The organism is Niallia sp. NCCP-28, assembly GCF_023168165.1.
Classification (GTDB): Bacteria; Bacillota; Bacilli; order Bacillales; family Cytobacillaceae; genus Niallia.
This window is the reverse complement of sequence record NZ_BQYJ01000008.1, coordinates 1-57671: the sequence shown is the minus strand read 5'-3', so window position 1 is coordinate 57671 and position 57671 is coordinate 1. Positions and strand designations below refer to the sequence as shown.

At 34.7% G+C, this 57671-nt stretch carries 52 protein-coding genes and 1 riboswitch (1 of these 53 running past the window's edge); of the genes, 43 read left to right on the top strand and 9 right to left on the bottom strand.

Annotated features, from left to right (window positions below):
- A protein-coding gene (map, locus tag NCCP28_RS18760) for a type I methionyl aminopeptidase (protein WP_248562754.1) crosses the window boundary here: on the top strand, positions 1 to 189 show its end. The gene continues 567 nt to the left of window position 1, outside the view; only the last 189 of its 756 coding nucleotides appear in the window; its start codon lies off the left edge, out of view; it ends in the stop codon at positions 187 to 189.
- Positions 190 to 235: 46 nt separating this feature from the next.
- Here map and NCCP28_RS18755 read toward each other — a convergent pair whose 3' ends face one another.
- On the bottom strand, positions 236 to 460 hold the full coding sequence (locus tag NCCP28_RS18755) for a DUF1128 domain-containing protein (protein ID WP_248562753.1): 225 nt from the start codon (positions 458 to 460) through the stop codon (positions 236 to 238).
- Between the two features lie 390 nt (positions 461 to 850).
- Here NCCP28_RS18755 and NCCP28_RS18750 point away from each other — a divergent pair, with 390 nt between their 5' ends.
- From NCCP28_RS18750 to NCCP28_RS18740, 3 genes are all read left to right on the top strand, one after another.
- The gene (locus tag NCCP28_RS18750) at positions 851 to 1321 is read left to right on the top strand and encodes a low molecular weight protein-tyrosine-phosphatase (RefSeq protein ID WP_248562752.1); all 471 of its coding nucleotides are present in this window, start codon (positions 851 to 853) and stop codon (positions 1319 to 1321) included.
- A gap of 59 nt (positions 1322 to 1380) precedes the next feature.
- A complete protein-coding gene (locus tag NCCP28_RS18745; protein ID WP_248562751.1) occupies positions 1381 to 1737 on the top strand; it encodes a YtxH domain-containing protein in 357 nt (118 codons plus the stop codon).
- Positions 1738 to 1950: 213 nt separating this feature from the next.
- Complete coding sequence (locus NCCP28_RS18740; protein ID WP_248562750.1) at positions 1951 to 2769, top strand: YihY/virulence factor BrkB family protein; 819 nt, start codon at positions 1951 to 1953, stop codon at positions 2767 to 2769.
- A gap of 233 nt (positions 2770 to 3002) precedes the next feature.
- On the opposite strand, the gene NCCP28_RS18735 is transcribed toward NCCP28_RS18740, so the two are convergent.
- The 3 genes from NCCP28_RS18735 to NCCP28_RS18725 form a co-directional block, all read right to left on the bottom strand.
- Complete coding sequence (locus NCCP28_RS18735; RefSeq protein WP_282579586.1) at positions 3003 to 4931, bottom strand: heavy metal translocating P-type ATPase; 1929 nt, start codon at positions 4929 to 4931, stop codon at positions 3003 to 3005.
- Positions 4932 to 5150: 219 nt separating this feature from the next.
- The gene (locus NCCP28_RS18730; protein WP_248562749.1) at positions 5151 to 6311 is read right to left on the bottom strand and encodes an MFS transporter; all 1161 of its coding nucleotides are present in this window, start codon (positions 6309 to 6311) and stop codon (positions 5151 to 5153) included.
- A gap of 134 nt (positions 6312 to 6445) precedes the next feature.
- A complete protein-coding gene (locus NCCP28_RS18725; RefSeq protein WP_248562748.1) occupies positions 6446 to 6856 on the bottom strand; it encodes a pyridoxamine 5'-phosphate oxidase family protein in 411 nt (136 codons plus the stop codon).
- Between the two features lie 194 nt (positions 6857 to 7050).
- Here NCCP28_RS18725 and cax point away from each other — a divergent pair, with 194 nt between their 5' ends.
- The 3 genes from cax (at position 7051) to NCCP28_RS18710 (ending at position 10058) form a co-directional block, all read left to right on the top strand.
- Entirely contained in the window at positions 7051 to 8109 is a 1059-nt protein-coding gene (gene cax, locus NCCP28_RS18720) for a calcium/proton exchanger (protein WP_248562747.1), read from the top strand.
- Between the two features lie 429 nt (positions 8110 to 8538).
- Complete coding sequence (locus tag NCCP28_RS18715; protein ID WP_248562746.1) at positions 8539 to 9150, top strand: YczE/YyaS/YitT family protein; 612 nt, start codon at positions 8539 to 8541, stop codon at positions 9148 to 9150.
- 83 nt (positions 9151 to 9233) lie between these two features.
- On the top strand, positions 9234 to 10058 hold the full coding sequence (locus tag NCCP28_RS18710; RefSeq protein WP_375709427.1) for a YfkD famly protein: 825 nt from the start codon (positions 9234 to 9236) through the stop codon (positions 10056 to 10058).
- Between the two features lie 157 nt (positions 10059 to 10215).
- Here the strand turns inward: NCCP28_RS18710 and yfkAB are convergent, their stop codons facing one another.
- Complete coding sequence (gene yfkAB, locus NCCP28_RS18705) at positions 10216 to 11406, bottom strand: radical SAM/CxCxxxxC motif protein YfkAB (protein ID WP_248562745.1); 1191 nt, start codon at positions 11404 to 11406, stop codon at positions 10216 to 10218.
- 156 nt (positions 11407 to 11562) lie between these two features.
- Between yfkAB and NCCP28_RS18700 the strand changes: the two genes are divergently transcribed.
- From NCCP28_RS18700 to NCCP28_RS18660, 9 genes are all read left to right on the top strand, one after another.
- Positions 11563 to 12048, top strand: a complete 486-nt coding sequence (locus tag NCCP28_RS18700) for a YtxH domain-containing protein (RefSeq protein WP_248562744.1) — start codon at positions 11563 to 11565, stop codon at positions 12046 to 12048.
- 220 nt (positions 12049 to 12268) lie between these two features.
- Positions 12269 to 12454: an SE1561 family protein gene (locus tag NCCP28_RS18695; RefSeq protein ID WP_248562743.1), complete on the top strand. Its 186-nt coding sequence runs from the start codon at positions 12269 to 12271 to the stop codon at positions 12452 to 12454.
- A gap of 280 nt (positions 12455 to 12734) precedes the next feature.
- Positions 12735 to 14273, top strand: coding sequence for a fumarate hydratase (locus NCCP28_RS18690; RefSeq protein ID WP_282579585.1), 1539 nt, complete (start codon positions 12735 to 12737; stop codon positions 14271 to 14273).
- A 158-nt stretch (positions 14274 to 14431) separates the two neighbouring features.
- On the top strand, positions 14432 to 15181 hold the full coding sequence (gene pdaA / locus NCCP28_RS18685; RefSeq protein WP_248562860.1) for a delta-lactam-biosynthetic de-N-acetylase: 750 nt from the start codon (positions 14432 to 14434) through the stop codon (positions 15179 to 15181).
- A 271-nt stretch (positions 15182 to 15452) separates the two neighbouring features.
- The gene (rlmD, locus tag NCCP28_RS18680; protein WP_248562742.1) at positions 15453 to 16847 is read left to right on the top strand and encodes a 23S rRNA (uracil(1939)-C(5))-methyltransferase RlmD; all 1395 of its coding nucleotides are present in this window, start codon (positions 15453 to 15455) and stop codon (positions 16845 to 16847) included.
- Between the two features lie 288 nt (positions 16848 to 17135).
- A complete protein-coding gene (locus tag NCCP28_RS18675) occupies positions 17136 to 17732 on the top strand; it encodes a TetR/AcrR family transcriptional regulator (protein WP_248562741.1) in 597 nt (198 codons plus the stop codon).
- A gap of 149 nt (positions 17733 to 17881) precedes the next feature.
- Entirely contained in the window at positions 17882 to 18790 is a 909-nt protein-coding gene (locus NCCP28_RS18670) for a macrolide 2'-phosphotransferase (RefSeq protein WP_248562740.1), read from the top strand.
- A gap of 159 nt (positions 18791 to 18949) precedes the next feature.
- Positions 18950 to 19132, top strand: coding sequence for a hypothetical protein (locus tag NCCP28_RS18665; protein WP_248562739.1), 183 nt, complete (start codon positions 18950 to 18952; stop codon positions 19130 to 19132).
- A gap of 341 nt (positions 19133 to 19473) precedes the next feature.
- Positions 19474 to 20085 (top strand): lysozyme family protein, encoded by a 612-nt coding sequence (locus NCCP28_RS18660; RefSeq protein WP_248562738.1) that lies wholly within the window; start codon positions 19474 to 19476, stop codon positions 20083 to 20085.
- Positions 20086 to 20447: 362 nt separating this feature from the next.
- Here NCCP28_RS18660 and NCCP28_RS18655 read toward each other — a convergent pair whose 3' ends face one another.
- Entirely contained in the window at positions 20448 to 22712 is a 2265-nt protein-coding gene (locus tag NCCP28_RS18655; protein WP_248562737.1) for a glycosyltransferase, read from the bottom strand.
- Between the two features lie 744 nt (positions 22713 to 23456).
- Between NCCP28_RS18655 and NCCP28_RS18650 the strand changes: the two genes are divergently transcribed.
- The 4 genes from NCCP28_RS18650 (at position 23457) to NCCP28_RS18635 (ending at position 28420) form a co-directional block, all read left to right on the top strand.
- Entirely contained in the window at positions 23457 to 24395 is a 939-nt protein-coding gene (locus NCCP28_RS18650) for a magnesium transporter CorA family protein (RefSeq protein WP_248562736.1), read from the top strand.
- A gap of 418 nt (positions 24396 to 24813) precedes the next feature.
- A complete protein-coding gene (locus NCCP28_RS18645; RefSeq protein ID WP_248562735.1) occupies positions 24814 to 26022 on the top strand; it encodes an MFS transporter in 1209 nt (402 codons plus the stop codon).
- A 164-nt stretch (positions 26023 to 26186) separates the two neighbouring features.
- On the top strand, positions 26187 to 27203 hold the full coding sequence (locus tag NCCP28_RS18640) for an NADH:flavin oxidoreductase (protein ID WP_248562734.1): 1017 nt from the start codon (positions 26187 to 26189) through the stop codon (positions 27201 to 27203).
- Positions 27204 to 27391: 188 nt separating this feature from the next.
- Positions 27392 to 28420, top strand: a complete 1029-nt coding sequence (locus NCCP28_RS18635; RefSeq protein ID WP_248562733.1) for a threonine aldolase family protein — start codon at positions 27392 to 27394, stop codon at positions 28418 to 28420.
- A gap of 253 nt (positions 28421 to 28673) precedes the next feature.
- Here NCCP28_RS18635 and NCCP28_RS18630 read toward each other — a convergent pair whose 3' ends face one another.
- Entirely contained in the window at positions 28674 to 29912 is a 1239-nt protein-coding gene (locus tag NCCP28_RS18630; RefSeq protein WP_248562732.1) for a sensor histidine kinase, read from the bottom strand.
- 490 nt (positions 29913 to 30402) lie between these two features.
- Between NCCP28_RS18630 and NCCP28_RS18625 the strand changes: the two genes are divergently transcribed.
- The 16 genes from NCCP28_RS18625 (at position 30403) to NCCP28_RS18550 (ending at position 48511) form a co-directional block, all read left to right on the top strand.
- On the top strand, positions 30403 to 31620 hold the full coding sequence (locus NCCP28_RS18625; RefSeq protein WP_248562731.1) for an MFS transporter: 1218 nt from the start codon (positions 30403 to 30405) through the stop codon (positions 31618 to 31620).
- 484 nt (positions 31621 to 32104) lie between these two features.
- On the top strand, positions 32105 to 33196 hold the full coding sequence (locus NCCP28_RS18620) for a Gfo/Idh/MocA family protein (RefSeq protein WP_248562730.1): 1092 nt from the start codon (positions 32105 to 32107) through the stop codon (positions 33194 to 33196).
- A 130-nt stretch (positions 33197 to 33326) separates the two neighbouring features.
- Complete coding sequence (sspO, locus tag NCCP28_RS18615) at positions 33327 to 33473, top strand: small acid-soluble spore protein O (RefSeq protein WP_248562729.1); 147 nt, start codon at positions 33327 to 33329, stop codon at positions 33471 to 33473.
- 462 nt (positions 33474 to 33935) lie between these two features.
- Positions 33936 to 35636: an alpha-glucosidase gene (locus NCCP28_RS18610; RefSeq protein WP_248562728.1), complete on the top strand. Its 1701-nt coding sequence runs from the start codon at positions 33936 to 33938 to the stop codon at positions 35634 to 35636.
- Positions 35629 to 37077 (top strand): PTS transporter subunit EIIC, encoded by a 1449-nt coding sequence (locus NCCP28_RS18605; RefSeq protein WP_248562727.1) that lies wholly within the window; start codon positions 35629 to 35631, stop codon positions 37075 to 37077. Before NCCP28_RS18610 ends, NCCP28_RS18605 begins: the two co-directional genes overlap by 8 nt.
- Before the next feature lie 100 nt (positions 37078 to 37177).
- Positions 37178 to 38650: a glycoside hydrolase family 32 protein gene (locus tag NCCP28_RS18600; RefSeq protein WP_248562726.1), complete on the top strand. Its 1473-nt coding sequence runs from the start codon at positions 37178 to 37180 to the stop codon at positions 38648 to 38650.
- 404 nt (positions 38651 to 39054) lie between these two features.
- Positions 39055 to 39954 carry a sulfite exporter TauE/SafE family protein gene (locus NCCP28_RS18595; RefSeq protein ID WP_248562725.1) on the top strand — a complete coding sequence of 300 codons (900 nt, stop codon included), beginning with the start codon at positions 39055 to 39057 and terminating at the stop codon, positions 39952 to 39954.
- A 106-nt stretch (positions 39955 to 40060) separates the two neighbouring features.
- Positions 40061 to 41221, top strand: coding sequence for an FMNH2-dependent alkanesulfonate monooxygenase (gene ssuD, locus NCCP28_RS18590; RefSeq protein WP_248562724.1), 1161 nt, complete (start codon positions 40061 to 40063; stop codon positions 41219 to 41221).
- Positions 41222 to 41302: 81 nt separating this feature from the next.
- Positions 41303 to 41833 carry an NADPH-dependent FMN reductase gene (gene ssuE / locus NCCP28_RS18585; RefSeq protein ID WP_248562723.1) on the top strand — a complete coding sequence of 177 codons (531 nt, stop codon included), beginning with the start codon at positions 41303 to 41305 and terminating at the stop codon, positions 41831 to 41833.
- Between the two features lie 480 nt (positions 41834 to 42313).
- Positions 42314 to 43660, top strand: coding sequence for an LLM class flavin-dependent oxidoreductase (locus NCCP28_RS18580; protein WP_248562722.1), 1347 nt, complete (start codon positions 42314 to 42316; stop codon positions 43658 to 43660).
- A 24-nt stretch (positions 43661 to 43684) separates the two neighbouring features.
- Positions 43685 to 44455, top strand: coding sequence for an ABC transporter ATP-binding protein (locus tag NCCP28_RS18575; protein ID WP_248562721.1), 771 nt, complete (start codon positions 43685 to 43687; stop codon positions 44453 to 44455).
- Between the two features lie 14 nt (positions 44456 to 44469).
- Positions 44470 to 45309 carry an ABC transporter permease gene (locus NCCP28_RS18570; RefSeq protein ID WP_248562720.1) on the top strand — a complete coding sequence of 280 codons (840 nt, stop codon included), beginning with the start codon at positions 44470 to 44472 and terminating at the stop codon, positions 45307 to 45309.
- 86 nt (positions 45310 to 45395) lie between these two features.
- The gene (locus NCCP28_RS18565) at positions 45396 to 46403 is read left to right on the top strand and encodes an aliphatic sulfonate ABC transporter substrate-binding protein (RefSeq protein ID WP_248562719.1); all 1008 of its coding nucleotides are present in this window, start codon (positions 45396 to 45398) and stop codon (positions 46401 to 46403) included.
- Between the two features lie 411 nt (positions 46404 to 46814).
- On the top strand, positions 46815 to 46958 hold the full coding sequence (locus NCCP28_RS18560; protein ID WP_248562718.1) for a hypothetical protein: 144 nt from the start codon (positions 46815 to 46817) through the stop codon (positions 46956 to 46958).
- Positions 46959 to 47163: 205 nt separating this feature from the next.
- Positions 47164 to 47346, top strand: a complete 183-nt coding sequence (locus NCCP28_RS18555; protein ID WP_248562717.1) for a YezD family protein — start codon at positions 47164 to 47166, stop codon at positions 47344 to 47346.
- Between the two features lie 547 nt (positions 47347 to 47893).
- Positions 47894 to 48511: an acetate uptake transporter gene (locus tag NCCP28_RS18550; RefSeq protein WP_248562716.1), complete on the top strand. Its 618-nt coding sequence runs from the start codon at positions 47894 to 47896 to the stop codon at positions 48509 to 48511.
- A gap of 49 nt (positions 48512 to 48560) precedes the next feature.
- On the opposite strand, the gene NCCP28_RS18545 is transcribed toward NCCP28_RS18550, so the two are convergent.
- Entirely contained in the window at positions 48561 to 48941 is a 381-nt protein-coding gene (locus NCCP28_RS18545; protein WP_248562715.1) for a DUF4183 domain-containing protein, read from the bottom strand.
- A gap of 255 nt (positions 48942 to 49196) precedes the next feature.
- On the opposite strand from NCCP28_RS18545, the gene NCCP28_RS18540 reads away from it, so the two are divergent.
- The 6 genes from NCCP28_RS18540 to NCCP28_RS18515 all read left to right on the top strand — a co-directional run bounded on the left by NCCP28_RS18540 (position 49197) and on the right by NCCP28_RS18515 (position 55631).
- Entirely contained in the window at positions 49197 to 49541 is a 345-nt protein-coding gene (locus NCCP28_RS18540) for a DUF4183 domain-containing protein (RefSeq protein ID WP_248562714.1), read from the top strand.
- Between the two features lie 115 nt (positions 49542 to 49656).
- On the top strand, positions 49657 to 51300 hold the full coding sequence (locus NCCP28_RS18535) for a sensor histidine kinase (protein WP_248562859.1): 1644 nt from the start codon (positions 49657 to 49659) through the stop codon (positions 51298 to 51300).
- On the top strand, positions 51297 to 52061 hold the full coding sequence (locus tag NCCP28_RS18530; protein WP_248562713.1) for a LytR/AlgR family response regulator transcription factor: 765 nt from the start codon (positions 51297 to 51299) through the stop codon (positions 52059 to 52061). The genes NCCP28_RS18535 and NCCP28_RS18530 overlap by 4 nt, the downstream gene beginning before the upstream one ends.
- 154 nt (positions 52062 to 52215) lie before the next feature.
- Positions 52216 to 53451 carry an L-lactate MFS transporter gene (locus NCCP28_RS18525; RefSeq protein ID WP_248562712.1) on the top strand — a complete coding sequence of 412 codons (1236 nt, stop codon included), beginning with the start codon at positions 52216 to 52218 and terminating at the stop codon, positions 53449 to 53451.
- A 375-nt stretch (positions 53452 to 53826) separates the two neighbouring features.
- Complete coding sequence (locus NCCP28_RS18520; RefSeq protein ID WP_248562711.1) at positions 53827 to 54483, top strand: 5-bromo-4-chloroindolyl phosphate hydrolysis family protein; 657 nt, start codon at positions 53827 to 53829, stop codon at positions 54481 to 54483.
- Positions 54480 to 55631: a toxic anion resistance protein gene (locus NCCP28_RS18515; RefSeq protein WP_248562710.1), complete on the top strand. Its 1152-nt coding sequence runs from the start codon at positions 54480 to 54482 to the stop codon at positions 55629 to 55631. The genes NCCP28_RS18520 and NCCP28_RS18515 overlap by 4 nt, the downstream gene beginning before the upstream one ends.
- Before the next feature lie 145 nt (positions 55632 to 55776).
- Here the strand turns inward: NCCP28_RS18515 and NCCP28_RS18510 are convergent, their stop codons facing one another.
- Positions 55777 to 56277 carry a QueT transporter family protein gene (locus NCCP28_RS18510; RefSeq protein WP_248562709.1) on the bottom strand — a complete coding sequence of 167 codons (501 nt, stop codon included), beginning with the start codon at positions 56275 to 56277 and terminating at the stop codon, positions 55777 to 55779.
- Positions 56278 to 56285: 8 nt separating this feature from the next.
- Positions 56286 to 56330: riboswitch (PreQ1 riboswitch) on the bottom strand.
- Positions 56331 to 56599: 269 nt separating this feature from the next.
- Between NCCP28_RS18510 and NCCP28_RS18505 the strand changes: the two genes are divergently transcribed.
- The gene (locus NCCP28_RS18505) at positions 56600 to 57574 is read left to right on the top strand and encodes an efflux RND transporter periplasmic adaptor subunit (protein ID WP_248562708.1); all 975 of its coding nucleotides are present in this window, start codon (positions 56600 to 56602) and stop codon (positions 57572 to 57574) included.
- Positions 57575 to 57671 lie beyond the last annotated feature (97 nt).

Genomic DNA, 57671 nt, shown 5'->3' with positions numbered 1-57671 from the left:
CCTCGCATAAAGGAGGGCATGGTATTTACCATTGAACCAATGGTAAATATAGGAGGATATGCAATGAAGATGGATGATAATGGTTGGACATCTCGTACAAGAGATGGAAAATATTCTGCACAATATGAACACACGATAGCTATTATGAAAGACGGACCTGTTATTTTAACAGATCAAGACTGTCGATAGAAGGAAAGAGTGGAGGAGATTCCTTTTGCATGAATCTCCTTTTTAATTATTGTTTACGCAAGGATCCTAATTCTTCAGCAATTGCTTGCATTTCATTTGGGCTAAAGGATTCTTTTTTCATGACATGTTCGTAAATTTCTTTTAATTCCTCATACATCTCTTCATCGAAATGTGATGGTTTGATTGCCCCGAAATTTAAAACCTTTAACTTTTCTTTAATTTTTTCAATCATGTATTCAACATTTTCTGTTGATTTAGCACTTAAATTCATGTTTATTTTCCCCTTTCCATTCTACATTGTTCATTTTTTGTTCTTTGTTTAGTCCATCTTTTCATGGGTTTGTATAAAAGTCAAATACAAATTGTCTTTCTCTTTGATAATGCATTAACAGGCAGCAAGTACCATATTATCTTAAGATTGTGAAAGGTCAGGAGAAATCCATATGAGTGGAGCTGTCTGAAAAGCTCGATATAAAAGAATGCAGTCTTATTTATAATACCCAGATATTTTGCGGCAATGTCTGTGTGACCTATTTATAATAAGTGAGGAATAGAGAAATCTCTATTTATTTAAGTTTCCCTTTATGATGGAGTGTTGCTTCAAATGTATGGAAATGCTAGTCTGTAATGTATGTTATGAAAATGAATGGAGGAAACTATAATGGTAGTAAATGTCCTTTTTATTTGTTTAGGCAATATTTGCCGTTCGCCTATGGCTGAAGCAATTTTTCGGAATTTAGTAAAACAGGAAGGCCTTGAAGGTAAAATAGGCTGTGATTCTGCAGGAACAGGTGGATGGCATGCTGGCAAAACTCCTCATCAGGGTACAAGAGATATATTGAAAACTAATAATATTAGTGATGAAGGCATTTTTGCCAGACAGTTTATCAAGGACGATTTTGATCAATTTGAATATTTAATTGCAATGGATGGAAGTAATATCGGGAATATTCAAAAATTAAGTGCAGATTCTAAAACAAAAGTTAGGCTGCTAATGGATTATACAGCAGAAGAAAAGGGAAAAGAAGTACCAGATCCTTATTTTACTGGCAATTTTGAAGAAGTATATGAGTTGGTAACGAAGGGGTGCAAAGCGCTGCTAGCAGAAATAAAAACAACCTATAAATTTTGAGAAAATATGTTTAGGCTGATTGAAGTTGTTTAACAGGTATTGAAGAAAGGGTGGAGGAAATGATGCATATAAATATTTTTCAAGGTGTAGTATTGGGAAGTCTTGTAGGTGCATCTTTAAGTCTCCTAGATAAACAAACAAGAAGGAATTCCCTGCAAAGCATGCAAAAAGTCAAAAGCTCTGTTACTGATTTGGACCAGTTAACATCATCTGTCACAACCACTTCTGAAAAGATAAAAACGACTGCTGAAAAAGTTTCAGAAGATGTTGCTTTTATTTTAGAAAAGGTTGAAGAGTTAAAGCAGGTGACTCCAGCAATTGCAAGTATTGTGAAAGAGACAAAAGATGCTTTCTCTAATAGAGGCAAAGAGCCTAGAAAGCAAATCTCAAGCATTCAATATTTACCTGAATATTAGTATTGGCAATTCTCCGTTAGTGCCTCACTTTTCATCAGTAAGGGAAACAAGCGTGGTAGAAAATAATACCATCGCTTGTTTTTCCGTCCTTTAAGTCTTTCTGTATATAAAATCAATAAAATGCGATATAGATATGTTTTTATCATGTATATAAAGGGGAAAAAGAAAACATCTATAAAAAAACAGTGAAGTCCGTTAGGAAGGTGAAAAAGATTGGGAGAGGCATTTACAGTTGCGAAAGATTTAATTAAAAGAATACAACAAGATGACGTCTTCGATTTAGCCGCACAATTAGCTTATTATTTTTTATTATCAATCTTTCCCCTCATTATTTTTATTATGACATTGCTTCCATATTTACCAATAACCAAAGGGGATTTATTAGGCATGTTTGAAACATTTGCACCTGGAGAAAGCATGGATATAATTGAGTCTAATCTAGATCAGGTGCTCAGCAAAAATGGTACATTATTATCGATTGGGATTATTGGGACAATATGGTCTGCATCAAATGGTTTAAATGCAATTGTAAAAGCATTTAATAAAGCATATGATGTGGAAGAAACAAGATCTTTTGTTGTTGCAAGAGCAATGTCGATTGTATTGACCTTAGGTATGATTGCAGTGCTGGTTATTGCTTTATTGCTTCCGGTTTTTGGAGAACAAATAGGAATTTTTTTATTTAGCCAGTTTAATCTATCAGAAGAATTTTTATCTGTTTGGAGAGCCATTCGCTTTTTAGTTCCTCCTGTTATTTTATTTATTGTATTTTTAGCGCTTTATTGGATTGCTCCAAATAAGAAAATGAAGTGTGTCAGCGCTATTCCTGGAGCAATATTTGCCACAGTAGGATGGGTTGTTGCTTCTTTAGGGTTTTCTTATTATGTAGGGAATTTTGGGAATTATTCTGCTACATATGGCAGCATTGGAGCTATTATTATCACAATGGTTTGGTTTTATTTAACGGGTGTTATTATTATGATAGGCGGAGAGATTAATGCTTATTTTACAGATAAAAAGAAAAAGTGCTAGGTAAAATTGCCATTATAAAACGAGTGGCAGGGCACACACTAATAGAGGGGAAGTAATCAAACACATAGGGGGCACCTACAATGACTAAACATACAAAAAAAGATGGCGGCACAAAACAAAAAGGAAAAAACAAACCAAAACATAAAACATCTGGTTCTGCAAATGGTCAAAATGGATATCACTAATAATTTATAAACAAAAAAGGATGAGTTTTAAAACTCATCCTTTTTTGTTTAATTTCGCAGCAAACGCAGACTGTTTAATATTACTAATATTGTGCTGCCTTCATGGCCGATTACACCAAATGGAAGATCTAATATTTGCAAAAAGTTTGTGCAGATAAGCAGCATAATAACTGTTATGGAAAAAATAATATTTTGTTTTACAATTCTATTCATTTTACGGGATAATTTAATGGCTTCTGCTATCCGAGGCAAGTCATTTTTCATTAAAACAATATCAGCGGTTTCTAAGGCAACATCTGTGCCTTCTCCCATGGCAATGCCGACATTTGCGGTTGCAAGCGCAGGAGCATCATTAATGCCATCGCCTACCATTGCTACATTTCCAAACTTTTCTTTTAGTTCTTTAATATAAGAGACTTTTTTATCTGGCAGACATTCTGCCAGATATTCATGAATATGGCTTTCTTCTGCTATGGCGCTTGCTGTTTTTGTGCTGTCGCCAGTCAGCATAATGGTATGGATGCCTTGTTCTTTTAATGTTTTAATTGCTGACTTTGTTTCTGTTCGAACAATGTCCTTTAAGCTGATAAGTGCAATTATTTTTTCTTCCTTTTGTACAAACACTACTGTTTTTCCTTCTTCGGAGAAACGATCATAAGCATGATCAGCGAAAATGAAAGCTGCTGTTTTGCCGACAAATTCTGCTTTGCCAATTTTCCATTCTTCGTTGTCTACGATTGCTTTAACTCCCCAACCGGAAGTATCCTGAATGCTTTGCGGCTTTAAAACATCCTCTTTGTACATAGTTTTAGCATATTGCACAATCGCTTTTGCCAAAGGGTGATTAGCTTGATTTTCAATGCTTGCGACAGTCAAAAGAATGGATTTTTCATCTAGCTCCTTTTGCACGATTACATCTGTTACAACCGGTTTTCCTTGGGTAAGTGTTCCTGTTTTATCAAAAGCGATTGCTGATATATGTGCCAAGTTTTCTAAATGGACACCTCCTTTAAAAAGGATTCCATTTCGGGCGCCATTTGAAATAGCTGATAGAGTTGCTGGCATAATGCTTGCAACTAGGGCACAAGGAGATGCTACAACAAGTAAAATCATCGCTCGATAAAATGTTTCATTCCAGCTCCAGCCAAATAGAAAGTGGGGAAGAACCATCATAATTAAAACAATAGAAAGAATAACTTTAACATATGTTCCTTCAAATTTTTCAATAAAAGCTTGGGAAGGAGACTTTTCACTTTGTGCCGATTGCACCAATGTAATAATTTTCTGGAAAAGTGTTTCGTTTGTATTTTTTGTAATTTCCACAGTAATTGATCCAGTGATATTAACTGTTCCAGCGAAGACATCATCCTTTATTCCTTTAGCTACAGGAACGGACTCCCCAGTAATTGCTGCTTCATCTATAGCAGTATCCCCTGTAATGATTTTTCCGTCTGCAGGAATTCTTTCACCTGGTTTAATGAGAATCATATCTGAAATCACTAGTGTTGCTACAGGAACCACTTTTTCTCTGCCATCTGGAAGAAGTTTTACAGCTTCTTCTGGCTGCAGACTCATAAGAGATGAGATTTCTTTATGGCTTTTATTCATTGTATAAGTTTCTAATGCTCCGCTTACAGCAAAGATAAAAATAAGAATAGCTCCTTCTGTCCAATAGCCGATAGTGGCAGAACCTATTGCTGCAAATACCATCAGCATCTCTACATTTAGCTCTTTATTGGCAATCGTTTCTTCTATGCCTTCCTTTGCTTTGGCAAATCCGCCGATAATAAAGGCTAGAATATAGGCAACAATAGATAATGGCTCCTCCCCGAAATGGGTGAATATCCATCCAAGTAAAATAAGAATTCCGCTTAATCCTGCAGCAATTAGTTCTGCATGGGGCATTATGTTTTCAAAAAGTGAGTTTTTTGCTAGCTGTTCCTGTTCCTGACTAAGAATTTTTGTTTCTGCGGTCATTTTTAATACCTCCTGTTTGGTTCTTTTTTCTCAATGAGAGAGATAATCACATTCATTACCCTTAAAAAACACGAAAGCTGCCACCTATTTAGGTGACAGCATTATTTTTTCTTTGATGTCTGGATACAAGCAATAAAAATTGCTTGTCGGCATAATGTATTTAATTATCTATATCCTACCATATAAATTATGCATTGAACATTGATTTGTTCGTTAAAATTAGTTTGTTTTTGCTGTATTTTGTTTTCCGAAAAAAAATAGAGCTAAGCTTAAAATAAAAAGGATGCTGCTGATAAATAAAAAATAATTAAATTCTTTAAAAATTTGAATAAATAGTCCACCTAAATATGGTCCTGTTAAACTGCCTATGCTAAATGCCATTCCACATAATAAATTTCCTGTAGGCAAAAGGTTTGTGGGAACAAGATCTGTCATATAGCTAACTCCTAAGGAAAAGGTAGATCCAACACTCATGCCAGCAAGAAAAAGTAATAGACCAATAATCGACAGAAAATCTTCAAATAGGCTGGCGGTTAAAAAGCAAAAAAATCCAAAAAATAAAATGGTGATCAATATCTTTCTTCGTCCGTATTTATCGCTTAATATGCCAAGAGGAAGCTGAAAAACAATCGCACCAATCGCAAAGGAAGTTAAAAGAAAAGAGATGTGAACTACTTCCATGCCAATTCGAAGTCCATAAATTGGAAAAATGGAATTAAGACTGGATTCTAAAAAACCATATGCTAATGGAGGAAGAAAGGCCACCCAGGCATATTTCATAGTACGAGCGAAACGTTTTATCGTTTCCTTAAAAGTATTTATTTCAATCGTTTGCTGTGGAAAATCATTTCGAATAAAGAAAATAAAAATCCATGCACATAAACATAAGAAGGAAGACAGGATAAAGGGGAAGGCTTCATTTATTTTTACCAATGGAGTCAGCATAGGGCCAACTGCAAAACCAATCCCAAAAAACAGTCCGTATAAGGATATATTTTTTCCTCGTTTTGCTTCTTCTGATTGAGAGGTAATCCACGTTTGGGTAGCAAAATGCAAAGAATGATCGCCGATGCCAATTAACATCCGTAAACAGAACCAAAACCAAAATGATTTCCATAATGGAAAAAGGGCAAGTGCTGTAATAACTGTTAATCCGCCAACTAAAATGGCTGGTTTATAGCCGAACTTGCGGAGCGGGTATTCCATAAACGGTGAAATAAGCAATATGCCAATGTATAGGCCAACTGCGTTTAATCCATTTAATGTCGAAGGAATTCCATCATTTTCAAAAATAACAGAAATAAGAGGAAGGAGCATGCCTTGACTAAAACCAGAAATGCTGACAATCATAATTAATATCCAAAATTTTTTGTTTTCCATAAATTTGTACTCTCCCCAAGATAAAATCATAGATGAAAAAACTTAGCGTCCCTAAAGATGTTAACTGGAAAAGCCATGGTTTGCAAATAAAAAAGAACATGCTTTATAGCGGCATGTTCTTAGGTGAATAAAGGTTATAAAGAGATTTCTTCTGCTTCTGCTCCAACATCTGCAAAATAACGGATTTTATGTGGTGTAATTTTAAGCAGCGCATAATTAGGATCATTTGGACCAGTCAGCCAATTGCTTAATTGATCGGACCAAAAGGCTTCTTTATTTTCAGGTGTTTCATCAATTTCTACATTTGCTTCTACTTCACAATATGCGCCATTATAGCCGCCGTTCTCTAGACCAAGCAAGATATGCACAGAAGTATTTTCCTCGATTGTATCCACTTTATGTGTTTGTTTATTTGTAGCGCTATATAAGGTTAATTCTTTAGCAAAAAAAAGCATAAATCGACTGTAAGGTTTATTGTCTTTAATAGTTGCTAATGTACCAATTTTATGGTGTTTAAATAGATGGATAATTTTATCTTTAGTCAAAACGGCAACACTCCTTTTGGGCTTATATACTACTATAATTTGTGTACTCTTTTTGTTTTTATCCTTCTTTTTCAGAAATCAAACTATGTTAAAATAAGTGGTGAGATTTGGAAGGAATGTCTGGTTGTTCCTATGTTTATCTTATGTATAAATGGGGAAAGTTAAAATTTAGAAAATGAAAGGAAGAGGATAGTGTGGTCAATAAAATTTTTATGTTTGCAGCTATTATAGGTGTGCCATTATCTATTATTGGTTCTCTTATGCATTTGCCGAGTATAATGATGTTTATTATCTATTGTTTAACCATTATTGCCCTCTCTAGTTTTATGGGGAGAGCAACAGAAAGTTTGGCAATAGTTGCCGGTCCAAGAATCGGCGGTTTGCTTAATGCTACTTTTGGAAATGCAGTCGAATTGATTATTGCCATTTTTGCACTGCGAGAAGGATTAACGGAAGTGGTGCTTGCATCTTTAACTGGTTCTGTACTGGGAAACTTGCTTCTTGTTGCGGGACTTTCCTTTTTTATTGGTGGCATTAAATACAAAAGACAGCATTACAATGTCTTTGATGCGAGACATAATTCTGGTTTATTGATGTTTGCTGTTATTGTTGCATTTGTTATACCAGAAGTATTTTCCATCTCGATGACAGAACGTGAAACACAATCTTTAAGTATAGGAATTTCCATCATTCTTATTCTTTTATATGTAGCAGCATTATTTTTTAAATTGGTTACCCATCGAGGCGTTTATCAGACAGAAGGAGAAAATAAGCATGCACACGAGGAAACGCCAGAATGGTCTGTAAAAAAAAGCATTGCTATATTAGCTATTGCAACATTAGCTGTTGCGTATGTTTCTGAGAATTTGGTACATACATTTGAAGTAGTTGCAGAATCTTTTGGCTGGTCAGAGCTATTTATAGGGATAATCATTGTTGCAATTGTGGGAAATGCAGCAGAACATGCATCAGCTGTAGTAATGGCATATAAAAATAAAATGGATATAGCTGTAGAAATTGCTATTGGATCGACATTGCAAATAGCGATGTTTGTTGCTCCAGTGCTTGTTCTTTTATCTTTGTTTTTCCCAACTTCATTATCTCTTGTGTTTACCCTGCCGGAACTTGTATCAATGGCAGCATCTGTTTTATTGATGGTCATTATTTCTAATGATGGGGAAACGAACTGGTTTGAAGGTGCTACATTGCTTGCAGCATATGTTATTATGGGCATTGGATTTTATTTATTATAATTCAGCAGAGGTTATCATTTTCAGCTGATTGTTAACGGCAAAACAAAAGCCAATCCGCTTTTTTAAAGCGGATTGGCTTTTTTGTTATAAATCATCCTCTCTATTCTTTTTTATAAGTATATATTTAATCGTTATTATGTTTTCTTTAGGGAGTAAATCAAGTCGCTTCCATCGGATCACCAACCTTTATAAATTGTTAATGTACATAAACTACTGGCTGATTGATGAGTTATTAAAATTCTTTTTTCCTCCTTTACTATTTTAAAAAAGCGATATGACTGGCTGCCCTCCTTCTATTTGATACATTTATTATAAAATAAATTTAAATAAATGTAAATATTCTGATTATTTATTTTTGAAATTTTATTCAAGATAATGGAGACTTGCGCATATGTATTAGGGACAAGTACTTTAAAGGGAGAGAGTAGCATGGCAATATTTTATCGAAGTCTTTTTTATATAGTTGGGCTATTAATACTGTCATTTGGTGCCACGTTGACGATAAAGGCAAATTTGGGAGCAGGTCCCTGGGATGCTTTAAATGTTGGATTATCCCAATTAATTGGTCTAACGATTGGAAGCTGGATTATTATTATTGGCATTTTTTTAATTTTTATTAATGCATATCTCATGAAGAAAAAACCAGAGCTATTGTCTCTGTTCACGGTGTTTATTTTAGGTTTTTTTGTTGACTTCTGGATGGCGCATTTGCTTCATCATTTTAATTATTTTTATTTTACGAACCAGCTAATCCTTTTAATGGTTGGATTGGTGATTGTCGGTTTAGGGATTGCATTATACTTACAAGCAAGCTTTCCTTTAAATCCAATTGATCATTTTATGGTTAGCATCCAAACAAAATTTGGGTTGAATATTATGGCAGCAAAACTAATAGGAGAGATACTTGCTTTGGTATTTGCTTTGCTTGCAAATGGACCAATTGGTGTAGGAACGGTTATTATTGCATTTGGAATCGGACCAGCTATTCAATTTTTTCATCCTTATTGCAATATAATCATGAATAAATTGTCGATTAAATAAAAAAAGATGGATAGAAAATAAGAACTCCGAAGAAAATAACTATAAATAATTTATAGTTAGTGTATTGGAAGGGAGTTCTTACCTTGATAAAAAAAATATCGACTGTTCTATTAACTTTTATCATGATGCTAATGATTATAACACCTGTATCTGCTGAAAAAGAAAAAAAGAAACAAGTGGATAAAGAAAAGTCCCATCTAGTTGTTATTCCAAACTCGGTAACCAATATTGCAAAAGAGAATACGTATCCAAATCCAGCACAAGATATGCCAAAACTGCAGCCGAGTGAACTGACGCAGGAGCTGATTAATTCATCTAAAGTGAAAATTGAAAACCCAGATTTAATTCGCATGTTAAATGAAAGTACAGTAAATAGTACACCTTTCGCTCTTGGGTATAAAGCTATTGTATATTTAGGACAATGGCCTCTTAATTATGAATCGACGGAAACAGCTCCAAACTGGGAATATCAAAAAATTAATACAAATTTTTATGATAATAGAGGGGGAAAAGCTCCTTATCAAATTCATTATGCACAAGAGGTGCAAAAGATTGTTCGAGGCGGTTTAACGGCAAAAATTCCAAGTGCGGAAGAAGTAAAAAAAATGATGCTAGTTAAAGCGACGCAGAATTCTGGATTATCTCTCGGTTTTGAAACAGTGATTGGAATTGGAACGAAAAAAGACCATGTCTATAATATTCCAGCAAAAAAACTTGGTTATTTATATGGATATGCACCGGCAGTAAATGAAAAAGGAAAAGTGACTTATGGGGAAGTTTATTTGATGTTAAAAGGCAGCAAAAAAACAATTGTTGTAAAAAATGTGACATCACAGGGCATTGGAGCATGGATTCCGGTCCAAGACCACGTATCATTTGGTTTTGTTGCAAGCGATAAACCAAGATAATAAAAAAGATGGATGCAATTTTTGATTGCATCCATTGAGGCTGTCGACAAACGCTCGCTTTTTTGCTCGCCTCAAAAGACAAGCGTTTTCGATCAACTCAAAACCGTCCCATTTTTACTCTGAATGGGTGCGATTTATGTTTATATCCATTTTTTTGTTATTTAGAAATAAGTGCTTTTCTTGTAGAAAAGTCTATATTTTGATAATAGCTGTTTTTTACCAATACATTTGGTCCTAAACATTGAACGCTTGGACAGTGGCAGTTAAGGGAAGATGCTAAATCTGTTTGCATCCATTTTTTGAATATATCTTCTAATTGATCATGCTTAATATTTCCTAATGCTGGTGTATCGCCGAAGTCAGTCACAATTACATCCCCTGTAAAAATATTAACATTTAAGCGGGAACGGCCATCAGGATCATTCCGTACGGTCACATTTTTACTGTTATATAAGCGATTTAAAAGATTAAGATCTTCTTTTTTGCTGTTGCATGGATAGAAAGGAAGTGTTCCAAAAAGCATCCATACATTTTCATCTCGAATATCTAAAAGCTGGTTGATGCTTTCTCTAATTTCATTTAGGGATAACGTTTCAAGTGTTGATGCAAAGTCAGATGGATGCATAGTAAGTAATGAATCTTTCGATTTGTTAGGTGCTGTCATAGCAACAAACCCACTCTCATACATAGGATGAATCTCATGCCTTTTACATCCCATATCCTCTACTATCTGCTTATGAATTTTTTCTAAATGAGGTAAAGTACTTTTGTTTAGCATAGTCTCAGCAGATACCAAAACTCCTAAATCAGATAATGCTCTAGAATTGGTAATAATTCTGTCAAACATTGCTTTTCTCTGTTCTCTAGTAGGTTTTCTATTCATCATAGCAAAGCCTATATCTATAAATTCATTCTCTGTTCCCCAATTATGGGAAATGTGTAATACATCTAAGTAAGGTGCTATCATCATATATCTGTCAAGGTCTAGAGTTAGATTAGAATTTATCTGAGTATAGATACCTCTGTTATGAGCATATTTCAATAAAGGCAACACATAGTTTTGTACTGACTTTAAGGAAAGCATTGGCTCTCCTCCAGTAATACTAATTGTTCTTAATGTTGGTATCTCATCCAATCTCTGTAGCAATAATTCTATAGGAAGTGCTGGAGCATCTTTGTGAGTAAGTAATTGACCTACAGCACAATGGGCACATCTCATATTGCAGAGATTAGTTGTAGTAAATTCAACACTTGAAAGAGTTGACCTGCCATAATTTTCAATATCAAGATAAGCCTCCCAAGCATCATTTTTGGGAGTGCTTTTAAGTTTGGTTATTTGTTTATTCATGTTAATTACTCCTATCAAAATCATAATATTGCTCTTTCTTCATTAAAATCTTTAGTCATTATTGAGCGAAAATATCGTAATGTCAAACTCTTTTTTTGTTTAAAATCTGTCGAGCAGGGAAAAGAACAGCAAGACTGAAAAAAGGAGATGGCTTATATGTCTAATGCAAAACATAATAAATTAATGACTGGTATGGTAATAGGTGGACTCATTGGTACTGCATTTTCTCTCCTCGATTCGACTACAAGGAAAAATGTTCTAGAAAAATTTCAAAATATAAAAATTAACTCAGGAAAAATGTTTTATGAAATAAAAGAAAATCCAAAAGAAGCAAAAGAACAGATCAGCGAAAAACTTCATTATGCTCAAGCGGTATTAAAAGATGCTTTGCGTGATGGACAAGCGCTTTATGAACAGATACAACGAACCGTTTCTGCAAGAACTAGCGATGTAAAAGAAATTACACAAGAAACAATGGATACACTTCATCATTCAAAAGGTGAAATAAAGTCGATTACAGGAAAAATTAAAGAAGCTGGAAATACTGTAATGCCAAATCTTGAATCAACTGCACATCAGGATGAGGAGAACCTGCCTGCTGTTCAAGGCAATCGTATGGTAAATAGTCATCCTGTTCTTTAAATGCTTATGTTTGTAAAATGAATCTTATTAATAGTCTATCATAAATGGCCATCACGATTAATTAATCATGGTGGTGTTTTTTTGTCAGCAGAAAAAGTCACTTGCGTGTGTAAAAATATAAAAAATGTGCAAACATATAAAGAGGAAAGAATCGGGAAAATATTGCCGAAAGCTAAAAAATTCGGTAGGATGGATACAGTAGTGAAGGGAGAGAAAAGTATTGGGCAATTCTATTACAGGCAAAAATGAACAAGTAGATTTTTTAAAAACAAGACTAAATATGTTTTTAGAGGTATTGGATGCAATCGATCCAGAAGAAGCGGAATTAGAAGATATTGATCGTTTAATTGAAATGATTGATGATATTGAATCCAAATGCAATGAATTTAAACATAGAGATTTATAAGAATAAATGAATCCCAGAGAAATCTGGGGTTTTATTTTGAAGTGAAGGTTCATAATTGTATCACCTTTCAGAAAAGGAAAGCATTATCCGTTATTTGTAAAGAAGATAACTAAACTTTTAATAGGAAATAACGTATTATCTATTGGAAGCGATTGCATATTACTTCTCACATTCCCTTAAGAGGAGTATACTTTTTAGTAGAATGTTTTTTTGAATATTTAGGCAGATTGTAACAGCAAAATAGTTTTAAGAGTAAGGGTTCTTAAGGGGGAAGAGCAACATGTATTTGAAAAATTTAAAGGAAAGCATCTATCAACTGATTGTAGAAACTTCAACAAATCTTCCGAAAGATGTACGAAGAGCAATCAAAAAAGCAAAGGCATTAGAAAGTGCTGGGACACGCTCCGCCATGAGTTTAGCGACTATTACACAAAATATCAGCATGGCAGATGAGGAAGTATCGCCAATTTGCCAAGATACTGGCTTGCCAACATTTAAAATTAAAACGCCAATTCAAACAAATCAGCTGGAGATAAAAGCTGCTATTTATGAAGCGATGGAATTAGCAACAAAAAATGGAAAACTAAGACCTAATTCCGTAGACTCTCTCACAGGTGAAAATAGCGGCAATAATCTAGGGGCAGGTACTCCTGTCATTAAATTTGAGCAGTGGGAAAAGGATTATATCGAGTTAGCGCTTATTTTAAAAGGTGGCGGCTGTGAAAATAAAAATATTCAATACAGTCTGCCTTGTGAGTTAGAAGGACTAGGGAGGGCAGGCCGAGATTTAGATGGCATCAGAAAGTGCATTATGCATTCTGTTTATCAAGCACAAGGACAAGGATGCAGCGCGGGATTTATTGGGGTAGGCATAGGTGGTGATCGCTCTGCAGGATATGATTTAGCGAAAGAACAATTATTTCGTTCAGTAGATGATACAAATTCAATTGCAGAACTTGCAGAGTTGGAAGCCTATATTTTAGAAAATGCCAATAAACTCGGCATTGGTACAATGGGATTTGGCGGCGAAACAACCCTTTTGGGATGCAAAATCGGTGTTATGAACAGAATTCCTGCAAGTTTTTTTGTATCTGTTGCCTATAATTGTTGGGCATTCCGCCGACTGGCGGTAAAAGTGAATGCAAATAGCGGAGAAATAGCCGAGTGGAAATATCAAGATGGGGAGAAAATAGATTTTAGCAAAGAACAGGGGCAAAATCCTTCTGCCGATAAAGAAGATGTCATCACATTACAGGCTCCAATCAGGGAAGAAGATATCCGCAAGCTAAAAGTAGGCGATGTAGTGCAAATCAATGGCATGATATATACGGGCAGAGATGCCATTCATAAATACTTAAACACAAATGATGCTCCTATTGATTTAAATGGCCAAATTATCTATCATTGTGGACCGGTTATGTTGAAGGATAAAGATGGCAAATGGCATGTCAAAGCAGCAGGACCAACAACAAGCATTCGAGAAGAGCCTTATCAAGGAGATATTATGAAAAGATTTGGCATTCGGGCAGTAATTGGAAAAGGCGGCATGGGACAAAAAACGTTAGAAGCATTAAAAGATCATGGAGGCGTCTATTTAAATGCGATTGGCGGTGCAGCTCAATATTATGCAGACTGCATTAAATCTGTAGAAGGCGTCGATTTAATGCAATTTGGGATTCCAGAAGCAATGTGGCATTTAAAAGTAGAGGGGTTTAAAGCAGTTGTTACAATGGATTCACATGGAAATTCCCTCCATAAAGATGTAGAGCAATCTTCCTTAGAGAAACTCACTCAATTCAAAGACACAGTTTTCAAATAAAGCGTTTCAAGCAGCCGCTAAATAGTAGCTGCTTTTTTGCTATTAATATCCAAGCATCTTTTCCTCCTTAACACAAACACTAAGAAAAAGTTGTACAAGGAGGAGAAAAAGTGAAGCAGTTTGTTCAATATGCTTTTATACTATGTTTGCTTTTGGGAATGAATTTAACGCCAGCATATGCAGTTTCCAATCAGCCGATTCATTGGGGATTTAAAAAAGCGGCAAATGAAGCGCCGGCAGAAGCCGGAAAAGAATTAGATGAGCTTTTAGGAAAATATGGGGCATATTATAAAGAAAATACCGATAAAAAAGTACTATATTTAACATTTGATAATGGTTATGAAAATGGCTATACCGGAAAAATATTGGATGTTTTAAAAAAAGAGAAAGTGCCTGGAACATTTTTTATTACTGGACATTATTTAAAAACAGCTCCCGATTTAGTGAAAAGAATGGCAAACGAAGGACATATAATAGGAAATCATTCCTATCACCATCCAGATTTCACCCAAGTATCAGATGAAAAGCTAAAAAGCGAGTTGGAAAGTGTTGTTGCTGAAACAGAAAGCCTGACAGGGAAAAAAGGCATGACTTATTTGCGGCCCCCACGAGGAATTTTTAGTGAAAGAACACTAAAATTAGCAAAAGAAATGGGCTATACACAAGTATTTTGGTCGCTAGCTTTTGTGGACTGGAAAACAGATCAGCAAAAGGGGTGGAAATACAGCTATGATAATATTATGTCACAGGTCCATCCTGGTTGTATTCTCCTTTTGCACACCGTTTCTAAAGATAATGCGGATGCACTCGAACAAGCAATTAAGGACTTAAAGAAACGAGGGTATACCTTTAAAAGTCTGGATGACATAAATATAAAGCGGGAAATGGATGAGGGAATTATGAATTAGGAGTAAAGTGAAGCGGACTTAGAGTATAGACTAGGTCTGTTTTTTTTGGTCTATATGATTCGAATTTTATCGAAAAATAGCTCAGTTAGGGAAAATGAAGCAAAATCAGTGGAAAGTGCAGACTAATCGATAAAAATCGCAGCAAAAGGAGCCTATATTATTTTACTTTTTACCTATACTGGATATTAGGGGAAAGAAGTATTAGTATTAATAGGATAGTGTCATGATAAAAATAATAAAATATTTATAGATGAATGTAGGAGTAAAATAAATGAAAGACAATAAACAAATAAATTCGGTAAAATTGACGCAAGGACAAACCTTTCCATTAACAATAAAACGTTTGGGAATTAATGGAGAAGGTGTAGGATACTTTAAACGCCAAGTAGTATTTGTTCCTGGTGCCCTTCCTGGTGAAGAAGTGGTTGTAGAAGCAACAAAAGTGCAGCCAAAATTCGCAGAAGGCAAAGTGAAAAAGATTCGCAAATCCTCTCCTTTCCGTGTAAAAGCTCCTTGTCCAATTTATGAACAGTGCGGCGGATGTCAGTTGCAGCATTTAGCATATGATCAGCAGCTTAAGGAAAAAAGAGATATTGTTCTTCAGTCATTAGAAAGACATACAAAGCTAGATGTAGAAAAATTAGATATTCTCCCAACCATAGGCATGGAAGAACCATGGAATTATCGCAACAAAAGCCAATTTCAAATCGGGCAGCAAAAAAATGGGAAAATTATTGCAGGATTATATGGAATGGACTCCCATCGACTTGTTCCTGTGCAAAATTGTATGGTTCAGCATCCATTAACCAATAAAGTATCAGAAGAAGTAAGAAAAATATTAGAAGAGCTGCAAGTTCCTATTTACAATGAACGCACACAAAAAGGCATTGTCCGCACGATTGTGACCCGGGCAGGCTTTCAATCAGGAGAAGTGCAAGTAGTGCTTATTACGACACAAAAGGAAGTGCCGCGCAAAAAATTGATTATGGCAGAAATCCAAAAAAGGCTGCCTGAGGTCAAGTCATTGGTCCAAAATATTAACGGCAATAAAACGTCCCTTATTTTTGGCGAAAAAACATTGCATTTAAGTGGAGAAGAAGTAATCCAAGAAACATTAGGAGACTTAAACTTCGAATTATCGGCACGAGCATTTTTTCAATTAAATCCTATTCAAACTGTAAAATTATATGATGAAGTGAAAAAAGCGGCAAGTTTAACAGGCAAAGAAAAAATCGCTGATGCTTACTGTGGTGTAGGCACGATTGGTCTATGGCTAGCAGACGGAGCAAGCGAAGTCCGAGGAATGGATACAATCGAAGCAGCCATAATAGATGCAAAGCAAAATGCGGCCCGCCATAATATTAAAAATGCCACATATGTTACAGGCACAGCGGAACACTGGCTGCCAAAATGGGTAGAAGAAGGCTTTAGGCCAGATGTTGTGGTGGTAGATCCTCCAAGAACAGGCTGCGACCGCAAACTGCTGGACGCTATAAAAAAAGTAAAACCAAAGAAGTTTGTATATGTATCATGCAACCCATCCACCCTTGCAAAGGATATTGATTATTTGGCAAAAGAATATAAAGTCGAGTATATTCAGCCTGTTGATATGTTCCCGCATACAGCGCATGTAGAATGTGTTGTGCAGTTGACGCTGAAGTTGTAAACAAAAAATAACTATCTGACAAAATAAATAAATTCTTGCTAAAATGGCCCCGTTTTCGTTTTAATGTACTTTTGCGAATTCGGGGTCTTTTTTTATACCAGATTTTTTTAAGAGTTTTCAGGATTTATTAAGCAATAAATAGATTATTCATGTGAATGTCAGTTCATTTGCAGGAATAGGGGAAAATAGGATGGCTGCTTGACAGGTTATTTAGGTTTAATTATTATAAAAACAAATAAATAAATTGTTTTTATGGTTTTATAATAACTAATTTGAGGAGAAAGCTTAATGCCGAAGTTTACAGAAATTGAAAAAGAAAGTATAAGGCTAGAGATGATGCGGACTGCACATCAGTGTTTTATCACAAAAGGGCTGAAGAATACATCTATTGAAGAAATAACTTCTTCAGTGTCTATAGCCAAAAGTAGTTTTTATGTATTTTTTAAATCAAAGGAAATGCTTTATCTAGAGTTATTAGTCTCTGAAGGGGAAGAAATTGAAAGACGAATTTGGACAAAAGTAGAACAAGAAAAGGATGTGCGTGGGGCAATTAAAGTTTATCTGCATGAAATGTCCTCTGCTTTAGAAGCAAATATATTAACACAGAGACTCATTACCAATTTAGAAGAATATAACATGGTATCTCGGAAGATAGACCCACAATATGCAGCAAGCAAAACTTTAAGAAGTATTGTTCCACTCATTGAGTTTATCAAAAAAAATAAAGGGCTAAAGAAAATAATTAATGAGGATATAGAAGTTATTGCTGGTGTTATTCGAGCCTGTTTGGCCATAATTATTCATAAAAAGGATGTTGGTGAGGAGATTTATCCTAAAGTTCAAGAAATTCTTTTTCAAGCTATAGCAAATGAACTAACAAAATAATCTATAAGAAATCTAAGGCTTTTTCAGCTAACGTATATTTATAGTGGTTTCATAAGATATGTTTCTTTGCAGTTAAAAATAAAGGATTTAAAAGCTTTGAAGAGTTTTATATTCAAAATAGAGATATTAATAAATTAGGATGTGAAAAAATGAGTAAAATGAAAAATGAAGTGTTAGAAATTGCTGAAAAACATGGATTGCTGCTAAAGAAGGATACTTTAATATTTGATGAATCTGGTTTGGACTTTCAGGTGGTCTTTGCAGTTGATCAGCAAAAAAATTCATGGGTGCTTCGAATACCGAGACGTGAGGATGTTATGCCAAGAACAAAAGAGGAGAAAAAAGCATTGGATTTGGTGAATGAGACGATAACTGTTTTTCAAGCGCCCAAATGGTCTATTTATACTAATGAATTGATTGCATATAAGAAGTTGAATGGGGTGCCAGCAGGAACAATCGATCACAAAATTCATAATTATGTTTGGGAAATAGACATTAATAATGTACCTGAATGCTTTTACCAGACATTAGGGAAAGCACTTGTAGCTTTGCATAATGTTTCAAAGGAAAAAACTCTGGAAGCTGGATTGACGGTTCATACACCTGAAGAAGCAAGGCAGTCAATGGAAGAACGTATGAATGCTGTAAGAGAAAAAATTGGAGTAGGAGATGCTTTATGGACTCGGTGGCAGACATGGATACAGAATGATGAGATGTGGCCGACGCAAACAGGTCTGATCCATGGTGATGTACATGCAGGCCATATTCTGATTGATAAAGCTGGAAGCGTAACTGGTTTGATCGATTGGACTGAAGCAAAAGTAACAGATGTATCAAATGATTTCGTTGTAAGTTACAGGACTTTTGGGGAAGAGGGGCTTAACTTGCTTATGAATGCTTATCAAAAAGCAGGTGGTTATGTTTGGCCTAAAATGAAAGAGCATGTTATTGAATTAGAGGCCGCATATCCAGTTGCCATTGCAGAATTTGCAATTTTATCAGGTATAGATGAGTATATGCAAATGGCAAAGCAGGCATTGCAGATACTCGAAGCATAGAATTTAATCAGCCAAAAATAGAAATGAAATTATTAGAGGCTCTACGGCTTTTAATAGAGTTTACGTATAAATTGCTCCTCTATCACAGCCTTTTGCAATATTGCTTGTATGGAATTGGGGAGAGGAACGTTTTTACAGATTGCTAATTGGACTTTACAGATGGTTTATGTAATTTCATTGGGAATAAATAAATGTTCCTATGGTTTCCCTGTTAGTCATGATAGATATAAGCTGAATCAATTGATGATAAAGTTTAAGAAGAAGCTGATGGGGATGTTTTATGGAGCTGCTAAGGGTTCTGAAATGATTATTCATGGAGCAGAACATGAGGCAGTACCTTAATGGATAACTTTTTAATGTATTACTCCCTTATTCTATTGATTTGTGCGGAAAGTTAAATTAATAGGCGTTTTATTTCTTATTCAGTTGTCAATCAGGCAGCTGTTTTTTTGTATAACTTTATAGGTTGAAAAAAGAAATTGAACAGTTTTTCTTGTATAATGAGAAAGAATTCAATAATAAGTAGATAAACATTGCAGCAAATATTTTCGCAGACCTAATTTATAGAATAGATAACATTATTTTAATAAGAAAAAGTTATTTATAAAAATAGCTAGTTTTTTATAGCGCAATTTTAGTTTATCTCTTCCATTATTATAATCTTGTATTGATGAGGGGTAAAAATGAAGAAGAAAAGAAAAGCAGCAGTCAACGTTCTTTTTATAATAGTTATAGTTTTATATTCTATATACTTATTAACAGAAAATGCGCTTAAACAGAGTAATGAAAAGAGATTAATGAAATACTTGCCGATTATCTCGAGTGAATTAGAAGAAAATGATTTAAGTGCGGACGAGTTTGCTCCTGTTTTATTAGCCATTATGGATCAAGAAAGCCATGGAAAAGGGAATGATCCGATGCAATCATCTGAATCTGCTGGTTTAAAAAGAAATAAAATTGATAATCCTTATAAAAGTATAAAGCAAGGCGTTTTTCATTTTTCAGAGATGTATAGATATGGAGAGAAGCTTGGGGTTGACTTGGAAACAATTATACAAAGTTATAATATGGGACCAGGATATATTGATTTTATAGCAAGTAATAAGTCAGCGCATAGTGAAAATTCAGCTAAAACTTATTCTGAATATATGGTGGAGAAGTCTCCATCCATTTATACATGCAATAATGATAAATTGAATTTTCGATATCCTTACTGTTATGGTGACTATACTTATGCTAAAAAGGTAACTGCAAAATTAGATGCAATGAATAGTATTATTAAAAATAATTTATAGAATTCTTAATTCATCAAAATTGTGAGTTACAGTGGAGTCAAACATCTCTATTATATTCATGTTAACCATTCCTTCCATTCTTTTGTGCTGCTCTTATTAGAACGCATAAAGGGGAGGTAATGGTAGCATTTATTCAGAACATTTTATCTGTTTATCGAACTCTGACAGCAAATAAAATGAAACTTCAATTAGTGCTCTTTTATGCCCACTGATTGTTAACTGAACTAATCAGGCTTTTAATCCTCACCTGGATTTTTTGTTTTTCCTTGTAATCTTGAGGTTAGGGAAAGGTCTGTTAATGGTTAATAAAAAGAGAGCATCCTACCTTGCGTGCAGCGAAGTAGGATGCTCTCCTTTGAATTTTAGGCTCCCTCTTGCATCGAACGATTGTCATTTTCAAAACTTAGCCCATAATAGTAATATAATCCTTTTTTACGCATCCATTGGACTCGCACAAAAGCGTGCTTTTCTGTTTTTTCTTTCATAACAAAGGAAAATTTTTGCTGCTTTATACGCTTTCTCGTTTTTAATTGGCAGCCTGAATTGCTGAGGTCTACTAATTTTCCTTGTATGGATTGGTTGAAAAACTGGATATTTACTGGGATATTTGTTTTTTGCCTAATAGATTTTCGGTTTAGTTTTTTAGGATTTTTTTGAGTTTTACGGAAAAATCCGATTATCGCTCCTAATACAGAAGCATTTTCATAAATTTTATTAGAATAAATATCAATCGATTCAACAAATAAAGCAGAAATCAAGGATTTGTATTGATCATTGCTTACATCTACAAAGGATACTCCAATATAATAAGAATCGTTTATTTTCGTTACCCAATGTTTTTGCAGCTTCAATCCATGTATAGTATTCGTATTCAAATATAAAAATTTGTCATTGGCAATAAACTGAAAGGTATCAAATTCCTTTTCCTTTATTTCCATTCTAGCTCCATGCTCACTCATATCTGTAATTGTACATGGTATTTGCAGTCCCTGTTTTTGTTTATTTGAGAGATTTGCAGCCAAGTTGACCATAAATCTTTCTGTTCCTCTAAACCTTGGACGCTCTACTGTAATTAACAAAGCAATAGAAATGGCTAATCCATTATAAATCACCCAAAAAACATTAATGATAAGCATGTCTATAGTTGGATAGATATCTATTGTTGTAAAAACATGGAGGCATACTAAAAGCAGGGAAATAATAGACATGACTAACAAAATAATATAAGGAAGGCTAATTTCCCAAAGGAAACTTCTTTCATTATTTTGAATTCCTTTTCTTGTTACATTAAATTTTCCCTTTTCTTTAAAGAAAATTTCTGATAACACGGAAAAAGCCATATATGGAGCCAATGTCACTTCATAAACATGGCTCCATAACACGCTACGTTTGCTGTCTGCCATCCTTCTGAAAGCAAGCAAAGAAGAGAAAAATGCTGGAAACCAAAATACTATTAATGTAGAAAAATTTGTTTGTATGCTGTATATCGAAAATAGCAGAAAAAGCAATGGCGCCAATAGATAGATCATTTTATAGACACCAAAAAACCAATAATGAATTCCATCCAAATAGAGCAGCCGCTGCATCCATGATAATCCCTTGATGCTGATGGGATTCCATTTTCGTGCTACTTGAATATTGCCTCGGCACCATCTATCTCTTTGTTTAATTAAATCAGGAAAAGTTTCTGCTGAAAGACCGACCGCTAATGTTTCATTTACAAATACAGATTTTTGATTTTTTGTTTGCAGAAGCATGCCTGTAGCCATATCTTCTGTAATGACGCCTGTTGCAAAACCTCCAATATTTTCGAGTGCGGTTCGCCGAAATAATGCATTGCTTCCCACATACATAGTCGAATTAAAACGATCTTTTCCTTCTTCTAGCCTTCTCATAAAAAAATCTTGTTCGTTTGTTAATCGTTCTTCATAAAAGAGATTGTACTGAAAAGGATCTGCGTTATAAAAAACTTGTGGAGCTTGAACAAATGTCACTTGTTCGTCCTTAAAGTAGCCTAGTGTTCGTTCTAAGAAGTTGATTTTTGGCACCATATCAGCATCCATCGTTACAATAATATCTCCATTTGTGACACTCATTGCATGATTTAGATTTCCTGCTTTTGCATGCTTATTATCCTCTCTCTTAATATAATAGGCTCCAAGAGATTCTGTCATCTTTTGGATTTCTTTTCTTTTTCCATCATCACAAACATATACCCGCAATTTTTCTTTAGGATATCTCATTAAAAGACAAGCTGTAATCGTTCTTTTTAATAAATCTGCAGGTTCATTATAAGTTGCAATAAATACATCTACAGTAGGAAGCTCTCTAAATGAGTATAATGGGATTATTTTTCTTTTGAAGGGTTTCCATGACAGGATGGTGAAAATTATTGATTGCGAATAGCCAGCCCATTCTGCTGCAAGCAGTAATAAACCAAATATAAAGCTGACGATCCCAACAGTTGGAAGCGTGCAAAGCGTTCTCCATACTAAATAAATGCCATTTAAGATTAAAAAAGCAAAAAGCAATATATACTTAGACCAAAGATATTTGCTTGCTAAGAAATACAACAGCAATAAAAGAATGGAAGATCCTGCTAACCAATAAAGGATTTCTGTATCCATGATATACTCCTTAATCTTTATTAGAATAGTATGCCTGAAAAAAATACCGTTAGATTCTGATTTATTCATTAGTTATATTAAAAAAATTATATTATATAGGTATTTTAACCTATTTTAATACAATTTTATAGGGGGCATATAGCTTTTAAAGAATCTACGCCCAATTAAGTGTAATGGAGAAACTGTTTTGCAATTTCGATAAAGACTAAGAAATTTAGTAATTGTAAGGAAGCGAGTGAATGAGCAAACATTTGATGCCATCGCTTTTCTTGGGTTTTCAGAAAATTTCCTTTTTATTGATAAAAATAATAATTAGGAAAGTGTAATGCAGGTTGTTGAATTTAAAGATAGCCGAAAAAACATATAAAATATTTCAGCATAAATTGAGGAGAAAGAGGGAGGAAATTGATTTTATAAAATTTGAACAGTCAGCGTTGGCAATCCATCATATTTCATGACCTTATTTTTGTCTAAAAGAGAAATTAGTTTACAACGTTAAATATATAGAATAGAATGTTGTCGTGTTCGAATGAACCAAAAGGTGTTTTATTAATACACTAATCGATTAATAAAAAGGAGTTGAATTTTTATGAGTAGTCGAAAGTGCATGGAACCTGATCCTGAGCCCAGGACTTGCAACGGGAAAGTCATCAATAACCCATTTTTCAAAGTTTTGAATGCTGATAAAACTTCAACTATATGGCAGTGATTTTTGACTTTCTCATAAACTGAGGAGGTTATAGTATGTTAAAGATGTATGCATCAAATGAACAGGGGGCTCTTAAAGAAATTGAAAAGATTTCAAACGGGTGCTGGGTGAATCTAATAGACCCGACAGAAAAGGAAATTTATGATATTTCAAAGGAATTAGAGATACCTTTAGAATTTTTAAAAGATCCTTTGGATGAAGAGGAGCGCTCTAGACTTGAAAAAGATGGAGAAAATATTTTAATTATTGTAAATGTGTCTTTAGTATCAATGGATGAGAATAATCTCCCAATTTATGACACGATACCTCTAGGAATGATTATTGCTAAAAATTGTTTTATTACTGTTTGTTTAAAAGATAATCCAATTTTCGAAACTTTTTCTCGGGGGAAAGTAAAGAATTTTTTTACGTATAAAAAAACAAGATTCTCTTTTCAAATTCTTTATTCCATGGCTACTTCTTATCTGAAATATTTAAAACAAATAAGCAAAAAAACAGATATTATTGAAAAGGAACTGCATCAGTCAATGAAAAATAAAGAACTTTTTTCCTTGCTGAATTTTGAAAAAAGTTTAGTTTATTTTACTACTTCTTTGAAATCGAATAATATTGTGATGCAAAAAATGCTGAAAAGCAACTATTTAAAGATGTATGCAGAGGATCAGGAGCTGTTAGAGGATGTTATTATAGAAAATCAGCAAGCGATAGAAATGGCTGAAACACATACCTCTATTTTAAGTGGGATGATGGATGCTTTTGCATCTGTCATTTCTAATAATGTTAATATAGTGATGAAGTTTTTAACTTCATTTACAATTATTCTTTCGTTGCCAACAATGGTTGCTAGCTTTTATGGAATGAATGTTGCCATTCCTTTTCAAGATTATCGATATTCATTTATTATTGCAATTATTATTGCATTTGGTTTATCGGGTGTGACTGCGATTGTTTTTTGGAAGAAGCGGTTTTTTTAGAACATAGTCTTAAGAGTGTAGACAAAGTAAAAATGGAATGATTTTGAGCTGATCGAAAAAGCTTGTCTTTTGAGGTGTGAAGATTTGGGAGGAGCAGAGTTACCTGAGCCGAACAAGATGAGCAACAAAAAAGCGAGCGTTTGCCGAGAACTTCTGAGCATGTTTTATTAGAGCATGCTCTTTCTTTTTGTCTATTTATTGTATGGATTCATTGCCACTTAATAATGGAAGCGATGCAATAAATTTCAGAGGAAGATTTTTTAAGAATTATTGCTCTCTAAAATGATTTTATTCACTAAACGAAAATTTCGTATATAAAAATAAATAAGTGAATGATATGATAATACAAGAATATTAATATATATGGAGTTAGCTAAAAAATGTAAATGCTAATGGTTCACATAAGGAGAGCGGTAGTATGGCAGCATGGAAGCGTAATTTACTGGTACTATGGGTCGGAGTATTTTTTACAGCAGCTAGTTTTTATATGGTAATTCCTTTTTTACCTATTTTTTTATTGGAATTGGATGTACATGAACATACAGAAATGTGGTCAGGTTTATTATTTAGTGCAGCTTTTTTTGCAGGGGCCTTGTCTTCTCCCTTTTGGGGAAGAGTTGCAGATAAATATGGAAGAAAACCAATGATCATTCGAGCTGGATTTGTTTTATTTGTTGTTTATACATTGGCAGCATTTGTAACCAATCCCTATCAATTATTGGTTTTGAGAGTTTTGCAAGGACTGTTGTCCGGATTTATTCCTGGAGCGATTGCATTGGTTGGTACAAATACCCCAGCCCATAAAACGGGATATGCGCTTTCGATGATTTCAACTGCATCTGCAACTGGGGGCATTGTTGGACCATTGCTTGGGGGGCTTATTGCAGAATTGGTAGGCAATAGAAGTGCATTTGCCAGTGCTGGTTTTATTGTCCTTCTTGCGACGATTCTTATTATCTTTTGGGTGAAAGAAGAAAATTTTACTCCAAGCAAGGAGAAAGGATCAGTTAAAATCGATATCAAAATGGCGTATGCGAATAAACCTTTGATGCTGGTCTTACTATTAACGGTTATCACATCCTGTTCCATTATGACAATTGAACCAATCCTTCCTTTATATATTGTGGATATAGGTGGTTCTTCTGATAATGCCGCTTTATTGGCAGGTTTTGTGTTTTCATTGCCTGGAATAGCAAGTGTATTAATGGCACCTTGTTGGGGGAAATGGGCAGACAAAGTCGGATTTAACAGAGTTTTATTTATTGGATTAATTGGTGGAGGAATTGGAACGCTTGCCCAAATTATATTCGCTAATATTTGGGGATTTTCCATTATGAGATTTATTTTTGGTCTGTTTTTCTGTGCAGTTTTCCCTAGTTTAAATGGACTTGTTGTCAAGTCAACAACGGAAGACTTCCGTGGACGGGCATTTGGCTTAAATCAAACAGCTAACCAAATAGGTGGAATGGCTGGCCCGATGATGGGCGGATTAATTGGTGGAATTTTTCCCGCTCAAACAGTATTTGTTTTAACAGGCATTTTGCTTTTATGCGCTACAGGCATTGTGTTTTGGAAAGCAAATGTGCTGACTCCAAGATATAGAAGCAATATAGTACATGAAAAATAGCTTTATTTTTTAGAATGTATCTAATTTGAAAGATTTTCAAATTAGATACATTCTTTTATTTTTGGAAATTCACAAAAAATTCATTAGCTAAATAAGGGAAGTCTGGTGTATAGTTTAGAAAAAATAAATGGAATATTCTTAATAAATGAGTTGGCGGTGCAATAATGACTGAAGCAATGAAAGGTAAAAAGAACTCCATATTATTAGAGAGTACCGAAATAAAAGGATATGTGTTTTCTAATCGTTATGTTTGTGCACCATTTGATATTGCAAAAGCTGAGAATAATGGGATTATTACAGAAGAGCTATTGACTATTTACGGTTCACGTGTTGGCCCATCCTTAATTATTGTAGAACAGGCTGCTGTAGCAAAAGCTGGCCAATATAGGGAAAGGTTGATTTTCACAGATCGTGATGAGTGCATTAATGGGCTAGAAAAACTTGCAAATGTCATACATCAAAACAATCAAGTTGCGGTCATGCAAATTAATCATGCTGGAAGTGCTGCGGATATTTCATTAACAGGATTAGAAGCAGTAGCCCCATCAGCGGTAATACACCCTACTGTTAAGCGGTCTATGCCAAGAGCATTGACTGTATTAGAAATTAAGGAGATAAAAGAAGCATTTATTCAAGCTGCTCTCCGTGTAAAAGAGGCAGGATTTGATGGCGTAGAAATTCATAATTGCCACGGCTTTTTACTATCCCAATTTTTATCTCCGCTAACGAATAAAAGATCGGATGAGTATGGAGGAAGTCTGGATAACCGGAGCAGACTTCTTTTGGAAATTGTTAAAGGTGTACGAAAAGCCGTGGGGGAAGAGTTCCTGCTGTTAGTGCGTTTAGGTTTGGACGACTTTTTATCAGGTGGAATGACAGCAGAGGATGGTTGTTTGGTTGCAGAAAAATTACAAGAAGCGGGAATTGATATACTTGATATATCTACAGGACTGATGTCTCCGTTAAGTTTACCGGGTCCTGCTATGTTAAGAGAGCTGCTGAAAAAGGCGAAAGCGCATGTAACGATTCCTGTAATTGGTGCAGGAGCATTAGAGAATATAGAAATAGCGGCAGATATGGTAGAAAAAGAAGAAGTGGATTTTATCGCTCTTGCAAGAAAAATTATGAAACAGCCTAATTATGTAGAAGAGTTATTAGAAACTATAAACACAAAGGTTTAATACAAATGGCAATGCATACTGGTAAGATTGATTTTTTAAATTAATCTTGCCTTTTTTATGTTTCTATTAAAAATTTGCATAATAAAGGTAAAGACGATAACGACTGATTTTTTTCTTTTCGTAACACTAAATAATTAATTTCGAGAAAAAAATGATAAAATAGGAAGAAAAAGAATGGAGACATGAAGATGTATAGTTTTAAAAATGATTATAGTGAAGGTGCGCATCCTCGGATTTTACAAGCATTAGTAGACACTAACTTTGAGCAAGAAGCAGGATATGGGAAAGACCGCTTTACGTTAAAAGCGGGGGAATTATTAAAAGAAAAAATGGGAAGAAAAGATGTCGATGTTCATTTATTAGTAGGTGGCACACAAACAAATCTTACTGTGATTTCAGCCTTTTTAAGACCTCATGAAGCAGCAATTGCAGCAAAAAGCGGCCATATTTTCACACACGAAACAGGTGCAATTGAAGCAACTGGACATAAAATATTATCTATTGAAACAGATGATGGAAAACTAACACCTGTTTTGATAAAAAAGGTGTTAGACGAGCATACAGATGAACATATGGTAAAACCAAAGCTAGTATACATATCTAATTCAACGGAGATAGGTTCCATATATGTATATAAAGAATTAAAGGACTTAAGCGAATTTTGCCGCAAGAACAGCCTTCTTCTATTTATGGATGGAGCAAGATTAGGATCTGCTTTATGTTCAGAAGAAAGCGACTTGAAATTAAGTGATCTTCCTGAGCTTGTGGATGCCTTTTATATTGGCGGCACAAAAAATGGGGCGCTTTTTGGGGAGGCATTAGTCATTTGCCGTGAATTACTGAAAGAAGATTTTCGTTATCATATAAAGCAAAAAGGAGCCTTGCTTGCAAAGGGAAGGTTATTAGGAATACAATTTGTAGAACTTTTCCGTGATAACCTGTTTTTTGATTTAGCACTACATGCGAATAAGATGGCAGGAATATTAAGGGAGCAGCTGACTAAAGGGAATTTCCAATTTTTAACTCATTCAGCTTCCAATCAGCTGTTTCCAATATTGCCTGACAAACTGATAGAAGAACTGCAAAAAAAATATGATTTTCTAATTTGGGAAAAGATGGATGGAAATGATTCTGCCATCCGTTTAGTTACATCTTGGGCAACCAAAGAGGATGAGGTATTAGCTTTTATAGAAGATATCAAAAAATGCCTTTCTTAAAATCAAAATCCTAAAAGTAGCCTGAATATATAATGCAGGCTACTGAAAAACTTAATGTTTTTTTATGTTTGTATAGGATGAAAAAGACAATTAAAGGAAACATCTATTATTTGAAGAGGCGTCCATTTATCCCACGGAAAGTGGATGGTGATATTTGGAAAACCAATTCATTTATGGAGTAAAAGCCAATTTGAAAATAGTTCCATCCGCTAATTTAACTTTTCAGTGGCCTCTATATAATAAACAGGCATCTTTAAACAGGAATAGTTATATAAAAAGTCGTTCCTTTTCCTTTTTCACTTTCGACTTTTAGCGAACCTTTTATTTTATCGACGGTATTGTAGACCATAAGCATACCAAGTCCTGTTCCTTCTTCTTTAGTAGAATAATATGGTTTTCCTAAACGAGATATTTCCTCTTTTGTCATGCCGATGCCTGTGTCTTGTATGACAAGAAGGATTTTTTCGGATTGTTCTAAAACATTAATGGTTAATGTGCCTCCATCGGTTTCCTTCATGGATTCAATTCCATTTTTTATTAGATTGATTAAACATTGCTGTATTTGATTGTGATCATATCTTGTAGAGAGTGTGTTAGTAAAGCTTAATTGAATTTCAACTTGATGCATTCTAGCATAAGGAAGCAAAAGATTTGTTGTATATTCCACTTCTTTATAAAGATTAGAATAAATCATATTCTCTGATTGAGGTTTGGCCAAAGAGAGATAATCACTGACAATTTTTTCTGCGCGCTTTAATTCTTGCAAGGATAATTCTACATATTTTTTCTCCTCTTGCGTAATGGTATGAGAAGTATTTAAAAGTTGAAGAAATCCGCTTGTTACAGTAAGAGGATTTCTTATCTCATGGGAAACGCTTGCAGATAATTCACTTACCACGTTTAATCTCTCAGAATGTAAATATTTCTCCCGATTTTTACTGTTGGCGATAATTCGCTCAATAAGGAGAGTAATAATAGCAATCATGATAACATGTGTCGTTAATGCATGAACTACTAGCAGCCAAAATTCTTTTGTCAGTTCTTGAAAATAGGTGCTTAATAAGCTAAGATAAATGCCCATAAGAATAAAGGAAATAGCGGAAGCAGTTATTACTCTCTTTTTCGAATCAAACCTTAAAAATTTATTTCTTAGCATAGGGATTAGCAGGAAAGCCGCTGTTGAAAAGATAAAGGAGTTAAGAGTTCCTTCTCCGCCAATATAAAATCGGTAAATATTTAAAATTATATAGAGAATAAATATATTTTTATATCCTCCATATAGAGCAACCATTATAAATGGAATATACCTTAAATCAAAAATAAATCCGATATTCATTTTAATAGGAATGGTTATACAAAGAACCATGGTAAGGGAAGATAGTAGGATAAAAATCCATCTATTAGAAGCATACGATTTATGTTCAAAAAATATTAGATATATCATTACTGGGAATAATAAGAATAAAAAATTTAATAGTAATGTTTCAAACAATGGATTACTTCCTTTCATGCTGTTTCACTTTGGAAAATATTTCGCCTTAATAATATTAGCAGATTTGTTTATTTAGTGACATTATAGGTAGAAAAAATATTTTTATTGAAACTAAGATTTTATCATGCTAGTATAAATTGAAAATAAAGTGAATATTCCTTTAAGCTGGTACAGAGAGACCGAAAAGGGACAGCAGATAATTATGTGATTTTGTTATCTTTGCCTATCTATGCCCTTTTGTCTTAAAGACAGAAGGGTTTTATTTTTTACTTTTACCTAGATAAGGAATTTTTTTTAGCAAATGGTCTGTACAATGAACGTATATCTGCCGCTTGCAAAAGGTTTTTAATGATTGTTCTTCTTTTAAATGAAGTCCTGTGAGGCTTAAAAAGAGAATGGAGTATTTGTTATGCATTTAATGATACAGATCCATTCCTTCCCCACCATAAAGAGAACTATGTTTGCTTAAAAAATATTGGAGGATGGAAATATGAATTATCGAAACAAAACAGTTATAGCATCAGTTGCAGGTTTAACATTGGAGGGCATGGACATTATGTTTATTTCATTTGCCATGTCAATGATTATTGCTAATTTTAATATTGATTTAGCGACTGGAGGCCTAATATCTTCTATTACTAATATAGGAATGCTCGCAGGTGGAGTGATTTTCGGTATTATGGCAGATAAATTTGGAAGAGTAAAAGTATTCACCTACACGATTATTTTATTTGCAATTGGTACAGCATTAACAGGACTTGCAACAAATATTGAGCAAGTGTACTTATTCCGATTTATAGCAGGTCTTGGTGCTGGAGGAGAATATGGCATTGGGATGGCCCTTGTTGCTGAAGCCTGGCCAAAGAACAAACAAGGGAGAGCATCTTCCTATGTTAGTGTTGGTGCCCAATATGGCGTAATATTAGCAGCATTGCTTAGTGCGGTTATTTTGCCTACATTAGGATGGAGAGCGTTATTTTTTGTAGGCGTGCTTCCAGTAATTTTTGCCTTTTTTGTTAGAAGGAATTTGGAGGAATCTCCAGAATGGGTTGCTGCTCAAAATGAAAAAAAGGTTACTAATAAGAAAGAAAAAGGGAAATTAGTGCAGTTGTTTAAAACACCAAGAACTGCTTTTACGACAATTTCTTTAGCGATAATGGCAACTGTTCAAATTGCGGGCTATAATGGGTTGATGATTTGGCTGCCCTCTATGCTTCAACAATCTCAAGGATTATCTGTTTCAGGTTCTGCATTATGGACAATCAGTACAGCTGTGGGAATGATTATTGGAATGCTGACATTCGGCCGATTTATGGATCGGTTTGGTGCAAAACGATCTTACGGAATTTTTCTCCTTGCTTCCGCAGCCGCAGTATTTTTATATTCCTATGCAGAAGGAAGTGCCGGTGTTCTAATTGGTGGTGCCATTGTTGGTTTCTTCTCGAATGGAATGTTTGCTGGATATGGTGCATTAATAAGCAGCTATTACCCAGTTAGTATTCGCAGTACTGCTACTAATACTATTTTTAATTTTGGAAGAGCAATCGGAGGGCTGTCTCCAATTCTAGTTGGCTATATTTTACAAACTTATGATATGACAGCAGCGATGACGTATTTAGCAATTCTATATTGTATATCCTTTGTTGTTATGATTAGTTTAAAGAAAAAACAACCATCTATGGCTATTGAACGAGATGCTTTAGCGTAGTATCTAGTGTGTTTAAATGATATTTTAATCTGTAACAATATTCAATAAAAAAGTAGGAATCCTATGATAAGGTTACCTGCTTTTTTTATTAATCCCTTTTTACTAATTCTTTTGAATTTTTCCTGTAATCGCCATTTATTAAACTGCTTTTGAAAATAGAGAGGAAAATAAAGGGGATATAATGGAAGCGGTTTCTGTTTTGTGCTATGATTCTATCAAAAGAGTAAATAAAACACATTTTTTTCTTATTGTTTAATAGATTTATCCCACATTAATGGGCAATAAGAACCCAGCTCAAGATAGGAGAGGAAATGCGAACCCTAGATGGAGAGAACCTTGCCTGTAAAATCCCGATTGATTCAACTAACAATCAGTGGGGGATGGAAAAAAATACTGATTGAAGTTTCACTTTATTGTTCTATAGTGAATGTTATTTACAGGCTGTTTAGAATAAATTGTTTAATTTACAAGGAGGATTTTATTTATGTCAAGAAAGGTTAGAGTCGGTATTATTGGTTGTGGTGGAATTGCAGAAGGGAAGCATATGCCAAGTTTAGCAAAACTGGAAAATGTAGAAATGGTGGCTTTTTGCGACATTATTAAAGAAAGAGCAGAGAAAGCAGCAGTGAATTTTGGGATAAAGGAAGCAAAAATTTATGAGGACTATAGAGAATTATTAAAGGATGAAACAATAGAGGTAGTTCATGTATGTACGCCAAATAATTCTCACTGCAATATTTCTGTTGCCTCATTAGAAGCTGGAAAGCATGTTATGTGTGAAAAGCCAATGGCGATATCTTCAGATGAAGGAAAAAAAATGGTGGAAGCTGCAAAGCGAACAGGGAAAAAACTAACCATTGGTTATCAAAATCGTTTCCGCACAGACAGTCAATATTTACATAAAGTATGTTCAAATGGAGATCTTGGAGAAATTTATTATGCGAAGGCACATGCAATTCGCCGCCGTGCTGTTCCCACATGGGGTGTATTCCTAGATGAAGAAAAACAAGGAGGAGGCCCTTTAATTGATATCGGAACACATGCATTGGATCTGACTTTATGGATGATGAATAATTATAAGCCTCAAGTAGTAATGGGCTCTACCTACCATAAATTAGGGAAGAAAAAAGGTGCTGCTAATGCTTGGGGTTCTTGGGATCCGGAAAAATTTCAAGTGGAAGATTCCGCTTTTGGTTTTATTAAAATGGAAAACGGAGCGACAATTGTTCTGGAATCAAGCTGGGCCCTTAACTCATTAGATGAGGATGAGGCGAAATGTACCCTTTGTGGTACAGAAGGCGGCTCTGATATGAAGGAAGGATTAAGAATTAATGGAGAAAAGTACAGCAAACTTTATACAGAAAAAGTTGCATTAGATTCGGATGGCGTAGCTTTTTTTAGCGGTTCAGAAGAAAGTGCTGCAGATTTAGAAGCGAGATTATGGATTGAAGCAGTCATAAATGATACAGCGCCAATTGTTGCGCCTGAACAGTCGTTAGTAGTAACTGAAATTTTAGAAGCTATTTATCAATCTGCTGAAACAGGAGAACCGGTATATTTTAAAAAAAGTAATTAATAACTACTTGTGTGATAGTATGCAAATCAGGAATTATTGGAAACGCAGATGATTTTTCATTTGCGTTTTTTTGCTATGGATACATATTCATTAGGGCAATAAGACAAAATAAAGAATGGGGGTGACTATTATGACTAAAAATAAACATACTAGCGGAATTAGTAATAAACAAGCAGTTAAAGATAGTTTATCAAGAGAATATGACCATGAATTTGCGAATGAACCGTTAACTGCAGCGGAAAAACTTAATAATAAAAAAACGAAAAAAAGACAATAATCTTATGAATCATTTAATGTTAGAAAAGATTTAATCCTTTTTAGGCTGTGTGTAAATCGTTATCTTCCGATGTACAGATCGATTAGAGCAAGTTAGCAGGAAGAGAATGTTTGTTCACAGCCTAAAATTTTGTGAAGCTGGAACTTCTTTGGATTAGGAGATAAAGTTTAATCTAATGTGAAAAGGCATTTTTTTTCTATAGCGTAAATCTGTTAAAATAAAAGTACATAATTCGACAAGAAAGCGTTGACAACATATTATATGAGAATTTATAATAATATTGCGGAACCGGTTCTATAACATGAGTGAATAATTTTATTTATGCAGATTTGAAACCGATTACTATTTTACTATATTTTTTAACTTTTAATGAAAGCGATTGTTTTTTTATAATAAAACGGAACCGATTCCAACGATGCGACTAACAAGTGATGATACGATAGACTGTTTAGGGGGAAGATTATGAAGCAGAAATGGTGGCAAAAAGAAGTTATTTATCAAATTTATCCTAAAAGTTTTTATGACTCAAATAATGATGGAATAGGCGATATAAAGGGTATTACAGAGAAATTAGACTATTTGCAGTCTTTAGGTATCACAATGGTTTGGATATGCCCAATTTATCAATCGCCAATGGCTGATAATGGATATGATATTTCAGATTATTATCAATTAAATCCAGAGTTTGGCGATATGAAAGACTTGGATGAGTTGATTGAAAAGGCAACAGAAAAAGGCATCAAAATTGTTCTTGACCTTGTAATAAATCATACATCTGATGAACATCCATGGTTCCAAGATGTGCTAGAAAATCCTGATAGTAAGTATAAAGATTATTATGTCTTAAAATCTGGTAAAGATGGCCAGCTACCTAATAATTGGCGTTCTGTTTTTGGCGGAAGTGTATGGGAGCCTTTAAAAAATACAGATCAGTATTATTTTCATTCTTTTGGAGTCAAGCAGCCAGACCTAAATTGGGAAAATAAAGAAGTTCGTGAAGAGCTGTATAAAATGGTTAATTATTGGCTGGATAAAGGAATTGCTGGTTTTAGAGTTGACGCGATAACGTTTATTAAGAAAGATCAATCTTATCAAGATGTACTTGCAGATGGAGTAGATGGACTTGCAAAATGCACCAAAAGAGGCCGTAATCAACCAGGCATTGAAAAATTTCTGCATGAATTACAAGCAAAAACCTTTTCAAAGTATAATTGCGTAACAATTGGTGAAGCTCCTGGAGTGCCATATGAGCAATATGGAGATTTTATTGGCGATAATGGATACTTCTCTATGATTTTTGATTTTAGATATGCAGATCTTGATGTGGCTTCTGGAAGTGAATGGTTTAAAAGAGTCGATTGGAATGTAATAGATTTAAAGGGTTTAATATTTACTAGTCAAAAAGAAATTCAAAAAGTCGGCTGGGGTGCTAACTTCTTAGAAAACCATGATCAAAATAGATCAATAAGCAAGTATATAAAGGAAGAAGAGAATCGCAATTTCTATTCGGCGACAATGCTAGGAGCAATGTTTTTCTATTTGCGTGGAACTCCTTTTATATATCAAGGTCAAGAAATTGGCATGACTAACTTTAAAAGAAAAAGCATTGAAGAATTTGATGATATTTCAAGCATTGACCAGTATTATCGTTCTATGAATGAGGGTTTTAGTGAAGACGAAGCATTGCACTTTATCAACTTGCGGAGCCGCGATAATTCAAGAACACCATTTCATTGGAGCCCAAAAGAATATGGTGGATTCTCAGAAGTGCAACCATGGTTAGGAATGAATGAGAATTACGAATCAATAAATGTAGAACAACAAGAAAAAAATCCAGATTCTATCTTAAATTTTTATAAAAAAATCATTCAAGTAAGACAGTCAAGCAAGGCAAGTGAATGCTTAACTTTTGGCGAAATCGAACCAATTTTAGAGGAACACCCCCATATAGTTGCATATAAGCGTAAATTGAATGAAAAAGAAGTTATTTGTTATTTTAATTTTTCATCAGAAAATAATGTAGTCAAATTAGAGCAGAAAAAGTATGAAGTTTTATTAAACAATTACAAAGATGAAGAAACGATAATAGCTATACAAGATTATGAACTAAAGCCATATCAAGCTCTACTACTTTTAAAGAAAGAAGAGAATAGTGATGAATGAAAACAAATACGAACGCATAGGCAAAGAAATTATTGATGTAATAGGTGAAGATAATATCGAATCATATACCCATTGTGCTACTAGACTGCGTTTTTCTATTAAAGATCGTGAAAAGATCAATGATGAAGCTATTGAAAGCATTGATGAAGTAAAAGGGGTATTTTTTAATGCCGGCCAGTATCAGGTTATTTTAGGTACTGGTACGGTTAATAAAGTATATGCTGCCTTGAGGGGAAATCAGCCAGAACAAGATGAGGCACAATCCAAGGAGGATGCTTCATCTGCTAAAAAAGAAAAGGGCATAAGAAGAGCTGTACGTACACTTGCTGATATATTTATTCCAATTATCCCGATTATTGCTGCAACAGGACTGTTTCTCGGATTAAAGGGAGTAATATTTAGTGATGCTATTTTAGGGCTAATAGGGATGACAGGCAATGATATTCCTGCTTATTTGAAGACACTTATCTCTGTTCTTACAGACACTGCATTCGCCTTTTTGCCAGCATTAATTTGCTGGTCTGCATTTAAGAATTTTGGAGGAATGCCAATAATCGGTTTTGTAATCGGTTTAATGTTAGTTTCTCCTGCTCTTCCAAATGCTTATGCAGTAGCAGATATCAATAGTGGAGTAGATCCAATTATGGCATTTGGATTTATTCCAGTAGTCGGATATCAAGGCAGTGTATTGACAGCACTCGTGATCGGAATTTTAGGAGCAAAGCTTGAGAAGAAATTGCGAGCCGTGATGCCAAATGCATTGGACTTAATTTTTACTCCTTTTCTTGTTTTATTGACAATGATGATTACTGGTTTACTTGTGTTAGGGCCATTATTGCATGTATTAGAAATGGGATTAGTACATGTTGTAACATCACTTATTCATGCTCCTTTTGGAATTGGCGGCCTTTTAATTGGCTTCATCTATCCGTTGGCTGTTATGACAGGAATGCACCATTTATTCATAATGATTGAAACAACTTTGCTCGCAAATACTGGATTTAATCCGCTGATCACTTTATGTGCAATGTATGGATTTGCGAATGCTGGAACTTGTCTGGGAATTACAATTAAAGCTAAAAAACGTACGGTAAAGGTTGCTGGAGTAAGTGCAACGCTTACTCAATTGCTTGGTGTCAGCGAGCCTGCGTTGTTTGGTGTAGTAATGAGATATAGTATGAAACCGCTATATGTGATGATTGCCTGTTCAGCTGTTGGTGGTATGATTCTTTCTGTCTTAAATATCAAAGCTAACTCCTATGGTTTAGCGGTAATTCTTTCTCCATTAATGTACATCTATGAATGGAATCAATTAGTAACATATATTGTAGTCGGCATTGTCATTTTTATAGCGGCATTTGTGATTACCTCTTTATTTGCAGTTCCTAAAGAAGTAATGGCCGAAGACAAAACACCAACTAAAAAAAATGTGAGTATATAAATAGATTGACAGTAAATAGAACGCATCAGTTTGCTAAAAACGGGTTGCTTTAGCAACTCGTTTTTCATTTTTAAAAATGGTTTTGGGAGGAAAGTTAATTATGGAGTGGACGAATGAAGAACGCTATCGTACATATGACAGTATGACTGTAGAAGAGAGAAAGAAACTAGAATTGTCAGTATCGAGAAGTCTATGGCGGCAACGATATCATATTCAGCCGCCATATGGTTTATTAAATGATCCTAACGGTTTTGTTTGGTATAAAGACCGCTACTATTTATTTTATCAATGGTTTCCTTTTGGAGCTGTACATGGGATGAAACATTGGTATCAGACAGAATCAATAGATCTTATAAACTGGAAAAATAAAGGGGTTGCTGTAAAACCAGAGTTGTCATTTGAAAGCCACGGGATATATTCAGGCAGTGGATTTGTTCATAATGAGTTCCTTTATCTGTTCTATACAGCAAATAAACGAGATGGAGAATGGAATCGCCATGCCTCGCAGTGTTTAATAATAATGGACGATAAGGGGAAGATGATCAAGCAAGATATACCTATAATTCAGAAGCAGCCAAAAGGATATACAGAACATTTTAGAGATCCGAAAGTATGGAAAGAAAAAGATAGTTTCTATATGGTAGTAGGGGCTCAGCGCAAAGACTTAACAGGATGTGTTCTTCTTTATAAATCGGATAATTTAAAGGATTGGCATTGGCTAGGCGAGTTAAAGACGAAAGAAATGAATTTTGGTTTTATGTGGGAATGTCCTGACTATTTTGAATTGCAAAATCATGGCGTACTATTATTTTCTCCTCAAGGTATTCAAGCGAAAAATGATAGTTTTAGGAATATTTACCAATCTGGTGCGTATATAGGGCAGCCATTGGATTTAAATAATAATTATTTCGAACATGAAGAATTTCAGGAATTAGATGCAGGTTTTGATTTTTATGCTCCACAAACAACAGTATCACCGGATGGCAGACGGTTGCTTGTTGGATGGATGGGATTGCCAGAAATAGAATATCCGACAGATAAAGAAGGGTGGGCCCATTGTTTAACTCTCCCAAGAGAAATTTCAATTAAGAATAATATTATTTATCAAAAACCTGTGCGAGAACTGCAAAAAAATCGACAAAATAAAGTGCAAAGAGCATTGAGTATACAGGGAATTACAGAACATATAGAGGCATTTTCAGGAGAAGCGTATGAAATGATTGTGGATATAGAAGCAAAAAGTGCAGCAATTGCGGGATTAAAGCTACGTGTTGGGGAAGACGAAGAAACGTTGCTTTATCTTGATAAATCGATTCAGAAGGTAGTACTTGATCGTACAAAAGCAGGAGAATTATTTGCACAAGAATATGGAACAATTCGTCAGAAATCATACTTAAAAGAAAAAGTGCGTTTTCATCTATTTATGGATACATCTTCTATTGAGGTTTTTGTAAATGATGGAGAAATTGTTTTTACGTCTCGTTTATTTCCTAAAAAAGAAAGTTTAGGAGTGCAATTTTTTGCAAAAGAAGGGATGGCAAATTTTGAAGCTGTACAGTGGAAATGCAAATAAGATGAAATTGAAACATATTCGACTTTACAGCAAGCATTAGAGAAAGATTAATAGAAAAAATGTTTAGCTAAAAACAAGGCAGGGAATTTCCTCTGTCTTGTTTTTTTGATGGAAGATTATTATTCCGTATTTAAACTACATAATAGGCGGGCTTTTCTCATAAAAAGCTTTTTGGGGCTGAAAATATGGTTCTTTTGTTATCAAAGGTTCTCCATTTTAATAATTTTCAATTTATTTTAAAATACTAGTTGACGGGTAGGAATAATGCGATATATAATCTGCTTAATTAGAAAAAATAAAGAGCTGACTAAAAATTCGAAGGCATAACTAAGTCGAAGGGTTATGCTGTTGTATATCTTTTTCTAGATTTTCTCATTAATTAAAACAAATAGAGGGTGTATATAATGAAAAAGTTAATCGTTTTTGCTTTTATTGGTCTGCTTGCACAATTAATTGACGGTGCTTTAGGAATGGCTTATGGGGTTACATCGACGTCTCTTTTATTGGCTTTCAGCATTTCTCCAGCCGTTGCATCTGCTTCTGTTCATTTAGCAGAAGTGGTAACGACAGCTGCATCTGGAGCATCTCATATAAGATTTGGAAATGTAGATAAAAAAACAGTTTATCGACTAATTATTCCAGGTTCAATTGGGGCCTTTGCAGGGGCAACATTTTTAAGCAATATACCAGGAGATTTGGCAAAGCCGTATATTTCTTTATTCCTTTTAGGATTAGGCGCATATGTCCTTATTAGATTTTTATTTAACTTCCGCCCAAGTGAAGAGAAAAAGGGAATTGATTTAAGCAAAAAACAAGCAATTCCATTAGGCTTAGTGGCTGGGTTTGCAGATGCAACCGGCGGCGGAGGATGGGGACCGATTGCGACGCCAGTGCTATTATCCCGAAAAGGCATGAGTGCACGCAAGGTAGTAGGTACAGTGGATACAAGTGAATTCGCTATAGCGGTTTCTGCAACACTTGGCTTTTTCATCTCTTTAGGATGGGAGCAAGTAAACTGGTTATGGGTTGGAGCATTAATGATTGGCGGAATTATCGCAGCACCAATAGCTGCATGGCTTGTTCAGAAAATTCATGCACAGTTAATGGGTGTACTTGTAGGTGGTTTTATTATCCTTGTAAATGCAAGAAATTTGCTAACATCTTGGATTGATCAGGCATCTTTTTATCCATATGTATACGCAGCAATTATTATCATTTGGATAGCAGCAATAGTTTATACTGTTTCAAAAATTGGCGGCTTTAAAAATAATAAAAAAGTAAAAGTTAATTCAATAGCTGACTAGAAAACTAGAGGCTCTCGGATTAAGTAAGTTTCTTACTTAACTGGGAGTCTTTTTTTATAAATAAATATAGAAAAACTATCGAAAACATAAGAAGGGGAGAAAAAAGATGAATGTATTTTGGTTTATTCCGACACATGGGGATTCAAGATATTTAGGCGTTACTACAGGGGGAAGAGAGGTTAATCTGCCGTATTTAAAACAAGTGGCACAAGCAGTAGACTCGTTAGGATATGATGGTGCTTTGCTGCCGACAGGCCAATCATGCGAAGATGCATGGGTGGTTGCTTCCTCATTGATTACAGCTACTAGTCAGATGAAATTTCTGGTAGCAGTGAGACCGGGATTAACGACTCCTTCTCAAGCGGCTAGAATGGCGGCGACATTTGATCGTTTATCAAATGGACGATTACTAATAAATGTAGTAACTGGAGGAGATCCTGTGGAACTTGCTGGTGATGGATTGCATTTGAGCCATCATGAAAGATATGAACTAACAGATGAATTTTTAGCTGTGTGGAGAGAACTGTTAGCAAAGGGAGAAGCAAATTTAAAAGGAGACTACTTGCATATTAATGAAGGGAAATTATTATTTCCTCCAGTTCAAAAGCCATATCCTCCTTTATATTTTGGCGGTTCTTCACAAATAGGACAAGAAATCGCAGCAAAGCATGTAGATGTCTATTTAACTTGGGGAGAGCCGCCAGCAAAAGTTGCAGAAAAAATCAATCAAGTAAGAAAATTGGCTGAAAAAGAAGGCAGAACGGTGAGATTTGGTATACGCCTTCATGTCATTGTGAGAGAAACAGCTGAGGAAGCTTGGCATGCGGCAGAAGATTTAATCAAATATGTAGATGATGATTTAATTGCAAAATCGCAAAAAGTTTTTTCACGATATGATTCAGAAGGACAAAAAAGAATGACAGATTTGCATGCAGGAACCAAAGATAACTTGGAAATAAGCCCTAATTTATGGGCGGGAGTTGGACTAGTAAGAGGAGGAGCTGGTACTGCTTTAGTAGGCGATCCAGAAACAGTAGCCAAAAGAATGAAGGAATATGAAGATTTGGGCATAGAGACATTTGTACTTTCTGGTTATCCCCATTTAGAAGAGTCGTATCGAGTAGCAGAATTATTGTTTCCCCACTTAGGTATTAACCAAAAATCAATAAATTTCAACAGCAATCAAGTTGGTGAAATGGTGGCAAATGATTTTCATCCTAAAAAGCAACATTTAATAAACAGCAAAATTAAACAGAGAAGAAAATAAAAAGGCAATCTATCAAATGATTAATAAATATAGGAAAAAAAACATACCTTCATACAAAAGGAAAGAGAGGATGAGAAGCAGATGGCAAAAGTTGCAATTATTGCAGGTGCACCAAATGATTACTCACGTTTAAATGGAATATTGGATTATAGTATAAAATTATTGGAAAAGGCGGGGATTTCTTATGACATTATAAAAGTACATGAACTGCCAGCAGAAGATTTGATTCAGGCAAAGTTTGATAGTGAAGCAATCAAAAATGCCCATAAAAAAGTAGAAGCTGCAGCAGGGGTGCTTATTTTGACTCCAGTATATAAAGCAGCCTACTCTGGAATTGTAAAAACATATCTTGATTTGCTGCCTCAGAAAGGACTAGGAGATAAAATTATTTTACCCTTAGTGATAGGCGGGTCCTTTGGGCATTTGCTTACAATTGAATATGCACTGAATCCAGTAATATCGGCTTTAGGAGCCACTTATATAATCAATGGGGTATACACTATTGATAAAGATGTAGAAAGGCTTGATAACAATCAATTTTCTTTAAAAGAAGAAGTGCAGCAGAGAATTGAAAAAAGTATAGATGCATTAATTAAAGTAATATCGGATTAACAATCACCATAATCAGGAAGGGGCAGTCTATATACAAAATAATAAATAATTATATATTATTTATTGTCAGAGTGTCGAAAAAGTTTGATAGTAAAAAATCAGGCTGAATGAAAACGTTTGACTATCGAGGAATCCCACTTTTTGAGGAGCGGAGTTACCGTTTGGTGGTAATGAGCACCGCAAAAAAGGGGAGTGACGAAGAGAGCGAACGTTTTTCAACAGCCTGATAATAAATAATTATATATTATTTATTGTGAAATGATTATTGGAGCCTTTCTGCAACTATGTTCCATTAACCAAGGGATTTGCTTTAAAACTAAATGAGCTCATTACTTCGTATCTAGAAGATCCATATGCCAATAAATAATGCGGCCAGAAAACTGGAGCAGCCTTTTCCTTAGCGGATAAGTGCTGCACTTTTTTTACGGTCAACAACTTATTTATAGAAAAAATAATTTGTAATAATTGGAGGATGGGAAAATGAAGAATGAAAAGCGACAAATGAATTTAGGAGCCTTTTTTATGATTCCAGGACATCATGTAGCTGCTTGGAGACATCCAGATAGTGAAAGTGAAGATATTTTATCATTTGACTTATATAAAAGATTAGCAACAACAGCAGAACGAGGCAAATTTGACATGATCTTTTTCGCTGATGGATACGCTGTGCATGATAGAAATGGGGCTGGCATAGAGCAAGCAGTTAATATCCGTCCAGATCCAGTGACGCTTTTGTCTGCATTGGCTGTTGCAACAAAGCATATTGGCTTGGCAGCAACAGCCTCCACTACCTATAATGAACCTTTTCATTTAGCGAGAAAATTTGCGACAATTGATCATTTGAGCGGAGGACGATCTGGATGGAATGTGGTTACATCTTCCAGCGAAGCAGAAGCACTTAATTTCAGCAAAACAGAACATTTAGCTCATAGTGCCAGATATGAGCGGGCAGAAGAATTTGTTGAAGTAGTGAAAAAATTATGGGACAGCTGGGAAGATAATGCCGTATTAGTAGATAAAAAGACAGGGAGGTTTGCAGATCCAAGCCTTGTACATCATGTAAACCATAATGGAAAATGGTTTTCCATTAAAGGACCGCTAAATATATCAAGGCCTGTACAAGGGCATCCAGTTATTATTCAAGCAGGATCATCTGAATCTGGAAGAGAGCTCGCAGCTAAAACAGCTGAAGTTATTTTTACGGCGTGGCAAACATTAGGGGAAGCACAAAGTTTTTATAAAGATGTAAAAGGGCGTCTAAAAAAATATGGCCGCACAAAAGACTCTTTAAAAATTATGCCTGGTGTATTCCCGGTTATTGGCAGTACGGAAAAAGAAGCGAAGGAGAAAAAACAATATTTGGTCGAATTAATACCAGAAGAAGTGGGGGTTGGATTATTATCCTCTTTAATAAGCTATGATTTATCATCATTTCCAATTGATAAACCACTTCCTGATCTGCCGGATATTCAAGATATAAATGGAGCAAAAACAAGATTTCAGCTTGTGAAGGATTTAGGAGATAGAGAGAATTTAACCATTCGCCAATTATATCAGCAAATTGCTGGAGCTAGAGGACATCGAGAAATTGCAGGAACACCTAGCCAAATTGCCGATCAGCTTGAGGAGTGGTTTAAAAATGGAGCAGCAGATGGATTTAACATTATGCCGCCATATCTGCCAGGAGGATTAGATGACTTTGTTGATCTGGTTATTCCTGAATTGCAAGAGCGGGGCTTATTTCGCACGGAATATACAGGCACTACGTTACGGGAAAATCTAGGTTTGCTCCGACCTGCTAATTCATTTGCAAAAGTTAATAATTAGGGGAATAAGAAAGGGGGAACTAGGATGTCATTGCTGGAAATAAATCAACTTTATAAGACATTTGAGAAAGGAAAAGAAACGACACATGTTTTAAATGATATAAATTTAAATGTCCAAAGTGGTGAATTCATCACAATTATAGGTCCAAGCGGCTGCGGAAAAAGCACATTATTAAAAGCAATAGCAGGATTGGATATGGAATATTATGGAGAAATTAAACTAGAAGGACAAAAAATAGCAGGAACAAGCATTAATCAGGGATTTATTTTTCAAGAACCACGCTTATTTCCATGGTTGACAGTAGAAAAAAATATTGCAGGCAATCTATCATTAAACCAGCCATCTGTACAAAGCGATGTTAAAAAACTGATTAAACTAGTAAGATTAGAGGGATTTGAAAAGGCATATCCAAAGGAACTTTCAGGAGGGATGGCCCAGCGTGTTGCTATTGCGAGAGCATTGTTAAGAAAACCAAAGATCCTTCTTTTGGATGAACCATTTGGAGCATTAGATGCTTTTACTAGATCTCATATGCAAGAAGCGCTTCTGGATATTTGGAAAGAAGAGAAAACCTCGATGATTTTTGTTACACATGATATTGATGAAGCTATTTATTTAGCAAACAAAGTAGTTATTATGAGTGCAAGACCAGGAGCGGTGCAAAAAGTCATTCCGATTGATTTGCCATTTCCAAGAAAAAAATCGACCACATCTTTTCAAGAATTCCGTCATCTTGTCTTAAATGAATTTGAAAAAGTAGATGAATTGGAATTAATCAATAGCGCTGGAATATAAAGGAGGGGTGTTCTATGGAAAATCAAACTACCATTTCTATTGATAACATAAAGTCATCCAAACAAAAAAGGATAAGTAAAAAAAAGGATGCTAGGCAATTGAGCATATTTATAAAAGGGTTTATTCTGCCATTAATTATTATAGCTATTTGGGAACTTGCAGGGAAATATGAATTGATTTCGGCAACTTTATTGCCAAGACCAAGTGCTATTTTTACCACGTTTATCGAGTTAGCAGCAAGTGGTGAATTAACGGGGCATCTAGAAATCAGTTTATGGCGAGCACTGGGGGGATTTGCATTAGGAGGAGGCCTTGGATTATTAATTGGATTGCTAGTTGGTTTTAATCAAAATATGGAGCAGACAATTGATCCGACGCTTCAAATGCTTCGGACCATTCCTACATTAGCAGTTATTCCACTGTTTATTTTATGGTTTGGATTTGGAGAGGCCTCCAAAATACTGTTAATTGCAAAAGGCGCTTTTTTTCCTTTATATGTGAACACATTTTTAGGGATTCGCGGAGTAGACTCCAAATTGTTTGCTGTGGCAAAAGTATTGCAGTTTAGCAAATGGAAACAAATTACATTATTGATACTTCCAGCCGCACTTCCTAATATATTATTAGGACTGCGATTATCAATGGGTACTGCATGGCTGGCATTAGTTGCTGCAGAATTAATGGGATCGAGTGAAGGTGTTGGATATATGATTATGGATGCAAGACAATTTTCCCAAACGACTGTTGTTTTTGTAGGGATTATTATCTTCGCTGTATTTGGAAAGTTATCTGATTCCTTAGTGAAGCTATTTGAGAGAAAGCTATTAAGATGGCAAGATAATTATCAAGGGTAACTGGAGATACATAGTTCAGTGAATGGTTAGTGTTTTAAATCCGATTAAATAAATAAGAAAAGTATAATTAAGGAGGATATTCGATTATGTTAAAAAGTCTGAAACCCATGTATCTATTATTGCTGATCTCTATTGTACTGTTGCTAAGTGCTTGCGGATCGAATGAAAAAACTTCAACAAAAGGAACTAACAAAGAAGATGTGGTAGTTAATATTGGTGTTCAAGGAAAAACGGGGATTTTACCCTATGCACGAGAACATAAATATTTTGAAAAGGCCTTTGAAAAAGTTGGGGTAAAGGTAAAATGGAATGAATTTGCAAGTGGACCGCCTCATTTTGAAGCATTGGCTTCTGGCAGGCTAGATTTTGGCGCAGTAGGTGGAACACCGCTTATCGCAGGGCAGGCAGCAAATATTGACTTTAAAGCGATTGCTGTTACAAGTGATGGAAAAAAGGGAAATTCTATTGTGATACCAAAAGGGAGTTCTATTAAAGATATAAAAGATTTGAAAAATAAAAAGATTGGCGTAGCAAAAGGAAGCAGTGCTTATAACTTCTTGTATATGGCTATTGACCGCGCTGGTTTAACAGATAAAGATATTGAGATCATACAACTGCAGCCTGATGAAGCAAGACCTGCATTAGATAATGGATCAATTGATGCATGGTCAATTTGGGAACCATATGCAACAACTGCTGTTTTTCAAACTGGAGCAAAAGTCTTGGTATCAGGAGAAGATTTAAATATAAATGCACCAAGTTTTCTTATTGCAAGGTCTAAATTTACAGAAGAAAATCCTGATTTAACCGTACTTTTTCTAAAAACATATGAAGAAGTCCGCAAGTATTTTACTAGTCATGTTGATGAAGTATCAAAAGACATTGCAGAATCTCAAAAGGTTGATGAGGAAATTATTCAATCCGTGCTAGAGAAATCGGATAATATTTTAAGTCCAACAACAGAAGAGTTTGCAAAGGCACATCAAGAACAAGCTGATTTTCTATACTCTGTAGGAGGAATTGATAAAAAACTGCAAGTATCAAAAGTCATTGATAATCAATATGTAGACAAAGCGCTTAAAGAAGAAAAATAATAATAATGCGCCATTTCCAAAAAAGGAATGATGCAATTTTGCTGATAATAGAAATAGTTATTATTAAGAAATTTAATCAAAAATTTCCTAATAAGTGGTTGATTTACCTACTAATACATAATATGATTAATAAAAACATATATTCATATAGATATACTCGGTATTAAAGATGCAATCACATCATTTATCACACATTAACGGGCTTTTCCCCCCACCTAAGGGAGTGTAAGAGAAAATGAGAAGTCTAGGTGGATAGAAACTTGCCCATAAAATCCTGATTGGTTCCACTAACAATCAGTGGGGATGAAGAAAACCCTCACTGATTAAAGTTTCACTTTATAAAAACTATCAATTTCCATTAGATGAAAAATTATTAAAGCATGAAGCAATTTTAGCAGTATGGGGAGAGAAATGAAACGTTCTATCAAAAGAGAATATGCAGAAGGGTTATTGGCGCAAGGCTGCAATCAACTGAATACTGTTATGATGACAGCGCAGAAAAAGTCAAAAAAACCACTAATACTTATTATGCAGAATAAATATTGCTGCAATTAAAAAAAAGATTATATTTAAGGGAAAAGGGGAGTTGGAGAAGGATATTGACATCATAAGAACCCCAATGAAATTAATGTAAAAGAAGTCATTCGCAGTCTAGAGAAACCACTGTCGGCTATAACTATAATGCATATATTCTTTTAATGAACAGCCTTGGAAGACCTGCTTTTAAATCGTAGGATTCTAATAAAAGGAGAGGATTAAGATGTCTTCAAAAAATAAAATGGATCAAGAAATCATTGATAAAATTATTAATTTTATAGAAAGTATGGAGTTTGGAACAGTACAAATAACAGTGCATGATTCACAAGTAACACAAATTGAAAAAGGAGAAAAATATCGTTTTGCCTTAAAGAAAAACAATGAGAAGAGCAATAAGGCGAAATAAAAATCAAATAGCAAGATAAAAAAACATCTAAGTTTTTTTATCTTGCTATTTTTTATATATTCTACCTATATATACTAAAATTTATATAAGAGAAGAAGGATGATTTAAATGAACCTTCTTCTCTTTTGTTTTGTACAAGCATAATCATTCATTGTATTTAAACAGCATCTATTTAAAAGGGAAATACTTCATATTGACGTATCAATAGAAACAAGGTGGATATATGTATGAATAAAAAAGCAGATGCAAAAGTTGCTTTGTATAGGAATATACTGGAAATTATGTAGAGAGAATAAAGTAACCCCTTATGGTGGGATTACAAATCATATTTTAGATGGAGTACCTTCAGCAGAATGTTTAGGGCAAGTAATCTCTTATCTAGAGCATCCATATTTACTTGTTTTATAATGTTGCAATATTGCAATATGGAATAGTTCACACTAAAAGGATAGAGCCTTATGTTGACTATTCTATAAGATAAAAAAACAGTTGACACTATCCGCTAATTCCTATAAAGTACAAAAGTATGTTTTTTTAGGAGGAAATTATGGAGACTCAGAATCAGACACAGGTTAAGATTACAACAGCAGATCCATCTGCTTTAGGTTTATTTGGTTTAGCAATGGTAACACTTGTTGCTTCTTCTCAAAAACTTGGTTTAACAGAAGGAGTTTCACTTATTTTGCCGTGGGCAATCTTTTTGGGAGGCATTGCACAGCTAATTGCTTCCATACTAGATTCGAAGCATAATAATATTTTTGGCACTACTGCTTTTGGTGCATTTGGATTATTTTGGTTCGGTGTTGGGACAACATGGCTTATTCAATTAGGCTGCTTTGGAGAAACACTTGCTGCATCAGTGGATATAAAACAGCTTGGATTTGCATTTATTGGATATTTAATTTTTAGTTTGTTTATGACAATTGGAGCTTTAGAAACACATAAGGTATTATTTTTTATCTTTGTATTTATTGATTTCTTATTTATTGGCTTATCGTTGAGCTCTTTTGATATTATGTATGAAACAACACATATGATTGCTGGAATTGCAGAGCTTTGTATTGCGCTATTATCTTTTTACGGATGTGGAGCAATTGTGCTTAATACACATTTCGGAAAAGTAGTGCTGCCGATTGGAAAGCCTTTTGGCATATTTAAAAAATAAGAAAAAAGATGAGGGTCAACTAGACGCTCATCTTTTTTTGTCCGAAAAATTAAGTTGTAATAGTAACATCAGTAGCTGGAGTAAAATTGGTCACAACTAAAACAACTGGAGAATCTATTTCAATTGTTGAATCAGCTGGAACGTCTATGACTAGTTGACCAGTTCCTGTTGTGCCAGGTGTATATTCCAATAAATCGGCCATTTGCAATACACCGTTTACATAAACTTCGATATAGCTATTGTCATCAGTTAATGCAGGCAATGAAGAAACTGCTCCTCCTGTATCAGTAAAAAAATCTGCTGCATCAATGGTTAATGAAGCAACTCCTGTTACAGTTGTTTCTGCTTCATAAAAAAAACGGCTCACAGTGGGAGCTGTTACCGTTGTAGCGGCAGCAGTTATTGCAAGTTTCATTATTTTAAGTGGCATGTGATCACTCCTTTTCACTTTTCTTCTTATTTTATGTAGCATTTTTCTTTTCGGTATAGACATTAGCATTTTTTTAATAAAAATGGACAAGCACTCCTGAATAAGTAGATTAATAAAATAATAAAGTGAAACTTCAATCAGGCTTTTGCGGGCAAGTTTCTTCCCACCTAGATTTTTCGTTTGCTCTTATAATCATGAGGCGGGGCTCAAAAGTTAATGTTTGCTAAATAGAAAAAAAGTGAACGGAGCGGGATTATGAAAAAAAAGAGAAAAGATCATAAAATAAAAAAGCCTGTATTGTCCCTCCCTGTTATTCCTTTAGAAGTTCAAAGTTTTGCTATTCCCCAAAAAGTTGAAGTATATGAATTTTACACAATAGCTGATGGAATACAGCGGATATTTAAAGACGAAGATGGAATACAGGAATTAGGAGTGCAAGTTATATTAAGTCCTTATTCTTTATCATTTACTAATTTATTTATTAATGGTGTACTGCAGCCTAAGGACAGTTATTTAGTAGAAAAAGGGAAGTTTTGTTTATTGACGGAGGATGTTCCGTTAAAAGGAACTTTGCTTATTTTGCAGATGGTAAAAGCTTAGCGGTGTTGATCGTTTTCTTCTTATTTCATTCATTTACCTCCTGTCAGTATATTGGTAAAATATGAGTGGATAAAGATCAGGAGGAAAAAATGTGTATCAATTAACAGAGTTGGAAATGTTGATTCAATTATTTGAAAGAGCAGCATTATTGCTTATTTCGCTGTTTTTTATGACAAGGGTACCGAAATTTAAGGAAACGTTGCAAAAGGATAGTCATTCCTCCACAGAACTTATGATGATTACATTAATTTTTTGTGCTTTTGCTTTGTTTGGCACATATTCTGGGATTGAAGTAGAAGGATCAATTGTTAATATAAGAATTATCGCCATTATGTCTGGCGGCATTTTATTTGGTCCATGGGTAGGTATTGTTACAGGAATTGTTTCCGGGATTCACCGTTATTTAATTGATATTGGCGGGGTGACTTCAGTTCCTTGTTTGATTACTAGCATTTTAGCAGGTATTGTATCAGGTTATATTCATATGAAAGTGAAAAAATCAAGCCGCTGGATTATGGGGATTATTGCTGGAATGTTATGTGAAATTTTAACAATGATTTTAATCTTAATCATGGCAGAACCATTTGAGTTAGGATTAGAAATTGTTTCTAAAATCGCGTTTCCGATGATTTTAGGACAAGTCAGCATAGGCTTAATCGTTTTGATGATTGCCAGCGTAGAAGGGGAGAAGGAAAGAATTGCAGCAGAGCAGGCAAAGTTGGCGCTTGATATTGCCAATAAAACATTGCCATATTTTCGTTCGATAAATACGGCATCTTTACATACAATCTGTACGATTATTAAAAACGATATACATGCAGATGCTGTGGCAATAACTGATACAAAGGATGTACTTGCATATGTAGGTTTTGGGGAAGAAAAATACCAAGAGGGCCAAGCAATAATTAGCGAATTGACAAAAGAAACGATTCGCAGCGGAAAAATTACGATACGGAATAATATTGCTGATCATCATACTCCACAGATTCATTGTCTTCTCATGATTCCTCTTGAGGAAAGAGGAGTAGTTACCGGGACTTTAAAGATTTATTACCGCAAAGCAAATACGATTACCTATACTTTGCAAACATTGGCAATTGGTCTTGCACAAATTATTTCTACCTTAATGGAAGTATCAAGAGTGGAGCAAATTAAAGAAGCAGCAAATAAAGCGGAATTAAAGGCGCTGCAAACAAAAATAAATCCCCATTTTCTTTTTAATGCTTTAAATGCGATTGCTTCTACGACAAGGAGAAATCCGGAAAAAGCAAGAGAGCTTATTCATAATTTATCTGGTTATATGAGATATAATTTAGAAGTAGGAGAAGATCTGATTGATATTCAAATTGCTTTGCAGCAAGTACGGGATTATATTGAAATTGAGCAGGCTCGATTTGGAAGCAGGCTTCAAGTGGAATATTATATAGAAGATATTCATATAAAACTGCCCAGCCTTTTAATTCAGCCACTTGTAGAAAATGCAGTAGTACACGGCATTTTAAAAAGAAAAGGTCCTGGGTTAATTGAAATTTCCGTTAAAGATATTGGTGATAAAATCAGGATAAGTGTAAGGGATTCAGGAATTGGCATTAAACAAGAAGTGATTGATAATTTATATAGCGGAGAAGTTCCCTCAAAACAAATCGGTTTATCGAATGTCCACCAGCGCGTAAAATTAATTTATGGAACAGGATTAGTGATTAAACGATTAGAACCTGGGACAGAAGTATACTTTGATATGACAAAGGAGACAAAATGAAGGCGATTATTGTAGAAGATGAAATTCCAGCAAGAGAAGAGCTGGAATATTTAATTCAAACACACAGCAGTATAAAAATTATTCAAACATTTGACGATGGACTGGATGTGTTGAAGTTTTTGCAAGGAAATGAAGTAGATGCTATTTTTCTTGATATTAATATACCTTCATTAGATGGAATGTTTTTGGCGACCAATATTAGCAAATTTGCGAAAAAGCCGTATATTATTTTTACAACTGCTTATAAAGAACATGCTGCCCAAGCATTTGAACTAGAAGCATTTGATTATATCTTAAAGCCATATGATGAAAAAAGAATTGCAGCGATGCTGATAAAACTTGAGGCAGCGTTTCAAAGGGACCAAGGGGAATCAATTGTTGGGGAAGATGGTAAAAGTGCTGCAATCGAAGGCGCGGTATCAGCGAATCGAAGTGGCAGAATTAATTTGCGCAAAAATGATAATATTATCGTAACAGATGTTAATGATATTTATTATGCAGTGGCCAGTGAAAAAGTGACCCTTGTTTATACAAAAATAGAGGAATATATGATGCCGATGAGCATTTCCGAATTTCATGGGAAGCTGCCGCAAGATATCTTCTTTAAATGTCATCGTTCTTATACTGTTAATTTAACGAAGATACATGAAATTGTGCCATGGTTTAATCATACTTATGTACTTCGCTTAAAAGATATAAAGGGCGAAGTTCCAGTAAGCAGAAGCAAAGTGAAAGAATTTCGGCAAATTATGCAACTGTAATTACCGTTCATTCCAGTATATATGCATTTCATTCTGATAACGATTTCATTCTTTTTTCCGGTGGTATACTTATTTGTGTAAGGGACAACATATTAAGTTAACTTGATAGGAAACATAAAAATATACCATTTAAATCGGAAAAGGAGAGAATAAAATGAAAGCGAGTACAGAGAGACGGTGGCTTATTGTTATCGGCACCATTATCGTACAAATGGGTTTAGGGACTATTTATACATGGAGTTTATTTAACCAGCCTTTAGTAGATAATTTTGGCTGGGAATTAAGTTCTGTTGCTATAACATTTTCCATTACAAGTTTTGCATTGGCATTTTCCACTTTATTTGCAGGAAAACTGCAAGACAAATGGGGAATACGCCGTTTAATCGGAAGTGCCGGCATATTGCTTGGGGCAGGATTAATGCTTACATCGCAAATATCTTCCTTATGGATGCTGTATATTTTAGCAGGCGTTGTAGTAGGTTTTGCAGATGGAACAGCATATATTACATCTTTATCTAATTTAATTAAATGGTTCCCAGAGAGAAAAGGATTAATATCTGGTATTTCTGTTGGGGCATATGGAACAGGAAGTCTTTTATTTAAATTTATTAATGGTTCATTTATTTCATCATTTGGCGTAACACAAGCATTTATGTTTTGGGGAATTATTGTATTGGTGATGGTTGTAGGTGGATCATTTTTGATTAAAGAAGCAAAAGAAATTAATTCGGATTCTTCTGTTCAAGTACAGCAAAAAAATTATACAGTTAAAGAAATGCTAAAAACAAAACAAGCATACCTTTTATTTGTGATATTTTTCACAGCTTGCATGAGCGGTTTATATTTAATTGGAATTGTTAAGGATATTGGTGTAAGCTTAGCTGGATTAGATATTGCAACAGCAAGCAATGCAGTAGCATTAGTGGCAATCTTTAATACTGTTGGCCGAATTATCTTAGGGGCATTATCGGATAAGGTTGGTCGATTAAAAGTTATTTCAGGCTCTTTATTTGTAACAGCAATTGCAGTTACGGTGTTAAGTACAGCCACTCTTAATTTTCCAATATTCTTTGCATGTGTTGCAGCAATTGCTTTCTGTTTTGGCGGTAATATCACGGTATTTCCAACGATTGTAGCAGACTTCTTCGGTCTAAAAAACCAAAGCAAAAACTATGGAGTTATTTACCAAGGTTTTGGAATTGGGGCGCTAGCTGGTTCATTTATTGCAGCAGCATTAGGAGGATTTATTCCAACATTTACAGTTATTGCAGCATTATGTGTAGTTTCCTTTATTATTGCATTAACTATCAAACCTCCATATCAAGGAACTGCTAAAAAGAAATCTGAACGTACGGTGCCAAATATGACGCCTCATACAAAAGTTGGATAACAGAGTTTTTATGGCATAAAACAAGAATATAGATAAGAAGAGTCTTTCCCATGGAAGGCTCTTTTTTGCATATTATGCAAGAAAATTTATAGACTATTTGCTAAAATATAGAGGACATACAGAAACGGCTTTAGCAAAAATATAAAATGAACAGAGTTATTAACATAGGCGTTTAATTAAAAACATAGACTAGTTTATAATATAAAAACAAATCAATCAGTCTTGAGACGTAGATCATTTTCCATTTTAAGTCCATAGTAATTTTTTTGTTTTTGCTATAGTGTAAAGATAATAGGAAAGAAAATAGGGGAGTTTGAAACTATTTTTCTAATAAAACGTAGATAAAATAAGGAAAACAGTCAGGAGTCGATAATATTGAATCCATTTTTGCAATTTCTTGTGAGGTCAGGAGTGACCATTCCAATTGGTGCGCTGACTTGGTTCAGCAGTCTTCTAATTTTAGAACAATCATTTATAGCCTCAGTTATATACGGTATTTTAGCTGGAACAGGGACTTATTTTATATCAGATGGGATAATGCAGCATCAGTTTTTGAAAAAACATGGTTTGACTAGAAAGGAATTCAAATTTATTAATAAGCATTTAAAAGAGGCAAAAACCAAAATACATCGATTAAATAAAGCTGTTTTTGCAATTCGTCATTTTCCGTCTATTAAACAGCGTATAGATTTAATGCGTGTTACGAAAAAAGTGTATCGTTTAACACAGCAAGAACCGAAACGCTTTTATCGTGCTGACAAGTTTTATTATTCTCATTTAGATTCAGTTGTGGAAATTGCTGAAAAGTATGCCTTGCTGTCTGCTCAGCCGAAGAAAAATCATGAACTGCAATCAACATTGCGCCAGACAAGATCAGCTTTAGAACAGCTGACGAAAACAATTGAACAAGACCTCCATGAAATTCTAACAGATGATATTGATGATTTGCATTTTGAATTAGAAGTGGTGAAACATACTTCTCAAAAGAATAAGGACGATGAGTTAATCGATGAAAGCAGGAGATTGAAATGAGCGATGGATTAAAGTCCCTTCCTTTTCAAAAAGAGGAAGGAGCAGAAGATGCGCTATTTCTTGCTTCTATTGCAGAAGAAAACATTAAGGCGATAGATAAGGAGGCAAATCCATCTTCTCTTCTTATCAATAGATTATCAGATAGCGATAAACAAAAGGCATATGAGCTTGCTGAACGTATAGAGCCATCTAAACATAGTGATTTAGTTTTTTTTGGCGCAAAAGCACAAAAGAACCTTCTTTCTTTCTCCCATTCCATGCTTGAACATGTTCAAAAAAAAGAAGCTGGTGATGTCGGCATGGTTATTGCGGAATTAATGGAGAAATTAAATGAAATAGATCCTGATGAATTAAAGGTAGAAAAGAAATCATTTCTTGCCCGTTTATTTGGAAGAGCTTCTAGTTCTGTACAAGAGCTTTTGTCAAAATACCAAAAAACAAGTGCACAAATAGATCGAATAAATGTAAAACTAGGACGCAGCAAAAATATTTTATTATCGGATATTCATTTATTAGAGCAGCTGTACCATGATAATAAAAATTATTTTTATCTGTTGAATATGTACATTGCTGCTGGAGAACTAAAGTTGCAAGAAGTAACAAATGAAATAATTCCAGAAATGAAAAAAGAAGCAGAACGAGCAAAAGATGAAATGAAGCTGCAAGAAGCAGAAGATATGATGGCATTTGCTGATCAGTTGGCACAACGTATATATGATTTGAAGATAAGCAGGCAAATCACTATTCAAACAGCTCCACAACTTCGGCTTATTCAACATACAAATAAAATGGTAGTAGAGAAAATCCAATCTTCTATTATGACAACCATTCCATTATGGAGAAATCAGGTGGCAATAGCATTAACATTGCTTAAGAACCGACATGAACTAGATGCGCAAAAAAGAGTAAACAAAACGACAGAGGAAATTCTCAAAAAAAATAGTCGTTTCATACAGAGTAGTGCTGCAGAAAATGGAGAGGAAAAAATACAAACAGAGATTGAAACATTAAAAACTACGCATCTCGATTTAATCTCCCGTTTAGAGGAAACTTTACAGCTGCAAAACGATAGCAAGCAAAAAAGAATGGATGCCAAGCAAGAGTTTGAAGGGATAAAAGATAAGTGGAGCAATAAGGAAATATTATAGGGAAGGTGTAGAAATCAGATGATTCTACATCTTTTTTTGTTGTTTCTTTGAAAAAAATAAAGCAATTGACCATTAATCAAACGTTTGATTAATGGTCAATTGCTTTTAAACAGGCAAGTTTTTTTATTTCAGTGTGTAGCAGAGCTTATTTTTTATCTTCTATAATTTTATCAAAATGCACTCGTTTGTTAATAAGATAAACAATCGGGATGCTGATAGCCATCACGGCAAATTCCCCAACCGCAGTAGTGAACCACAGAGTCAAGAATGAAATCCCCAGATCTAAGTATAAGTATAATTCCAATGCAATGATAGACATTGTAAATGTAAATACAATCGTGTTAATAATCATTCTTTTTATTATATTTTTTACATAGCGGCCAACAAATATTGTAATAAGCAGAGCGATAATGGATTGTGCTGGCCCGAAAATCAGGTCTGGCTTTAAAGGCGATAAGAATAAGTTAGCCAAAAATACACCAATGACAATACCATATAAATATTTTTTATTAAATACAATTAAATGATTAAACATCTCTGATACACGAAATTGTATATTGGTAAAGCCAAATGGAGCAACAATGGCAGTAACTGCGATGTATAGTGCGGCAATCATGGCATTTATTGCAATCGTTTTTATTTTCATCTTATAGATTCCCCCTAGTTTTTTTACGTGGGATGGTTTCGAACCACGTTATATAAGCAGAAGTGCAAAAGGGTATCTTACAGCATAAAGCCAGTATTAGTCAATAATTTTCAGTTTTTATGTAAAAACGCTATAAAAAAACTTATTGAGCAGGAAATCTCCATTTTGACAGAGATTATTTAAAAAAAAATCCAAAAAAATGTTCTCGACTTATTCCTGACACATTTCTTTTATATTCTATTACTTGTAAAGAACAAGCCCATATAAAAAAGAACGTTTCATAAATAAAAACGAATGAAATGGAAAGAGGTCGAGAGAAACAATGAAAAAGGGAATCAAAAAGTGGATTATTAGTGGTGTAGCAGTTGTAGTAATTGGATCAGGAATTGGTGGATATTTCTATTTCTCAAAAGAAGATCAGCCTGTCATGGCTCAGGCAAGAACACAAACGGCAACGGCAGAAGTAGGCGATATAAAAATTGATGTGAGCGGATCAGGCAGCATTTCTGCGATCAATAGTGAAACTGTATCAGCAACGGAAAATGCAACAGTGGAAGAAATATTGGTGAGTGTCGGAGACGAAGTGGAAAAAGGCGATGAACTAGTCACTTTTGACGGAGATGCTGATCCAATTACAGCTCCTTTTGATGGAGAAATTATTTCTCTTAATGCGGAGGAGGATGGCACGGTATCGATGGGCACAGAAGTAGTCGGCATCACAGATTATGAAAACTTAGAAATGGTTGTAAATGTCGATGAATTAGATATTTCCAAAGTAAAAGTAGGACAAAAAGCAACTGTTTCTGTCAGTGCATTAGATGATAAAGAATTCACAGGAAAAGTAACAAGTGTCGCAAAAGAAGCCAACTCTGACAGTTCATCAAGTACAGCGAAATATGCAGTAACAGTGAAAATCACAAAATCAACAGGATTATTAGTAGGGATGACAGCAGAAGCGACAATCACAACAAACAGCAAAGCAGATGTCGTAACCGTTCCTGTTGAAGCCGTACAAAAAGAAAATGACGAGTACTATGTATTAGTTCCATCTGGATCAACAACTTCAGAAGATGGTGCTACAGAAACTTCTACAACGAAACAAACAGTCGAAGTGGGATTAGAAAATGAAGATGTGGCAGAAATCACAAGTGGTTTAGATGAAGGAACAACTGTTGTGTTGCCAACCTTTGAATCAAGTGATGACAGCTCCCAAGGCGGATTCCCAGGCGGAGGCCAAATGCCGGGCGGCGGAGGCGGTCAAATGCCATCAGGTGGTCCAAATAGAGGTGGAAACTAATGGTGGAAGAAAAACGGATTGTGGAAATAAAAAATTTGCAGAAGCAGTATACTCTTGGCGGCGAAACGGTGACGGCTCTGGACAATGTTAGTCTTTT

Bases quoted from the DNA above. Each gene is read 5' to 3' on its own strand.
- NCCP28_RS18535 (WP_248562859.1), top strand. From the start codon at position 49,657: ATGTTGATTCAATTATTTGAAAGAGCAGCATTATTGCTTATTTCGCTG.
- NCCP28_RS18555 (WP_248562717.1), top strand. From the start codon at position 47,164: ATGTCTTCAAAAAATAAAATGGATCAAGAAATCATTGATAAAATTATT.
- NCCP28_RS18575 (WP_248562721.1), top strand. From the start codon at position 43,685: ATGTCATTGCTGGAAATAAATCAACTTTATAAGACATTTGAGAAAGGA.
- NCCP28_RS18570 (WP_248562720.1), top strand. From the start codon at position 44,470: ATGGAAAATCAAACTACCATTTCTATTGATAACATAAAGTCATCCAAA.
- NCCP28_RS18670 (WP_248562740.1), top strand. From the start codon at position 17,882: ATGAGTAAAATGAAAAATGAAGTGTTAGAAATTGCTGAAAAACATGGA.
- NCCP28_RS18665 (WP_248562739.1), top strand. From the start codon at position 18,950: ATGGTTTATGTAATTTCATTGGGAATAAATAAATGTTCCTATGGTTTC.
- NCCP28_RS18640 (WP_248562734.1), top strand. From the start codon at position 26,187: ATGACTGAAGCAATGAAAGGTAAAAAGAACTCCATATTATTAGAGAGT.
- NCCP28_RS18545 (WP_248562715.1), bottom strand. From the start codon at position 48,941: ATGCCACTTAAAATAATGAAACTTGCAATAACTGCTGCCGCTACAACG.
- NCCP28_RS18625 (WP_248562731.1), top strand. From the start codon at position 30,403: ATGAATTATCGAAACAAAACAGTTATAGCATCAGTTGCAGGTTTAACA.
- NCCP28_RS18650 (WP_248562736.1), top strand. From the start codon at position 23,457: ATGTTAAAGATGTATGCATCAAATGAACAGGGGGCTCTTAAAGAAATT.
- rlmD (WP_248562742.1), top strand. From the start codon at position 15,453: ATGAAAGACAATAAACAAATAAATTCGGTAAAATTGACGCAAGGACAA.
- NCCP28_RS18600 (WP_248562726.1), top strand. From the start codon at position 37,178: ATGGAGTGGACGAATGAAGAACGCTATCGTACATATGACAGTATGACT.
- NCCP28_RS18735 (WP_282579586.1), bottom strand. From the start codon at position 4,931: ATGACCGCAGAAACAAAAATTCTTAGTCAGGAACAGGAACAGCTAGCA.
- NCCP28_RS18550 (WP_248562716.1), top strand. From the start codon at position 47,894: ATGGAGACTCAGAATCAGACACAGGTTAAGATTACAACAGCAGATCCA.
- NCCP28_RS18525 (WP_248562712.1), top strand. From the start codon at position 52,216: ATGAAAGCGAGTACAGAGAGACGGTGGCTTATTGTTATCGGCACCATT.
- NCCP28_RS18730 (WP_248562749.1), bottom strand. From the start codon at position 6,311: ATGGAAAACAAAAAATTTTGGATATTAATTATGATTGTCAGCATTTCT.
- NCCP28_RS18530 (WP_248562713.1), top strand. From the start codon at position 51,297: ATGAAGGCGATTATTGTAGAAGATGAAATTCCAGCAAGAGAAGAGCTG.
- NCCP28_RS18595 (WP_248562725.1), top strand. From the start codon at position 39,055: ATGAAAAAGTTAATCGTTTTTGCTTTTATTGGTCTGCTTGCACAATTA.
- NCCP28_RS18510 (WP_248562709.1), bottom strand. From the start codon at position 56,277: ATGAAAATAAAAACGATTGCAATAAATGCCATGATTGCCGCACTATAC.
- pdaA (WP_248562860.1), top strand. From the start codon at position 14,432: ATGAATTTAACGCCAGCATATGCAGTTTCCAATCAGCCGATTCATTGG.
- NCCP28_RS18700 (WP_248562744.1), top strand. From the start codon at position 11,563: ATGTCTAATGCAAAACATAATAAATTAATGACTGGTATGGTAATAGGT.
- NCCP28_RS18675 (WP_248562741.1), top strand. From the start codon at position 17,136: ATGCCGAAGTTTACAGAAATTGAAAAAGAAAGTATAAGGCTAGAGATG.
- NCCP28_RS18745 (WP_248562751.1), top strand. From the start codon at position 1,381: ATGATGCATATAAATATTTTTCAAGGTGTAGTATTGGGAAGTCTTGTA.
- NCCP28_RS18560 (WP_248562718.1), top strand. From the start codon at position 46,815: ATGAAACGTTCTATCAAAAGAGAATATGCAGAAGGGTTATTGGCGCAA.
- NCCP28_RS18655 (WP_248562737.1), bottom strand. From the start codon at position 22,712: ATGGATACAGAAATCCTTTATTGGTTAGCAGGATCTTCCATTCTTTTA.
- sspO (WP_248562729.1), top strand. From the start codon at position 33,327: ATGACTAAAAATAAACATACTAGCGGAATTAGTAATAAACAAGCAGTT.
- NCCP28_RS18505 (WP_248562708.1), top strand. From the start codon at position 56,600: ATGAAAAAGGGAATCAAAAAGTGGATTATTAGTGGTGTAGCAGTTGTA.
- NCCP28_RS18605 (WP_248562727.1), top strand. From the start codon at position 35,629: ATGAATGAAAACAAATACGAACGCATAGGCAAAGAAATTATTGATGTA.
- NCCP28_RS18540 (WP_248562714.1), top strand. From the start codon at position 49,197: ATGAAAAAAAAGAGAAAAGATCATAAAATAAAAAAGCCTGTATTGTCC.
- NCCP28_RS18715 (WP_248562746.1), top strand. From the start codon at position 8,539: ATGGCAATATTTTATCGAAGTCTTTTTTATATAGTTGGGCTATTAATA.
- NCCP28_RS18620 (WP_248562730.1), top strand. From the start codon at position 32,105: ATGTCAAGAAAGGTTAGAGTCGGTATTATTGGTTGTGGTGGAATTGCA.
- NCCP28_RS18635 (WP_248562733.1), top strand. From the start codon at position 27,392: ATGTATAGTTTTAAAAATGATTATAGTGAAGGTGCGCATCCTCGGATT.
- ssuE (WP_248562723.1), top strand. From the start codon at position 41,303: ATGGCAAAAGTTGCAATTATTGCAGGTGCACCAAATGATTACTCACGT.
- NCCP28_RS18660 (WP_248562738.1), top strand. From the start codon at position 19,474: ATGAAGAAGAAAAGAAAAGCAGCAGTCAACGTTCTTTTTATAATAGTT.
- NCCP28_RS18610 (WP_248562728.1), top strand. From the start codon at position 33,936: ATGAAGCAGAAATGGTGGCAAAAAGAAGTTATTTATCAAATTTATCCT.
- NCCP28_RS18580 (WP_248562722.1), top strand. From the start codon at position 42,314: ATGAAGAATGAAAAGCGACAAATGAATTTAGGAGCCTTTTTTATGATT.
- NCCP28_RS18565 (WP_248562719.1), top strand. From the start codon at position 45,396: ATGTTAAAAAGTCTGAAACCCATGTATCTATTATTGCTGATCTCTATT.
- ssuD (WP_248562724.1), top strand. From the start codon at position 40,061: ATGAATGTATTTTGGTTTATTCCGACACATGGGGATTCAAGATATTTA.
- NCCP28_RS18690 (WP_282579585.1), top strand. From the start codon at position 12,735: ATGTATTTGAAAAATTTAAAGGAAAGCATCTATCAACTGATTGTAGAA.
- NCCP28_RS18750 (WP_248562752.1), top strand. From the start codon at position 851: ATGGTAGTAAATGTCCTTTTTATTTGTTTAGGCAATATTTGCCGTTCG.
- yfkAB (WP_248562745.1), bottom strand. From the start codon at position 11,406: ATGAATAAACAAATAACCAAACTTAAAAGCACTCCCAAAAATGATGCT.
- NCCP28_RS18645 (WP_248562735.1), top strand. From the start codon at position 24,814: ATGGCAGCATGGAAGCGTAATTTACTGGTACTATGGGTCGGAGTATTT.
- NCCP28_RS18515 (WP_248562710.1), top strand. From the start codon at position 54,480: ATGAGCGATGGATTAAAGTCCCTTCCTTTTCAAAAAGAGGAAGGAGCA.
- NCCP28_RS18755 (WP_248562753.1), bottom strand. From the start codon at position 460: ATGAATTTAAGTGCTAAATCAACAGAAAATGTTGAATACATGATTGAA.